This is a genomic window from Bacillus sp. SD127 (assembly GCF_058566445.1).
Window position 1 is genome coordinate 2068177 of record NZ_CP191226.1, and the last position, 55428, is coordinate 2123604.

General features: G+C 41.0%; 70 protein-coding genes and 3 pseudogenes (1 of these 73 only partly in view). 55 read left to right on the forward strand and 18 right to left on the reverse strand.

Annotated features, from left to right (window positions below):
* Positions 1-17: 17 nt before the first annotated feature.
* Positions 18-701 carry an HNH endonuclease gene (locus ACQVGS_RS11070; protein ID WP_106021367.1) on the forward strand — a complete coding sequence of 228 codons (684 nt, stop codon included), beginning with the start codon at positions 18-20 and terminating at the stop codon, positions 699-701.
* A gap of 153 nt (positions 702-854) precedes the next feature.
* Positions 855-2234, forward strand: a pseudogene (locus ACQVGS_RS11075) (ribonucleoside-diphosphate reductase subunit alpha); the annotation flags it as partial.
* Positions 2235-2285: 51 nt separating this feature from the next.
* Here the strand turns inward: ACQVGS_RS11075 and ACQVGS_RS11080 are convergent.
* Positions 2286-2720, reverse strand: a complete 435-nt coding sequence (locus ACQVGS_RS11080) for a hypothetical protein (protein WP_326235850.1) — start codon at positions 2718-2720, stop codon at positions 2286-2288.
* Between the two features lie 188 nt (positions 2721-2908).
* On the opposite strand from ACQVGS_RS11080, the gene nrdF reads away from it, so the two are divergent.
* The 8 genes from nrdF (at position 2909) to ACQVGS_RS11120 (ending at position 6582) form a co-directional block, all read left to right on the forward strand.
* Positions 2909-3841 carry a class 1b ribonucleoside-diphosphate reductase subunit beta gene (nrdF, locus tag ACQVGS_RS11085; RefSeq protein ID WP_491831809.1) on the forward strand — a complete coding sequence of 311 codons (933 nt, stop codon included), beginning with the start codon at positions 2909-2911 and terminating at the stop codon, positions 3839-3841.
* Positions 3838-4080 (forward strand): thioredoxin family protein, encoded by a 243-nt coding sequence (locus ACQVGS_RS11090; RefSeq protein WP_491831714.1) that lies wholly within the window; start codon positions 3838-3840, stop codon positions 4078-4080. The genes nrdF and ACQVGS_RS11090 overlap by 4 nt, the downstream gene beginning before the upstream one ends.
* Positions 4081-4122: 42 nt before the next feature.
* Positions 4123-4485: a hypothetical protein gene (locus ACQVGS_RS11095; RefSeq protein ID WP_491831716.1), complete on the forward strand. Its 363-nt coding sequence runs from the start codon at positions 4123-4125 to the stop codon at positions 4483-4485.
* Between the two features lie 73 nt (positions 4486-4558).
* Positions 4559-4987 carry a dUTP diphosphatase DutA gene (gene dutA, locus ACQVGS_RS11100; RefSeq protein ID WP_491831718.1) on the forward strand — a complete coding sequence of 143 codons (429 nt, stop codon included), beginning with the start codon at positions 4559-4561 and terminating at the stop codon, positions 4985-4987.
* 87 nt (positions 4988-5074) lie between these two features.
* The gene (locus ACQVGS_RS11105; RefSeq protein ID WP_017697107.1) at positions 5075-5257 is read left to right on the forward strand and encodes a hypothetical protein; all 183 of its coding nucleotides are present in this window, start codon (positions 5075-5077) and stop codon (positions 5255-5257) included.
* A gap of 378 nt (positions 5258-5635) precedes the next feature.
* On the forward strand, positions 5636-5803 hold the full coding sequence (locus ACQVGS_RS11110) for a hypothetical protein (protein ID WP_004399585.1): 168 nt from the start codon (positions 5636-5638) through the stop codon (positions 5801-5803).
* Positions 5804-6094 (forward strand): hypothetical protein, encoded by a 291-nt coding sequence (locus ACQVGS_RS11115; protein ID WP_101502284.1) that lies wholly within the window; start codon positions 5804-5806, stop codon positions 6092-6094.
* Between the two features lie 146 nt (positions 6095-6240).
* A complete protein-coding gene (locus ACQVGS_RS11120; protein WP_491831721.1) occupies positions 6241-6582 on the forward strand; it encodes a hypothetical protein in 342 nt (113 codons plus the stop codon).
* 8 nt (positions 6583-6590) lie between these two features.
* On the opposite strand, the gene ACQVGS_RS11125 is transcribed toward ACQVGS_RS11120, so the two are convergent.
* Positions 6591-7196, reverse strand: coding sequence for a DUF1643 domain-containing protein (locus tag ACQVGS_RS11125; RefSeq protein WP_003231129.1), 606 nt, complete (start codon positions 7194-7196; stop codon positions 6591-6593).
* A gap of 75 nt (positions 7197-7271) precedes the next feature.
* Here ACQVGS_RS11125 and ACQVGS_RS11130 point away from each other — a divergent pair, with 75 nt between their 5' ends.
* Both ACQVGS_RS11130 and ACQVGS_RS11135 read left to right on the forward strand, forming a co-directional pair.
* On the forward strand, positions 7272-8111 hold the full coding sequence (locus ACQVGS_RS11130; RefSeq protein ID WP_004399560.1) for a thymidylate synthase: 840 nt from the start codon (positions 7272-7274) through the stop codon (positions 8109-8111).
* A 490-nt stretch (positions 8112-8601) separates the two neighbouring features.
* Entirely contained in the window at positions 8602-8955 is a 354-nt protein-coding gene (locus tag ACQVGS_RS11135) for a hypothetical protein (RefSeq protein WP_491831724.1), read from the forward strand.
* Between the two features lie 178 nt (positions 8956-9133).
* Here the strand turns inward: ACQVGS_RS11135 and sspC are convergent, their stop codons facing one another.
* The gene (sspC, locus tag ACQVGS_RS11140; protein WP_017474724.1) at positions 9134-9352 is read right to left on the reverse strand and encodes an acid-soluble spore protein SspC; all 219 of its coding nucleotides are present in this window, start codon (positions 9350-9352) and stop codon (positions 9134-9136) included.
* A gap of 117 nt (positions 9353-9469) precedes the next feature.
* Here sspC and ACQVGS_RS11145 point away from each other — a divergent pair, with 117 nt between their 5' ends.
* The 3 genes from ACQVGS_RS11145 to ACQVGS_RS11155 all read left to right on the forward strand — a co-directional run bounded on the left by ACQVGS_RS11145 (position 9470) and on the right by ACQVGS_RS11155 (position 11475).
* Complete coding sequence (locus ACQVGS_RS11145) at positions 9470-10297, forward strand: metallophosphoesterase family protein (protein ID WP_491831726.1); 828 nt, start codon at positions 9470-9472, stop codon at positions 10295-10297.
* 43 nt (positions 10298-10340) lie between these two features.
* The gene (locus ACQVGS_RS11150) at positions 10341-10577 is read left to right on the forward strand and encodes a hypothetical protein (RefSeq protein WP_491831728.1); all 237 of its coding nucleotides are present in this window, start codon (positions 10341-10343) and stop codon (positions 10575-10577) included.
* A gap of 220 nt (positions 10578-10797) precedes the next feature.
* Entirely contained in the window at positions 10798-11475 is a 678-nt protein-coding gene (locus ACQVGS_RS11155) for a DUF559 domain-containing protein (protein ID WP_068947580.1), read from the forward strand.
* Between the two features lie 52 nt (positions 11476-11527).
* On the opposite strand, the gene ACQVGS_RS11160 is transcribed toward ACQVGS_RS11155, so the two are convergent.
* Positions 11528-11746, reverse strand: a complete 219-nt coding sequence (locus tag ACQVGS_RS11160) for a hypothetical protein (protein ID WP_491831730.1) — start codon at positions 11744-11746, stop codon at positions 11528-11530.
* 91 nt (positions 11747-11837) lie between these two features.
* On the opposite strand from ACQVGS_RS11160, the gene ACQVGS_RS11165 reads away from it, so the two are divergent.
* Both ACQVGS_RS11165 and ACQVGS_RS11170 read left to right on the forward strand, forming a co-directional pair.
* Positions 11838-12428: a PDDEXK family nuclease gene (locus ACQVGS_RS11165; protein ID WP_491831732.1), complete on the forward strand. Its 591-nt coding sequence runs from the start codon at positions 11838-11840 to the stop codon at positions 12426-12428.
* Positions 12429-12599 (forward strand): hypothetical protein, encoded by a 171-nt coding sequence (locus ACQVGS_RS11170; RefSeq protein WP_164914266.1) that lies wholly within the window; start codon positions 12429-12431, stop codon positions 12597-12599. It abuts the gene before it with no gap.
* Here ACQVGS_RS11170 and ACQVGS_RS11175 read toward each other — a convergent pair.
* Entirely contained in the window at positions 12591-13058 is a 468-nt protein-coding gene (locus tag ACQVGS_RS11175; RefSeq protein WP_213417550.1) for an SDR family NAD(P)-dependent oxidoreductase, read from the reverse strand. The genes ACQVGS_RS11170 and ACQVGS_RS11175 overlap by 9 nt on opposite strands.
* A gap of 355 nt (positions 13059-13413) precedes the next feature.
* Between ACQVGS_RS11175 and ACQVGS_RS11180 the strand changes: the two genes are divergently transcribed.
* A complete protein-coding gene (locus tag ACQVGS_RS11180; RefSeq protein ID WP_491831735.1) occupies positions 13414-14562 on the forward strand; it encodes a phytase in 1149 nt (382 codons plus the stop codon).
* A 69-nt stretch (positions 14563-14631) separates the two neighbouring features.
* Here the strand turns inward: ACQVGS_RS11180 and cgeB are convergent, their stop codons facing one another.
* Together cgeB and cgeA are read right to left on the reverse strand one after the other, a co-directional pair.
* A complete protein-coding gene (gene cgeB / locus ACQVGS_RS11185) occupies positions 14632-15585 on the reverse strand; it encodes a spore maturation protein CgeB (RefSeq protein ID WP_188323065.1) in 954 nt (317 codons plus the stop codon).
* A 6-nt stretch (positions 15586-15591) separates the two neighbouring features.
* Complete coding sequence (gene cgeA / locus ACQVGS_RS11190; RefSeq protein ID WP_024121772.1) at positions 15592-15993, reverse strand: spore crust protein CgeA; 402 nt, start codon at positions 15991-15993, stop codon at positions 15592-15594.
* A 203-nt stretch (positions 15994-16196) separates the two neighbouring features.
* Between cgeA and cgeC the strand changes: the two are divergent.
* The 13 genes and pseudogenes from cgeC (at position 16197) to yodN (ending at position 26634) form a co-directional block, all read left to right on the forward strand.
* Positions 16197-16477, forward strand: a pseudogene (gene cgeC, locus ACQVGS_RS11195) (spore maturation protein CgeC).
* A gap of 77 nt (positions 16478-16554) precedes the next feature.
* The gene (gene cgeD, locus ACQVGS_RS11200; RefSeq protein WP_188323064.1) at positions 16555-17835 is read left to right on the forward strand and encodes a spore maturation glycosyltransferase CgeD; all 1281 of its coding nucleotides are present in this window, start codon (positions 16555-16557) and stop codon (positions 17833-17835) included.
* 28 nt (positions 17836-17863) lie between these two features.
* Positions 17864-18643, forward strand: a complete 780-nt coding sequence (cgeE, locus tag ACQVGS_RS11205) for a spore maturation N-acetyltransferase CgeE (protein ID WP_188323063.1) — start codon at positions 17864-17866, stop codon at positions 18641-18643.
* A gap of 67 nt (positions 18644-18710) precedes the next feature.
* A complete protein-coding gene (locus ACQVGS_RS11210) occupies positions 18711-18842 on the forward strand; it encodes a YjcZ family sporulation protein (RefSeq protein WP_373271166.1) in 132 nt (43 codons plus the stop codon).
* 131 nt (positions 18843-18973) lie between these two features.
* Positions 18974-20296, forward strand: a complete 1323-nt coding sequence (locus tag ACQVGS_RS11215; RefSeq protein WP_127696852.1) for an aspartate aminotransferase family protein — start codon at positions 18974-18976, stop codon at positions 20294-20296.
* A gap of 18 nt (positions 20297-20314) precedes the next feature.
* The gene (locus tag ACQVGS_RS11220; RefSeq protein WP_106021307.1) at positions 20315-21004 is read left to right on the forward strand and encodes a CoA transferase subunit A; all 690 of its coding nucleotides are present in this window, start codon (positions 20315-20317) and stop codon (positions 21002-21004) included.
* Positions 20989-21642, forward strand: coding sequence for a 3-oxoacid CoA-transferase subunit B (locus ACQVGS_RS11225; RefSeq protein ID WP_024121766.1), 654 nt, complete (start codon positions 20989-20991; stop codon positions 21640-21642). Before ACQVGS_RS11220 ends, ACQVGS_RS11225 begins: the two co-directional genes overlap by 16 nt.
* An 8-nt stretch (positions 21643-21650) precedes the next feature.
* Positions 21651-22961, forward strand: a complete 1311-nt coding sequence (locus ACQVGS_RS11230; RefSeq protein WP_491831740.1) for a peptidase — start codon at positions 21651-21653, stop codon at positions 22959-22961.
* Positions 22939-23766 carry a putative beta-lysine N-acetyltransferase gene (gene ablB / locus ACQVGS_RS11235; protein ID WP_106021303.1) on the forward strand — a complete coding sequence of 276 codons (828 nt, stop codon included), beginning with the start codon at positions 22939-22941 and terminating at the stop codon, positions 23764-23766. Before ACQVGS_RS11230 ends, ablB begins: the two co-directional genes overlap by 23 nt.
* A 32-nt stretch (positions 23767-23798) precedes the next feature.
* The gene (kamA, locus tag ACQVGS_RS11240; protein WP_095713124.1) at positions 23799-25214 is read left to right on the forward strand and encodes a lysine 2,3-aminomutase; all 1416 of its coding nucleotides are present in this window, start codon (positions 23799-23801) and stop codon (positions 25212-25214) included.
* Positions 25211-25489 carry a YokU family protein gene (locus tag ACQVGS_RS11245; protein ID WP_188323062.1) on the forward strand — a complete coding sequence of 93 codons (279 nt, stop codon included), beginning with the start codon at positions 25211-25213 and terminating at the stop codon, positions 25487-25489. The genes kamA and ACQVGS_RS11245 overlap by 4 nt, the downstream gene beginning before the upstream one ends.
* An 86-nt stretch (positions 25490-25575) precedes the next feature.
* Entirely contained in the window at positions 25576-25800 is a 225-nt protein-coding gene (locus ACQVGS_RS11250; RefSeq protein ID WP_010334616.1) for a YozE family protein, read from the forward strand.
* A 153-nt stretch (positions 25801-25953) separates the two neighbouring features.
* Entirely contained in the window at positions 25954-26634 is a 681-nt protein-coding gene (gene yodN, locus ACQVGS_RS11255) for a germination protein YodN (protein WP_010334614.1), read from the forward strand.
* Here the strand turns inward: yodN and ACQVGS_RS11260 are convergent.
* Positions 26631-26774, reverse strand: a complete 144-nt coding sequence (locus ACQVGS_RS11260; protein WP_103671803.1) for a hypothetical protein — start codon at positions 26772-26774, stop codon at positions 26631-26633. The genes yodN and ACQVGS_RS11260 overlap by 4 nt on opposite strands.
* 120 nt (positions 26775-26894) lie before the next feature.
* On the opposite strand from ACQVGS_RS11260, the gene ACQVGS_RS11265 reads away from it, so the two are divergent.
* From ACQVGS_RS11265 to yodL, 3 genes are all read left to right on the forward strand, one after another.
* Positions 26895-27071 (forward strand): YozD family protein, encoded by a 177-nt coding sequence (locus ACQVGS_RS11265; RefSeq protein ID WP_010334612.1) that lies wholly within the window; start codon positions 26895-26897, stop codon positions 27069-27071.
* 77 nt (positions 27072-27148) lie between these two features.
* Positions 27149-27760, forward strand: a complete 612-nt coding sequence (locus ACQVGS_RS11270) for a phosphatase PAP2 family protein (RefSeq protein ID WP_188323061.1) — start codon at positions 27149-27151, stop codon at positions 27758-27760.
* A gap of 59 nt (positions 27761-27819) precedes the next feature.
* Positions 27820-28134, forward strand: coding sequence for a shape determination protein YodL (gene yodL / locus ACQVGS_RS11275; RefSeq protein WP_038954208.1), 315 nt, complete (start codon positions 27820-27822; stop codon positions 28132-28134).
* 37 nt (positions 28135-28171) lie between these two features.
* Here the strand turns inward: yodL and ACQVGS_RS11280 are convergent, their stop codons facing one another.
* A complete protein-coding gene (locus ACQVGS_RS11280) occupies positions 28172-28297 on the reverse strand; it encodes a hypothetical protein (RefSeq protein WP_024121758.1) in 126 nt (41 codons plus the stop codon).
* A 201-nt stretch (positions 28298-28498) separates the two neighbouring features.
* On the opposite strand from ACQVGS_RS11280, the gene deoD reads away from it, so the two are divergent.
* Both deoD and ACQVGS_RS11290 read left to right on the forward strand, forming a co-directional pair.
* A complete protein-coding gene (gene deoD, locus ACQVGS_RS11285; protein ID WP_024121757.1) occupies positions 28499-29200 on the forward strand; it encodes a purine-nucleoside phosphorylase in 702 nt (233 codons plus the stop codon).
* A gap of 83 nt (positions 29201-29283) precedes the next feature.
* Positions 29284-30105 carry a M15 family metallopeptidase gene (locus tag ACQVGS_RS11290; RefSeq protein ID WP_095713120.1) on the forward strand — a complete coding sequence of 274 codons (822 nt, stop codon included), beginning with the start codon at positions 29284-29286 and terminating at the stop codon, positions 30103-30105.
* Between the two features lie 40 nt (positions 30106-30145).
* Here the strand turns inward: ACQVGS_RS11290 and ACQVGS_RS11295 are convergent, their stop codons facing one another.
* Both ACQVGS_RS11295 and ACQVGS_RS11300 read right to left on the reverse strand, forming a co-directional pair.
* Positions 30146-30406, reverse strand: coding sequence for a hypothetical protein (locus tag ACQVGS_RS11295; RefSeq protein WP_024121755.1), 261 nt, complete (start codon positions 30404-30406; stop codon positions 30146-30148).
* 86 nt (positions 30407-30492) lie between these two features.
* Positions 30493-31194: a class I SAM-dependent methyltransferase gene (locus tag ACQVGS_RS11300; protein WP_024121754.1), complete on the reverse strand. Its 702-nt coding sequence runs from the start codon at positions 31192-31194 to the stop codon at positions 30493-30495.
* 151 nt (positions 31195-31345) lie between these two features.
* Between ACQVGS_RS11300 and ctpA the strand changes: the two genes are divergently transcribed.
* Complete coding sequence (gene ctpA, locus ACQVGS_RS11305; RefSeq protein ID WP_188323059.1) at positions 31346-32746, forward strand: carboxy-terminal processing protease CtpA; 1401 nt, start codon at positions 31346-31348, stop codon at positions 32744-32746.
* A 35-nt stretch (positions 32747-32781) separates the two neighbouring features.
* Here the strand turns inward: ctpA and ACQVGS_RS11310 are convergent, their stop codons facing one another.
* Together ACQVGS_RS11310 and ACQVGS_RS11315 are read right to left on the reverse strand one after the other, a co-directional pair.
* The gene (locus tag ACQVGS_RS11310) at positions 32782-34272 is read right to left on the reverse strand and encodes a sodium:solute symporter family protein (RefSeq protein WP_024121753.1); all 1491 of its coding nucleotides are present in this window, start codon (positions 34270-34272) and stop codon (positions 32782-32784) included.
* Entirely contained in the window at positions 34272-34472 is a 201-nt protein-coding gene (locus tag ACQVGS_RS11315; protein ID WP_044155515.1) for a DUF3311 domain-containing protein, read from the reverse strand. Before ACQVGS_RS11315 ends, ACQVGS_RS11310 begins: the two co-directional genes overlap by 1 nt.
* Before the next feature lie 184 nt (positions 34473-34656).
* Between ACQVGS_RS11315 and ACQVGS_RS11320 the strand changes: the two genes are divergently transcribed.
* Both ACQVGS_RS11320 and ACQVGS_RS11325 read left to right on the forward strand, forming a co-directional pair.
* On the forward strand, positions 34657-35568 hold the full coding sequence (locus ACQVGS_RS11320; RefSeq protein ID WP_188323058.1) for a ring-cleaving dioxygenase: 912 nt from the start codon (positions 34657-34659) through the stop codon (positions 35566-35568).
* Positions 35569-35579: 11 nt separating this feature from the next.
* Positions 35580-36182, forward strand: a complete 603-nt coding sequence (locus ACQVGS_RS11325) for an alpha/beta hydrolase (RefSeq protein WP_101860547.1) — start codon at positions 35580-35582, stop codon at positions 36180-36182.
* Positions 36183-36227: 45 nt separating this feature from the next.
* On the opposite strand, the gene ACQVGS_RS11330 is transcribed toward ACQVGS_RS11325, so the two are convergent.
* Positions 36228-36836: a nitroreductase family protein gene (locus ACQVGS_RS11330; RefSeq protein WP_024121749.1), complete on the reverse strand. Its 609-nt coding sequence runs from the start codon at positions 36834-36836 to the stop codon at positions 36228-36230.
* Positions 36837-36965: 129 nt separating this feature from the next.
* Here ACQVGS_RS11330 and yodB point away from each other — a divergent pair, with 129 nt between their 5' ends.
* Both yodB and ACQVGS_RS11340 read left to right on the forward strand, forming a co-directional pair.
* Positions 36966-37304 carry a transcriptional regulator YodB gene (yodB, locus tag ACQVGS_RS11335; protein WP_024121748.1) on the forward strand — a complete coding sequence of 113 codons (339 nt, stop codon included), beginning with the start codon at positions 36966-36968 and terminating at the stop codon, positions 37302-37304.
* Positions 37305-37485: 181 nt separating this feature from the next.
* Positions 37486-37752: a hypothetical protein gene (locus tag ACQVGS_RS11340; protein ID WP_024121747.1), complete on the forward strand. Its 267-nt coding sequence runs from the start codon at positions 37486-37488 to the stop codon at positions 37750-37752.
* A 91-nt stretch (positions 37753-37843) separates the two neighbouring features.
* On the opposite strand, the gene ACQVGS_RS11345 is transcribed toward ACQVGS_RS11340, so the two are convergent.
* Positions 37844-38233, reverse strand: coding sequence for a tautomerase family protein (locus ACQVGS_RS11345; RefSeq protein ID WP_024121746.1), 390 nt, complete (start codon positions 38231-38233; stop codon positions 37844-37846).
* Between the two features lie 364 nt (positions 38234-38597).
* Here ACQVGS_RS11345 and ACQVGS_RS11350 point away from each other — a divergent pair.
* Positions 38598-38698: pseudogene (locus ACQVGS_RS11350) on the forward strand (transporter); the annotation flags it as partial.
* Between the two features lie 100 nt (positions 38699-38798).
* Positions 38799-39032, forward strand: a complete 234-nt coding sequence (locus tag ACQVGS_RS11355; protein WP_044155524.1) for a hypothetical protein — start codon at positions 38799-38801, stop codon at positions 39030-39032.
* A gap of 32 nt (positions 39033-39064) precedes the next feature.
* On the opposite strand, the gene ACQVGS_RS11360 is transcribed toward ACQVGS_RS11355, so the two are convergent.
* Positions 39065-39520, reverse strand: coding sequence for an Hsp20/alpha crystallin family protein (locus ACQVGS_RS11360; protein ID WP_024121742.1), 456 nt, complete (start codon positions 39518-39520; stop codon positions 39065-39067).
* Positions 39521-39618: 98 nt separating this feature from the next.
* On the opposite strand from ACQVGS_RS11360, the gene rarD reads away from it, so the two are divergent.
* From rarD to bshB2, 4 genes are all read left to right on the forward strand, one after another.
* Positions 39619-40515 carry an EamA family transporter RarD gene (rarD, locus tag ACQVGS_RS11365; protein ID WP_024121741.1) on the forward strand — a complete coding sequence of 299 codons (897 nt, stop codon included), beginning with the start codon at positions 39619-39621 and terminating at the stop codon, positions 40513-40515.
* Positions 40516-40589: 74 nt separating this feature from the next.
* The gene (gene yoyC, locus ACQVGS_RS11370) at positions 40590-40868 is read left to right on the forward strand and encodes a protein YoyC (RefSeq protein ID WP_106021292.1); all 279 of its coding nucleotides are present in this window, start codon (positions 40590-40592) and stop codon (positions 40866-40868) included.
* Entirely contained in the window at positions 40865-41215 is a 351-nt protein-coding gene (locus ACQVGS_RS11375) for a YojF family protein (protein ID WP_010334594.1), read from the forward strand. The genes yoyC and ACQVGS_RS11375 overlap by 4 nt, the downstream gene beginning before the upstream one ends.
* A gap of 19 nt (positions 41216-41234) precedes the next feature.
* On the forward strand, positions 41235-41900 hold the full coding sequence (gene bshB2 / locus ACQVGS_RS11380; RefSeq protein WP_024121739.1) for a bacillithiol biosynthesis deacetylase BshB2: 666 nt from the start codon (positions 41235-41237) through the stop codon (positions 41898-41900).
* 28 nt (positions 41901-41928) lie between these two features.
* On the opposite strand, the gene rsbRC is transcribed toward bshB2, so the two are convergent.
* On the reverse strand, positions 41929-42777 hold the full coding sequence (gene rsbRC, locus ACQVGS_RS11385) for an RsbT co-antagonist RsbRC (protein WP_095713111.1): 849 nt from the start codon (positions 42775-42777) through the stop codon (positions 41929-41931).
* Positions 42778-42792: 15 nt separating this feature from the next.
* Positions 42793-44151 carry an MATE family efflux transporter gene (locus ACQVGS_RS11390; protein WP_095713110.1) on the reverse strand — a complete coding sequence of 453 codons (1359 nt, stop codon included), beginning with the start codon at positions 44149-44151 and terminating at the stop codon, positions 42793-42795.
* A 275-nt stretch (positions 44152-44426) separates the two neighbouring features.
* On the opposite strand from ACQVGS_RS11390, the gene cdaS reads away from it, so the two are divergent.
* The 8 genes from cdaS to odhB form a co-directional block, all read left to right on the forward strand.
* On the forward strand, positions 44427-45041 hold the full coding sequence (gene cdaS / locus ACQVGS_RS11395) for a sporulation-specific diadenylate cyclase CdaS (RefSeq protein WP_103671810.1): 615 nt from the start codon (positions 44427-44429) through the stop codon (positions 45039-45041).
* 243 nt (positions 45042-45284) lie between these two features.
* On the forward strand, positions 45285-46502 hold the full coding sequence (locus tag ACQVGS_RS11400) for a macrolide family glycosyltransferase (protein ID WP_188323056.1): 1218 nt from the start codon (positions 45285-45287) through the stop codon (positions 46500-46502).
* A 397-nt stretch (positions 46503-46899) separates the two neighbouring features.
* Positions 46900-48135: a C40 family peptidase gene (locus tag ACQVGS_RS11405; RefSeq protein WP_106021288.1), complete on the forward strand. Its 1236-nt coding sequence runs from the start codon at positions 46900-46902 to the stop codon at positions 48133-48135.
* A 144-nt stretch (positions 48136-48279) separates the two neighbouring features.
* Positions 48280-48870 (forward strand): superoxide dismutase family protein, encoded by a 591-nt coding sequence (locus tag ACQVGS_RS11410; protein ID WP_106021286.1) that lies wholly within the window; start codon positions 48280-48282, stop codon positions 48868-48870.
* 87 nt (positions 48871-48957) lie between these two features.
* Positions 48958-49848 carry an AAA family ATPase gene (locus tag ACQVGS_RS11415; protein WP_010334584.1) on the forward strand — a complete coding sequence of 297 codons (891 nt, stop codon included), beginning with the start codon at positions 48958-48960 and terminating at the stop codon, positions 49846-49848.
* Between the two features lie 10 nt (positions 49849-49858).
* Positions 49859-51775: a vWA domain-containing protein gene (locus ACQVGS_RS11420; protein WP_106021284.1), complete on the forward strand. Its 1917-nt coding sequence runs from the start codon at positions 49859-49861 to the stop codon at positions 51773-51775.
* Positions 51776-52003: 228 nt separating this feature from the next.
* Complete coding sequence (sucA, locus tag ACQVGS_RS11425; RefSeq protein WP_106021282.1) at positions 52004-54838, forward strand: 2-oxoglutarate dehydrogenase E1 component; 2835 nt, start codon at positions 52004-52006, stop codon at positions 54836-54838.
* A 15-nt stretch (positions 54839-54853) separates the two neighbouring features.
* A protein-coding gene (gene odhB, locus ACQVGS_RS11430; RefSeq protein ID WP_059293272.1) for a 2-oxoglutarate dehydrogenase complex dihydrolipoyllysine-residue succinyltransferase crosses the window boundary here: on the forward strand, positions 54854-55428 show its 5' end (the start). Its footprint extends 679 nt past the window's final position; the window shows 575 of its 1254 coding nt (coding positions 1-575); it begins with the start codon at positions 54854-54856; its stop codon lies beyond the right edge, outside the window.

Consider the following 55428-nt stretch of genomic DNA (forward strand, 5'->3'; position numbering starts at 1 on the left):
AATAAAGGGGGACAATCATGAGCGAAGCAAGACGGCCGCATAACAAGTTAGATATTGATGAAGATTTTATTCGCAAAAATTATAGTTCAATGACTGCCAAAGAAATAGGAGAAAAATTGGGGGTTTCAAGAGAAGTAATTAATCACCGCGTTATAAAGATGGGATTAAGAAAAACACAAATCCCATTTGTGTTAATGGAGGGAGAGGTAGTTTCTCCACTTGCAGAATTTCCTGGGTATGGGATTACAAATCGTAGTAGAGTGATTAATTTGAAAAAGAAGACTGTTTTAAAGACTAAAATTGATAGTCAAGGATATACAAAAGTGATCTTATATAAGGAAGGCAAGCAGGTTGGTAAACGTGTACATAGATTAGTTGCACTTAACTTTATACCGAATCCTAAGAAACTACCCTTTGTAAATCATATTGATGGAAACAAAGCGAATCCAAAGCTCTCAAATTTGGAGTGGGTTACACCAAAAGGAAATGCTCAACATGCTTTAAAACATGGACTGCTTTTGATTGGAGAAAAAAGCCCAAAGGCTAAAATTACTGAACTTCAAGCACTGTCAATTTTAAATGATTTTAAAAGTGGTAAGTCCATTAAAGAACTCTCTGAAATATATACATATGCGAGTAAAACAATCATTACAAAAATCTGTTTGCGGCAAAAGTGGAAACACTTAGATCAAACGTCTTGAACGTGCAACGACTAGCCGAAAGGCGTAGGCTGCAAGCTATTGGCAGTCGAAACAGGAGGCACCCTTAAAGGGTGAAGATATAGTCTAACCTTCATGGTAACATGAAGCAGCCATATGGCGGGGCGTGCTTAGCGAACACGTCTGAATGGTCTGCAAAGACAAGGATCAGGAGCGGCTTATCTAAGTGTATTTCATCCAGACATTACAGACTTCCTGGATACTAAAAAAATAAGTGCTGATGAAGATGTCCGAGTTAAAACACTATCTATTGGCGTAGTTGTTCCAGATAAATTTATTGAACTTGCAAGGGAAGACAAGGATTATTACATGTTCTATCCTCATTCAGTCTACAAAGAATATGGACAGTATCTTGATGAGATGGACATCAATAAAATGTATGATGAGCTTGTCGAAAACCCTAGGATTAGAAAATCAAAGGGAAATGCTCGAAAGCTGTTGGAGCAATTGGCCATTCTAAGAAGCGAATCTGGTTATCCATATATCATGTTTGCTGACAATGTAAATAAAGTGCATCCAAATGAACATATTTCAAAAGTGAAGTTTTCTAATTTGTGTTCTGAAGTCCTCCAATCGTCACAAGTATCAGTTTATACGGATTACGATCAAGAAGATGAAATTGGATTAGACATCTCTTGCAATCTTGGCTCAATGAACATTGTAAATGTAATGAGTAATGAATCAATTGCTTCAACAGTAAGAATAGCTATTGACTCACTGACAACAGTCACAAGGAAAACAAACATTGTAAATGCTCCAGCTGTTGCGAGAGCAAATACATTAATGAGATCCATTGGTTTAGGTCAAATGAACCTTCACGGATTTCTAGCTCAAAATAATATTGCATATGAAAGTGAAGAAGCTAAGGATTTTGTTAATACATACTTTATGATGGTTAACTTCTACTCTCTGCAGCGTTCAATGGAAATTGCACGAGAAACAGGGGAGACATACTACAAGTTTGATGGTTCAACTTATAATTCAGGTGAGTATTTCGAAAAGTACGTAACAAATGATTATAGCCCGCAGTATGAAAAGGTTAAAAAGCTATTTGGAGATCAACATATTCCTAATATTGAAGATTGGAAGAAGCTTAAAGAAGATGTGATGAAATATGGCTTATACCATTCGTATAGGCAGGCTATTGCACCTACCGGAAGTATTTCATATGTTCAATCATCCACAGCTGGTGTAATGCCTATTATGGAGAGAATAGAGGAACGTACATACGGTAACAGTAAGACTTATTATCCGATGCCAGGTTTATCGGCTCAGAACTGGTTCTTTTATAAAGAAGCTTATGACATGGACATGTTCAAGGTAGTTGATCTTATTGCAACGATTCAGCAGCATGTCGATCAAGGTATTTCATTCACATTGTTCTTGAAAGATACGATGACAACGAGAGACCTAAATAGAATAGATCTCTACTCTCATCATAAAGGAATTAAGACTTTGTACTATGCGAGAACTCAGGATACAGGTCAGGAAGGTTGCTTGTCTTGCGTTGTTTAAATAGTAGAGGAGTCGGCACTCTGTAATACTGCCTGACTCCTGAGTTCTAAATTAAAGTCCTCTTGCTTTAACAAACGCTTTGATATCTTCACCATCATCATTTGTTACACGGACTTTATAAGTACCTTCTATATCTTTTACGTAATAGGTTGATTCTGTGGACTTTCCTGGTTTCACTGTAATACCGTCTGCTATTCTCTTGCCGTCAGGGTTCGTAATTCTGTACTCAAAAGGGTAGGCCCCATCATTTGCAATGTAAATTCTGATTTGGTCATCTTCACTTCCATAATAATCGAAGAAAAAGGTTCCTTTAGCTGAAAAATTACCAGTTTCACAAATTAAAGTGCCACCGCCTTTGCATCTAGGATCTGCTAAAGGATTTACGACTTTCTCAGGATTTTGAAGCGGCTTAGCTGAAACAGTAGGGCTACCAATAGCAGGTATTAGCCCTAAAGCTAAAGCACCAATAATTAGTTTCTTTTTCATCTTATAATCCTCCCTTAATAGTGAATATGTTGCATTATAAAATTTACAACATTTATAAAATATTTCCTTCTTTTTACACGTTGCAAGGGAGGAAAAATATTTAGGAGGTCACATTTTTGTCACAACTAAACAAGAACAAGCTGTATACTGCAGCAAACTGGTCAAAGCATGAAGACGATTTTACCCAAATGTTCTATAACCAAAACGTGAAACAGTTCTGGCTTCCGGAAGAGATTGCTTTAAACGGCGATCTCCTCACTTGGAAGTACCTCGGAAAAAACGAACAGGACACTTATATGAAGGTACTGGCTGGTTTGACGTTGTTGGATACAGAACAAGGCAACACTGGCATGCCTATCATTGCAGAACATGTAGATGGACATCAAAGAAAGGCAGTTTTAAACTTCATGGCCATGATGGAAAACGCTGTTCATGCGAAGTCTTACAGCAATATCTTTCTTACATTAGCTCCAACCGAGCAGATCAACGAAGTGTTTGAATGGGTAAAAAACAATAAGTTTCTTCAAAAGAAGGCTAGAACAATTGTTTCAATTTATAAAGCAGTTGAGAAAAACGATGAAATTTCCTTATTCAAAGCAATGGTTGCATCTGTATTTCTGGAGAGTTTTCTTTTCTACTCAGGGTTTTATTATCCACTTTACTTTTATGGACAAGGTAAGCTCATGCAGAGTGGGGAGATCATCAACCTTATTATACGTGACGAGGCTATACATGGCGTATATGTTGGATTGTTAGCTCAGGAGGTTTATAAGAAGCAAACACCAGAGAAGCAAAAGGATTTGTATGCATGGGCTCTAAGCTTACTGCAGGAGCTTTACGAAAATGAATTGGAGTATACAGAAGATGTTTATGATCAGGTTGGATTAGCTCCAGATGTAAAGAAATTCATCAGATACAACGCAAATAAAGCTTTAAACAACCTGGGCTTTGATCATTGGTTTGAAGAAGAGGATGTTAATCCAATTGTTATCAATGGTTTGAGCACTAAGACAAAGTCCCATGACTTCTTTTCAACTAAAGGGAATGGATACAAAAAAGCAACAGTGGAACCATTAAAGGATTCAGATTTCATTTTTACCGAGAAAGGATGTATTCAATGAGATTGATTAAATTAGAGCAGCCTAGTTGCAATCCATGTAAAATGGTGTCCAATTACTTAGAACAAGCAAATATTCAATTTGAGGTAGTTGACGTTACACAGGAACCAGAAGTAGCAGCAAAATTTGGTGTCATGGGAGTACCGGTAACCATTCTGCTGAGTGATCAAGGAGAGGAAGTAAAACGAAGTATTGGTTTTAAGCCTAATGAGCTTGATGAGTTACTAAAGGAATTACGATAAAAGGGTAATTTTAAACAAACTTAAATTTAAAGGAGCTAATAAATGTATTTCATTGAAAATCAGGAAGGGTTAATCGGAAAAGAAGTTGCTTATGTTTGGGCAAATCAGTTTTGTGAGCAAACAACAATTATTACTAAGGATGGAGGCGTGTTTATGGCTTGTCAACAAGCTGACTGGGATGATGGCTATGAGACAAGGATTTTATACCCGCATGAAGCAAAGAAGATCTTACACCCTCTGAAAAGAGAATTACATGAAAAAGGTGTGATCGATGAAACAGAGTGGGAAGAGTTTGAGAATGAGTTAAAAAAGAAGCAAGAGGCGGAAAGAGAAAAGTATCTCAAAGAGAAAGAAGAAAGTGATCGTAAACTATATGAAGAGTTGAGGGCAAAGTTCGAACAATAATGAGCCATTTGTTTAACTGAAGAAGGTAATACAAGAACGTACATACATTAAAAACAAAAGGAGTTATTACATAATGCAAATTAAAATCAAATATCTGGATGAAACACAAACAAGAATCAGCAAAATTGAACAAGGAGATTGGATTGATCTTCGAGCTGCTGCAGATGTAACAATCAAAAAAGATGAATTTAAACTTGTTCCATTAGGTGTAGCAATGGAGTTGCCTGAAGGTTACGAAGCACATGTCGTTCCTCGGTCGAGCACATATAAGAACTTTGGCGTTATTCAAACAAATTCAATGGGTGTTATCGATGAGTCATACAAGGGAGACAACGATTTTTGGTTCTTTCCTGCTTATGCATTGCGTGATACTGAAATTAAGAAGGATGATCGTATCTGTCAGTTTAGAATCATGAAGAAAATGCCGGCGGTTGAATTGGTTGAAGTAGATTATCTAGGCAACGATGACCGAGGTGGGCACGGTTCAACTGGAACGAAGTAATTTACCATGTAGACAGTCTCTTTTTGGACTGAAACTTTTATAAAGCATTAACGTAGTACTTTATAAAGGGAATAAGGAGGTTTCTTCATGGGGTTAAATTTCTTTAATGCCGAGTTAAAGTGCTCAAACTGCGGTAAAGTACTAAATTCAGGTGATGAAATAGTGGTACATATTACCCTGCCGAGTCAAAAGAAAATGCCTGTCGGTATCTTAGACAAAGTATTAAGTAAACACTCTGATAAGGTTTATTGTAAGAAGTGTAGTGAGTAAGTTTTCAATGTTATGAGGAAGTTCTAAGAGGTTTCCTCATAACAAATATCAATTAATTTAAATTAGAAAATAGTGAAAAAGTGATGATTAAAGTTGATAAAGAACTTAAGGATATCAAGGAGATCATTTTTCGGTTGCTTTGCTTTTTTGATGGTTTACTTAGTTCATGGATCACTGCACCCCATAAAAGCATGGATGCTAAAATGATTATACTCATATTTAACAGTACTCCTTTGTTTATTTTTATAAATTCTACCATATATAGGACAGTGATGTCATTGAAAGAGCATCTCTATAAAAGAATACTTTTATCTAATATTTAAGGAGGAAGAGATTATTAACAGCAAAGAAAGAGATTTACAAGCAAAATATGACGACATGCTTTATAGGAACGGTCTTTGCTTTGGGTTTCTTCAGTTACAAGGACTTGAAGATGAATTTATTGAACATATGAGACAAGTTGCTGAGTACGAGAAAGACCTGAGATACAAGAAGGCAGCAGCTAACTTCATGAAGATGCATGACCAAAACTGGGTGGGTGATTAATTGTTTAAGGATAAAAATAAAATAATAAAGAGTATTGAAAAGATCAACAAACTTGAAGAAGGGTTGTCGCTATTTGAAGAAGGTGACGAAGAATATTTAAGTGTATTAGTGAAAATTCAGGGGCTATATGATGAAATCTCAGATACTGCTTTAGAGTGTTTTAAAGAGATGACTACAAAAATTAGGAAAACTGGTCAGAAACGGATTATAAAAGGGATTGATCAGTTGCCACATACAATTAAAGAAAACATTGCTGATCAAGTGAATGATTTTAAAGGGGGAGCTATTTGAATAAGAGCAAATATTAACGGTATAGAGTTTGAGGGTGAGTAATAGCCAACCCAACACAAATATAAAATTAGGGGATGTTTACTATAACATATGTAACTTTATTTCTATCAGCTTATCTAATTGTATTAAACATTAATGAGGTCAGGTTGATTATGCGAGGGGAAAGCAATACGTATATAAAAGTAAAGAGTGTACTTGATAATTCAACTCCAGAAGATGCGAAACGAAATAAGAATTTAATTTACCTGTTTACTTTGCTTAAGGGGAGTTCTTTAATCATCCCCTTGGCATATAACGGTTTAATTATGCATGAAAATATCCTTATACTCTGTTGGACAGCATTTTCAGTTATATACACAATCCTAAACATGTTTAAGGTTTTAGACGTGTTGGAGGGCGAAACAGTGAGCCATAGTAGGTATATTTATTTGGCTTATGTCTTTGGGAACCTTATCTTTCCTTTGAGTATTATTTTTCATATAATTTGAAATTGTGTTTAGCTGCACTCATTATACGGCTCAAGCCCTTTTAGCATAGGTCTTGAAGGATGTCTTGGAGAGTTTTTCACAGTTAGAAGCTTGTCAAAATGAGTTTTTATTACATAAACCTGATTCTGATTCGCTTCTTTAAGCAACAACATAAAGTCATTACATTGTTTTTTATGGAATTGCCTATCAAATAAATCAGGGCAATCTCCCCAAGCCAAGACGACTTTTTTTGAGTCTCTTACAAGGGAGCTCAATACCTGCCGATTAGTTGCCATTACTGTATCAAATAAATTTGTATTTTCGTGTTGTAAGTTTTTAATTAGAGAAGATAACATTGTAGAATTGGTTTCATAAAAGGGATACAGATTGGCAATATGTATTGTACCTACTTCGTTAAGGGTGTGGCTGAATTTACAAAGCTTGTTTATGGTTAGGTCAGAAATATCCCTGCCTGCCATACTTGGATTTAACATTATATAAACAAAAGAGGAGTCTAAAGAGTTGTTTAACTTTATCGATAAACAGTACCTAGCTTCGATGGAATCTGTTAATCTTTCAGTTTTACACTCAATAACTTCGCTAACAAACTCCGGCTTATACTTATAAACAGGCATAACTGACCATCCCTTTCCAATTTATAACTAAGAATATCTTACCAAAGTGTGTAAATGAAAGGAAGTTAATTTTAAATGACTCAATTCGATAAACAATACAACTCAATCATAAATGACATTATAAATAATGGAATCTCAGACGAAGAATTTAATGTAAGAACCAAGTGGGACTCTGATGGAACACCGGCTCATACACTAAGCGTGATTAGTAAGCAAATGAGGTTTGACAACTCAGAGGTTCCTATTTTAACGACAAAAAAGGTTGCCTGGAAAACAGCCATTAAAGAGTTGCTCTGGATTTGGCAGCTAAAATCTAACGATGTTACTGAATTAAACAAGATGGGCGTACATATTTGGGATCAGTGGAAACAAGAAGACGGCACCATCGGAAATGCTTATGGATTTCAGTTGAGCAAGAAAAACAGAAATCTAAATGGAGAAAAAGTGGATCAGGTTGATTATCTTCTGCATCAATTGAAGAACAACCCATCTTCACGGAGACACATTACAATGCTTTGGAATCCTGATGAATTAGACTCAATGGCCTTAACACCATGTGTATACGAGACCCAATGGTACGTTAAACAAGGGAAACTCCATCTGGAGGTAAGAGCACGGAGCAATGATATGGCGTTGGGAAATCCATTCAATGTATTTCAGTATAATGTGTTGCAGCGCATGATTGCTCAAGTCACAGGTTATGAGCTTGGTGAATATATCTTTAACATTGGGGATTGCCATGTGTACACACGTCATATAGACAATTTGAAAATTCAAATCGAAAGAGAACAGTTTGAAGCACCTGAATTATGGATCAATCCCGAAGTTAAAGATTTTTATGACTTTACAATTGATGATTTCAAGTTAATCAACTATAAGCATGGCGACAAGCTTTTATTTGAGGTAGCGGTTTAACCAATTTGTATTCATAAATAAAGGTTGTTGAAATAAACTCTCTCAACAACCTTTATTTATTTTAGTTAAGTATACAATTACATTTGTTGTTTTGGGTTGAAAAGTCTGCTGCTTGAGCATTTTCAGTAGAGACAGATAATGATACTGAAGATACCAACAAAAAGGAGAACAAGAATAAAAATGATTTTTTCATAAATAAAGCCTCCTATATATAGTGTAAGGTAAGGATAGAATAAAATTACAGAAAAGTCAAAATAATTTATATTTTAAACGGGTTATTAAAACATCTTCGTATGAACAGAGGGATTTGTCAGGGCTAAGTAAATGGATTTAAGAATGAAAATAAAATAACTATAGACAAATACAAATAATATGTATAATATAATAATAGAAGATGATGAAATGACAGTTTTTTTATCCAATATACAAAAACAAAAAATATACATTTTTTAAAACTGATATTTTATTCAAACTTTAAGGAGGTGATTCATTGGAGGTAGGAGACAAAATACATAGCACAAACGAACAGATAAGAGCCTTGGAGGAAAAGAAATATCAAATTGAAACAACTTTACTTGAAAAACATAGGGATCTTTTAAGACTTGAAACTCAGCAAAACAAAGAGAAGCTTGAATTCTTATTCGAGCTAAGCGAAGTCTTAAGCCACTTGGAAGATGAAGAATGGGTAAGTTGCACGATTGCTTTACGAATTATTAGAAGAAATAAAAGAAAGTATTTAGACCTTTTTGAGCTGGTTAATGAAAAAGCATACATAAATAAGAATAAATTTAAAGTTCTCCATGATGAATTCTTTGAACTGAAACAACAATTAAATGAAGTATGAGGAGTTGTCAGTTGACGGTAGCGAAATTGGAGGTGACAAATATATGTGTACATGTGAAGAGGGTAGTGGCAAATGTCCTTATTGTGACGGAGCGCTGGATATATTCTAAATGAAATCTGTATTTTAAAGAGAAAGGTGTTATATGAACAGGGAGTAGCAGAAGCCACTCCCATGAAGATTAATGGAATTGACCGCCCATGTTTTGTTGAGCTAAGCGAACTAAACGTTTAGTGATTTCTCCACCAACAGAACCGTTTGCACGAGAAGTAGTCTCAGCGCCTAATTGAACACCAAACTCAGAAGCTATTTCAAGTTTCATTTGTTCAATAGCTGAAGCTGCTTGAGGAATTAATAACTCATTATTGTTGTTTGATCTTGATCTGCTTTGTTGAGCCATCTTATTCATCTCCTAAAGTGTAATGAAAACAAGCTTGTTTGAATCATATTATGGAGAGATTATTTTAATTTATACACGCCAAAGAAATAAATTTTCATTAAGGAAGGTGGGGACAAAATGAAAATCGATTATGTATCAGATCTCCATATTAATCATTGGATTCCCTGGAATGTGAATCAGATTAAGTGGGAGAAGAGAACAAGGGAAATCGTAAATAGGTTAATTTCAAATGGTAATGGAGAGGTATTGATCATTGCCGGTGATTTTACTGAATGGAATCAACAAACATTATGGGTTTTAGATGAGGCAGCAAAGCAATACGAGAAGGTTTACTTTACATATGGTAATCATGATCTTTATTTACTTAGCAAGAGTCAAAAAAGAAAGTATTCAGACTCAATTGGAAGGTTAAATGATCTAATCAAGAAGGCCACCAACATAAAAAATGTAACTCCATTAATTAAGACAACTGAAACATACAAAGGTAAAGTCTTCGCAGGAGATGTAATGTGGTACCTTCCAAAAGGAATGGAAGGATGGGACTTCTTTAAAGGAGTATCTAATGACTCAAATTACATTTGTATTAATGGCTATAACAAAGAAGATGGAGTAAGAGCGATGTGGAAAGAATCAATGGATTGGTATGAAACATTAAAAAACATTCAAGTTGATGTATTTGTGTCTCATGTTCCACCTGTTCACAATCCTTACTCTCTATTTGAGCCTAATACATGCTATATGGTTGATGTACCATTCATTAACGCAAAACATTGGATTTGTGGCCATGATCATTTACAAGCTGAGTTTGATAAAGAGGGAACAAATTTTCACATGAACTGTATTGGATATCCGTATGACTATGATAATTATCCGTGTGTCAACGTGATACCTGGTGAAGAAGTAGATTCATATAAAACATTTGAACTTAAAACATTCGAAATTTAATTCAATTAAAATTCTAATTTTATTCAGAAAGAGGAAATGATAAATGGATTATTCTAAACAGCTTGAAGAAAAATACCCTGCAAAAATTATTCAATATTTAAGGCAACGGGAAGGCTTAAAAGAGAATGATGTATCAATGGATAGAGAATTTTTAAATATGACAGAAGCAGAAGTGTTTCGAAATGTTCTGTCTTGGAATGGTTTTGTAGGATGGGATCATTTAATTAAAGATTGGATTAAAAGTATATATGGAATCGATCTTGATGAATTTAAGAAGTGAAATTGTTATTAAGTAAGGGAGGATGAAGCTTGAGAGGTAAAAACACTAAAGTAATCATAAAAAATGACTTGAAACATACGACTGTTGGACTGGTCTATAACATTTACACTGATGCACAAGGGAACTATATTCTAGATGATTTTGGCGATGTTCTTTACATTAATGTAGATTGTTTTGAAATTGTATAAAATGTTGATTTTATTTAGAAAGGGGGACGAGGATGGACAATTACCTACAAATACTTGACCAAGTTAAATCAATAGAAATGTCATTAACAACAAAGGAATTCACTGTTCAGATGATAAGTGATTACTTCGAAGTCCCTGAAGATACAATTAAGACAGTATTGAAAAGGAACATGAAAATAATACAGCAATATTCAGAAATAAGAACAGTTGAAATGAAAAAATTGAAACAGGAAGCAGCAATTTTTCAGTCGCCCAAATTTAAAAAAGTAAGAAGGCTATCCTTAGTTAATATATACGGTTTACTTAGAATAGGATTACTTTTACGGAACAGCATTATCGCAAGACAATTTCAGAAAAACGTTGGGCATCTTGAATTACCAGAAAGATTTACAGATGTAGTGATTGGTAATGCAGAATATAAAGCAAAAGAGAAAAAGTTAGGGGCGTTTATCAGTACAGCTTTTAAAGACGTATTCAGTATTGAGGAACAAGTGAAGTGTGGAACTTACTATATTGATTATGTCATTGAAGAGAAGGTTGCTATTGAATGTGATGAGCATGGACATAAAAGTTATTCGAAACACAAAGAATTGGTTAGAGAAGAGTACATAAAAAGAAAAGGTTATAAGTTAATTAGATTTAATCCAGATAGTGAGGATTCAGTATTTGAGCTAATCAACAGAGTCTTTCTGGCATGTAAAACTACATAAAATCGGTCTTTTATTTAGAATAAAAATAAAATTAGTGGATAAGTTAAGGTGTTTATGAATTTAAAAGTCCAACTAATAAGCCAAAGAGACTTAACACGATTGAAAGGCAAAGAAAAGCCCAAACCAAAGCTGTTAAAGGATTGTTAAGTCCAATCCTTTCTTTCCATCCTATTTTAGTGGATTCAGCAGTTTTATTCTTTGCTAATTGAATATATAAAACAACATTAAGACAAAGTGAAATAACGAGCGCTGGAACCAAATAAAGGCTCATTTTGACCACCTTTCCAACATTCAAGACTTATATAAGATTAATTTTAACATAACCATATTTTACCTACAATGTAGATTAGGAGAGTGATTGATTGGGGGCAAACAATCAAGGGAAAGTTTTTGAAGCGAACATTGAAAAATCTGCAGCAGATCAAAAGTTGTTCTTCTACCGGATTAAAGATGTTAACCCAATGTTCTTGAAAAGGGGGGCAGCAGTATCAAAAAACAAATATGATTGCTTTCTGTTCTTTAAGGGGTACTTGTTTCCTTTAGAACTTAAATCAACAAAAGATAAGTCTATAGCCTTTCGAGAAGAAATTATAAAGGCACAACAGATTAAACACTTAAAAGATGCAACACAATATCCAAACATAATCCCTGGTTTTCTGTTTCAGTTTAGAGAGCCGGAAAACAAAGTTTATTTCGTACATATTAATGATTTCCTTACATATAAGAACATAGCTGAAAAACAGTTGAAACATACATATAAGAATAAAGTAAACAAAGCCAGTATCCCGATTGCGATTTGTGAAGAAATCGGTACTGAAGTGCGCTCGATGAAAAAGAAAGTGAATTATACATATTATTTAAACAAGCTTTGCGGGGAACTAATTAAAAAAGAACAGTCAAGAGACAAACCCTTACATACATATAATACTCCTGTGAAAACGGGGGGTAGATAAATGCCTTATGAAGAATATGAAGAACTGAAGAAGAAAACAATTAAGGTTATTCAAAGAAAAAACTACTCAATAAGAATTATTGACCAAAAATTTGAGGATGATAACTTAGATCAGTTTTATAAAGAAGTTGCAAGATTACTATTTGAAAGGGCTCTGAAAAGTTCAGAATAGCCCTTTCTTTTTTATCAATTTGTAGTCAGTATCTTTAAAAACAGCTTTATCTGTACTGATATTGATGACATGCTGTACTCCATTGATTAGGGCGGCCTCCACCACATTCTGTCCGCCGATGAGATTGGTCTGGATCGCTTCAAACGGATTGTCTTCGCATGTCGGTACCTGTTTCAGCGCTGCTGCGTGAAAGACGATATCGACACCTGTCATCACCTGATTCACTCTCCGGTGGTCGCGCACATCTCCAAGTACAAATGAAAGCCGCTGATCCTCCGCATACTTTTGACTCATAACATACTGTTTACTGTCGTCTTTGCTGAATACAATGACCTTTTTTGGTGTAAGCAGCAAAAGGCGTTTGACAATTTGACTTCCGATTGAACCCGTTCCGCCAGTGACTAAAACTGTTTTGTTATGGAAAAATGGTTTTAGTTCTGCTGTTTGCTGTTTAGGCATGGCTTATCCTCCAACTCTCGTTTCTCTACCATGCATCATATGTTCAACATTTTAATCGAGTTAATGAAAGCAACCAATAAAACGAAATTTAGGGGAATGATGATGTCACAAAGTGTTCTTTTTTAATAGAAAATGAAGAGATTGGCTTAATCTAACTAAATAAACAGTGTACTAAATTTTCATATTATCTTTTTTCGCTCCATATAAACAGGTCCCATATGATCTTATCACGTCCATATAAAAAGCTCTCTTTTGAATTAGAAACACTACGAAAAAAAGGTTCGATTGTCTCACTGTTCATTAACTTCATATATTTTACAATAAGAAATGAAGGTTAAAATAAGGAGGCTGTAAAATGAAGTATCCAAAAACTATTCTGTTTAGTGCCACTGCGGGTTTATTGCTTAGCCTATCTGCAAACTCGGTATCGGCTCATCAGGCTGATGAAGCGAATCATTTCAAAGTGACGGCAAAGGGAGAGACTGACCCGGTTGCTTCAGGAGATGACGCAGCGGATGATCCGTCCATTTGGGTTGATGCAAAGCATCCGGAAAAAAGCAAATTGATAACGACAAACAAGAAGTCCGGGTTAGTCGTGTATGATTTGGACGGCAAACAGATCAATTCTTACGAGTTTGGCAAGCTGAATAATGTCGATCTGCGTTATGATTTTCCGTTCAACGGCAAACAGATTGACATTGCTGCTGCTTCAAACCGGACAGAAGGAAAAAATTCGATCGAAGTTTACGCCATTGATGAGGCAAAAGGTGAATTGAAAAGCATCACAGACCCAAAACATCCTATTTCCACTGATATTTCTGAAGTTTACGGTTTCAGCCTGTATCACAGCCAAAAAACAGGGGCATTTTATGCGTTGGTAACGGGAAAGCAAGGAGAGTTCGAGCAATATGAAATTGCCGACAATGGAAAGGGATATGTAACAGGGAAAAAAGTGCGGCAATTCAAATTACATTCACAAACTGAAGGTCTCGTCGCAGATGACGAGTACGGGAATCTCTATATAGCGGAGGAAGACACAGCAATTTGGAAATTTAATGCTGAACCATCTGGAGGATCGCAGGGCAAAGTCATTGATCTTGCTTCTGGAAAGCATTTGACAGCTGATATTGAGGGCTTGACCATTTATTATGCGCCGGACGGAAAAGGTTATCTTATCGCTTCAAGCCAAGGCAATAACAGCTATGCAATGTATGAAAGACAGGGAGGCAATCGGTATATTGGCAATTTTGAAATTACGGATGGTGAGAAAATAGACGGGACGAGTGATACTGACGGTATTGATGTTCTTGGTTTCGGGCTGGGGCCAAAATATCCGTACGGCATTTTTGTAGCACAGGACGGAGAAAATATAGAAAATGGACAAGCTGTCAATCAAAATTTCAAAATTGTATCATGGGAACAGATTTCTCAGCATATAGGCGGAAAACCTGACCTGAATAAACAGGTGAATCCAAGGAAGCTGAAGGACAGATCTGATGAATAAAGAAACAGCCTATTTTCGGCTGCTTTTTTATGTGCACGAAAAAATCGTTCATATGAAATGAACGATTTTTCAAGAAAGCGCCAGATGAATGGCTTTCAGTTTTGCGGGAAGCTCATCAAATGTATGAGCAGGAACGGTCTCTTTATAATTTAACGCCGCAGCTTTGTTTCGTTCCTCAGGATGATTGATATAGAAAGCGGCTTTTTCCTTAAAGTCGTTGATGCTGTGATAAGAAATAAAGGATGAAAAAGGATGTGCCGCGGGGAGATCCACTAGTTGAAATGCTTCGCATGCAGCGATATCAAAGGTGCGGTTATTAAAGCTTGTATTTTTAATGCGGCTTTTATTTTTGTTGAACATAAAATGATACGGCCGATGCGGATTGATCACGATGTCTGCCCCGTTATAATAATGAACGGCCTGTTCAGGCGGAACCCATGTGCTGACTACATCTATATGCGGCTGTTTGAGTACTTTTTTAGGCAGGTATTTTCTCCATTCCTTTCCGATGACCCGAACGGTGTACGGGAGATATGCCGCTTCTTTCACAAGCTGAACCCGATTAGGGTAAGGATAGCCGATGATAAGCAATTGTGAATGAAAGGAATGTGCGGTGTCCATTTTTTTAAACAGCCGATGATTAACAGGAATCGGAACATAATAGATATGCTGATAACCAAGATCCTGATAATAGAGAGCAGCATTTTGGTCAATTGTTAAAACTGCGTCAGCGTGCTTTATCACCTGAAGACTGATATCAATATAAAATGGGTCTTCTGTCAGCCAAACATATACGGGAATACCCTTACCCTTTAACCAGGTCAGCCAGTCGTGAGGAACGTGAACTCCAACCATCATGAGTGCGAAATCCGGCTGAAACGTTTCAATGCGTGACAGCGATTCGGTGTCTGGTGTATCTGCAGCCATGTATTCTGTCTGAGCGTGCCGAAAGCATTCTTCAGCCCAGCGGTCAAAATAACTGTATATTCCTCCATATCCCGACTGGATATACAAAATTTTCATTAGAGGTTATGAAAAGAATGTAACGCTTTCTACTTTATCTACATCAATCAATGTTGTCGCTTGACCTGGCGGAGTTACAGAGCTTTCCTGTGTGACAAATACGATGCCGTGAACTTGATCAAAAGCAACAAAGACAACCGGACCGATCATGTCACCGGAATCTGTCACAATGCTGATGGTAGTGCCAGGTGTAATTCTGGCAAAAATCCATCTTGCAGGAAGGGAAGGATCTAAAACAGATTCAGCAGTAACCGTTTCGCTTTCGTCAACTTTTTTATCAACAGCAGCTTCAAGTAATTCTTTAAGGTTATTATTCACGTTTTCTCCTCCTTCTGTTGCATTTGTAAATAAAGGGCTTAAAAGGCTTTTAATAATATCCTTTTTTAACTGCGCATTTTCACTGCTCAACACATACACCTCCTATTAATTATTGAACTCACGTTTAATCATATTCTCCTGATTGGCAATTGGTATGAGTCGAACGCCGTACCTGAGCTATTTTTCATATATTTAAGGAAAATGCTGATTTTCTTCTATGGATGGACATTGCCTATACCGCAATTGACAGCATGTTCATATTGTGAAACAGAGGGTAAGGGAGAGAGGGAAGTTTGGATTTAGAAAACAAAGTGAACCAAGAAGAAAATGACGACGAATTGCATTTTATTCTGTTTTTATTCATTCTGCTTATACGTCAAACAGCTTCAGACGGAAATCAATCTGGTCTCAAACGCCAGCTCGTAGTTGCCAAGAGCTTGGTGTCCGATTTCAAGAGTCAATCTGATCAATGGAGATACGCTTCAAAATGTTATCGTAAAAATCCCTGGCTGATTTGGTTATTTTTCAGAACCCGCTAAATCAAACGGGATCAAATGTTGCTATTGTAAGTTGAGGTGCTTTTTACATGTTGACAGAGGCTCTGCTTGCTGCGGAGCCGTTTTCATGTGTGACAATAGGAGGCTTGCAGAGATGGGGGACAAAGTTTCCATTATTTTAACGAGTTATAACAAACCTGATTATCTGCAAATGGCGATTGAGAGTGTCATCAATCAAACTCATAGCAATTGGGAGCTTTTTGTTATGGATGACCATTCAAATGAGAAAACGATTGCGGTGATTCACAAGTACCTTCATGACCAGCGCATTCGTTATAAAAACAGCTTCGTCCATCCTCAAAATCGATTAAAAACAACCCGTTATGCCACATTAATTAATAACGCTCTTCCATTTGCCGCAGGCGACTACATTTCTTATCTCACCGATGATACAGTTTATCATCCTGATCGGCTGAGCCATATGGTGCAGACATTTTTGTGTCATCCTGAAGCACAGGCAGTCTATTCAAAACAAAAAGTTGTTCATGTAAACGAAAGAGGAGAGGAAATTTCCCACTTTTACAGAGATGCCAATGCGGTGCTTGATCAAGCCGCTTTTCAAGTCGATCATTGCTCTGTTATGCATCGCCGTTCGTTGCTTGATCGGATCAAAGATAAATATGGAAGCTATTGGGACGATGATATGATGCATTGGAATCACGGCGACTCAATTTTTTGGATTAGAGTAAACACATTTGCCCCGTTCCTGCCGATAAATGAAGTATTAGATACAACGTATAAGACCCCGAATTCCTTTCAAAACGCTTATCAGTTTCTGCCCGCCGATTTGATTGACGGCACGTTTGTAAAAGGATCTGATCAACATGTGTATTTTCTTGATCAAGGTGTGCGGCATCCTGTGGGGGAGAGATGGAGTTCAGTGTATCTGGATCGGACTGTTGTTATCCCCGATCCGTATTTATTTCAATATCATACGGGGAAATGTTTAAACATTCCGAATTATGTTTTGGTAAAAGAAGCTGACCAGCCTGCAGTATTTTACATTGACGCCGGTAAAAAAAGACGGATAGAAAGTCAGCATGCTTTTCAATTTTATCAATTTAAAAGAAAAGATATTTTGACGATTGAAAAAGAAGTGCTCGAGGATCTGCAGGAAGGGCCGCCTATCACGCGGGACAGATCTGGGGTGATCGCAAATCCGCCTGGACGAAGGCTGTTTTTTATAGAACGCGAGCGGTTTCTATTTCTAAACGGTGTTTTTCATCCAATCAGCGAGCAAGTGGCGAGAAAATTCTTTTTGCAGCAGAAACCAATACCCGCTTCTTTCCGGAATATTCAGCAATTTCCAATTGGAAAGCCGTTTTATCCGGTGTACGATGAGATTATAAAGAAATTAAATATTGCAATCGAGTAAATGTATAGGTCATAAAAAGGAGACATTCATGACAGGACATTATTCAAAAACGGAGCATCAATACCTATCGTTAACGTCTGAATCGAAGTTGTTTGGTCATTACAGTGTATATAAAGATTCCAAGCTGCCGCAAATTTTTTCTCATAATTTTGTGCAGCTTCATGATACATTTCCATTGGAGCGTATACCTGATTTTTTGCCGTCCGTACCGAAGCTGCTTGATGCGAATTATATCCATTTAAAAGCGTCTCCTCAGCATGTTTTTCCGCTCGTTTTGAAGCAGTCGCTTGTGAAAAGCGGTTTTGTGGTTGAAGATGAGCTGTTATACTGCATGAAGCTTGAAGACTGGAAGGGACAGACGGGACATCCTTTCACGGCATGGGGGACGGCAAAGAGTCTTAGTGACGGATCTTCTATCATGAAAATTTATGACTCGCTTTATATAGGAGAGGCAACCGCAGAACAAAAATTAGTGAGAAAATATCCTTTTTACAAAGCGGGTACGATTTTGCTTGTCGTTTGTTACAGCGATTCATCACAGAACATTCCGATTGGCTGCGGAGAACTTTTTATTGATTCGCAAGAGAAAACGGCGAAAATTGAAGAAGTGGCGATTTTGGATCAGTTTCAAAGAAGGGGCTACGGCAGTATTCTTGTGGGTGAGATGCTGTCCATTGCCAAATCTTTAGGAATGGACGATGCTTATTTAGTGGCCTCAAATTCTGATGGCGTTACTCATTTTTATGAAAAGCTCAAATTTAAAAAATTTGAGCGGGTGCACACTGTTTTTCATTATTTCCTTACATAGATGGGCATTTGCACAAACCGTTTGGGACTTGGCCCGCATACAATGCCGTATATCGTGATAAGAAAGGATGAAAAACAATATGCATGGATATTATCATGGATACGGTTACGGAGGATTTGGCTGCGGGACAAATACATTTGTATTGATTGTTGTCTTGTTCATTTTATTAATTATCGTCGGAGCCGCTTTTATTTGCTAGATGAAATAACACAAGAGCCTTTCGAAGTTCGGAAGGGCTCTTTTTTTGTGCGAAAAAAGATTTTATAGGGAACGTCATGCCGCTATTTGGACACTCATACAATGTAGAAAAGGTGTTTTTGAGGTGGAAGCATGAGCAGTTATTTAATTAAGCCAGAACTTAATGCGGAATATCCGATTGTCAGTCATGCAAAGGGCACATATGTGTATGATCAGAACGGAAAAAAATATCTTGATGGCTCATCTGGTGCGGTGACATGCAATATCGGCCATGGGGTTGATGAAGTAACCGAGCAGCTGAAAGAACAGCTTGATAAGGTGTCTTTTGCTTACCGCTCGCAGTTTACGAGTGAGCCGGCCGAGCAATTAGCTGCTTTACTGGCTGAGCAGCTGCCGGGAGACTTGAATTGGTCTTTTTTTGTCAATAGCGGATCAGAGGCCATAGAAACGGCAATGAAAATCGCCATTCAATATTGGCAGGAAAAAAAGCAGACAGAAAAATCCATCTTTCTCTCACGATGGAGCAGTTACCACGGAATAACTTTGGGAGCGCTTTCATTGTCGGGATTTTATGAACGCAGGTACCGGTTCACCCATTTGCTAGAGCGTTATCCCGCTCTCTCAGCCCCGCATATATATCGGCTGAATCAAGAGGCAAAAAAAGATTTTGTTCAAAAGGCTGCGGAGGAGCTGGAAACCGCTATAAAAAGAATCGGAAGTCAGTTTATTGCTGGATTTGTGGCAGAACCTATTATTGGAGCCGCGGGAGCAGCAATCACTCCTCCTTCTGGATATTATGAGAGATTGCAAGCGGTGTGCCGCTCACATGGTGTGCTGTTTATTGCGGATGAAGTGATGACCGGGCTTGGGAGAACTGGGAGGATGCTTGCGACAGAGCATTGGCATACCGTTCCTGATATCGCTGTGCTTGGAAAGGGGCTCGGTGCAGGCTACGCGCCTATTGCAGCTGCAGTTGTGTCTGATACGGTTCTCCAAACGATAAAACAAGGATCAGGTATTATTATGAGCGGTCACACATACAGTGCTCATCCCTTTTCAGCCAAAGCCGCTCTCGAGGTTTTGCGTTATGTTATCAGACACGGCTTGATCAAACAGGCTGAAGAAAAGGGCTTCAAGCTGAAAAAGAAACTTGAAGAGATGATGCACCGAAGCGGCATCATTGGGGATGTCCGCGGCAAAGGACTGCTGTTAGGCGTTGAATTTGTGGCTGATAAAAAGACAAAGCGAGTGTTTCCGCAAGATCGGTCGATGACCCAGCGTATCATCAGCGAAGCAAAAAAACGCGGGCTCATTGTCTATCCTGCCAAGGCTGGAATCGACAGCGGGGAAGGAGATGCCGTAATCATCGCTCCTCCATTCACAATCTCAGACGGAGAGATGGAAGAGCTTATATCAACTTTTTCGGAAACAGTTGCAGAAGTTGAAAAAAACTGAAAAGGGACTGAAATCAATATGGCACCATTTCAAAAAACGATCAGCATTGAATTGGCAATTGCAGATGTGCGTGATGGGTCGGTCCTTATGTTTGGCGGCTTCGGAGGAGTCGGCTCTCCTCCTTCTTTGATTGAAGCCATATTGGACAGCGGTGTGAAAGAATTAACTGTCATTTGCAATGATGCCGGATTCCCGGAGATTGGGATTGGACCGCTTATTGTCAATAAAAGAGTCAAGACACTGATTGCATCGCATATCGGTTCAAATCCCGTAGCCGGAAAACAGATGACAGACGGCACATTAGAGGTTCGATTTTCGCCTCAGGGCACGCTCGCAGAACGGATTCGCGCCGGCGGATCCGGCCTTGGCGGCATTTTGACCGATATCGGCATTGATAATCAAATGGTTTGTGAGAAAAAAGAGATTGTGTCTGTAGCGGGGAAACAATACTTGGTTGAAGAAGCGCTGACGGCTGATTTTGCCTTCATCAATGCCTGCATTGCAGATGAATTCGGCAATTTAACGTATGACAAAACAGCGCGCAACATGAATCCACTTATGGCAATGGCCGCCAAAAGAACCTTTGCCGAGGCTGAGACGATTGTGCCGATGGGTGATATTGCAGAAGAAATGATTGTAACGCCTGGGGTTTTTGTTGAGGGGGTTGTGAGAAGCGAAGGGGTGAGGTGGAAATGGGCTTGGGAGTAACAGAAAGAGAGCAGATCGCCAGACGGGCTGCTTCTGAAATCAAACCAGGCATGATGGTGAATCTCGGTATCGGCATCCCTTCCTTGGTGCCGAACTTTTTGCCGCCTGACATGCAGGTTATGCTGCAGGCGGAAAACGGCGTACTCGGGATTGGCGAAAGTCCTGAAAAAGGGAATGAGGATGAAAATTTATGCAACGCCGCGGGATTCCCTGTCCGTGCTGTAAAGGGGGCATCTTATTTTGATACAACGATGTCTTTTGCCATGATCAGAAGAGGCATGATTGATATTACGATTTTAGGCGCTTTGCAGGTAAGCCAGTCGGGAGACCTTGCGAATTGGCTTGTACCCGGAAAAAAGGTGCCAGGCATGGGCGGTGCGATGGAGCTCGCCCAAAAAGCGAAAAAAGTGGTTGTCGTCATGAGCCATACCGATCAAAAAGGGAGGCCTAAATTAACAGAAGCCTGCACCCTTCCGTTAACAGCAGCAGGCTGTGTAGATATGATCATTACTGAAAAAGCAGTTCTTGCAGTTGGCCGGCATCATTTTATTTTAAAAGAACTGATGAATGGCTCAACAATTGACGAGGTGATCGGGCTGACCGACGCTGAAATAATGGTAGATATGCCTTTTTCTTAAAAGGGGGAGTGATGATGCAGGACATTGAAAGAAAAGTAATCGAATGGCTTGATCAGCATTCAGCCAAAGCCATTCGTCTTTTGAAAAGGCTGGTTGGAGAAAAAAGCACACTTGGCAAGGAATTTAACGCCCAGGCAGTAGTTCTTGAAAAGCTTAGGCAATTTCATATGGACATTGATGTGTGGGAGCCGAGCCTAAAACAATTAAAACAGCATCCCTATTTTATATCAGACCGTTCGGATTTTCATGAGAGCCCGAACATTGTCGCTAAAAAAACGGGAGAGGGCGGAGGACGATCTCTGATTTTAAACGGGCATATCGATGTTGTGCCAGAAGGAAATTTGAAAGAATGGAAGTATGAACCGTTTCAAGCTTCCGAAGTAAATGGTAAAATTTACGGCCGCGGCTCCACTGATATGAAGGGAGGCAATACAGCCCTTCTATTTGCATTAGAAGCTCTGCACGCCTGCGATGTCAAACTGAAAGGTGATGTATTGTTTCAAAGTGTTATAGATGAAGAGTGCGGCGGCGCCGGAACACTTTCTGCCATTATGAGAGGCTATCGTGCGGACGGGGCGCTAATTCCGGAGCCGACGAATATGAAGCTTTTTATTAAACAGCAGGGCTCGATGTGGTTTCGGATCACGGTTAAAGGATTAGCGGCACACGGAGGCACACGGTATGAAGGTGTCAGCGCCATTGAAAAAAGCATGCATGTCATTACAGCCATTCAAGAGCTTGAAAAAGTCCGCAATGCAAGAATTTCTGACCTGCTTTATAATCATATCCCAATCCCGGTTCCAATTAATATTGGCACCATCTCAGGCGGAACATGGCCGTCCTCGGTAGCAGACCGCGTCGTCATAGAAGGAAGGTGCGGAATTGCTCCTCATGAAAAGCCTGAAGCAGTGAAAATGGAATTGGAAAATTGGCTGAAAGATTTACAATACCATGATGAATGGTTTAAACGCCATCCAATTCAAGTGGAATGGTTCGGGGCTCAATGGCTGCCGAATGATTTGCCTGATGGCCATCCTTTACTATCAGTTTTGCAATCAGCCTATCAAAAAATAAAACAAACAGAGCCGATCATCGAAGCGTCGCCTTGGGGGACAGACGGCGGCCTTTTGTATCATGCGGGAGATACTCCTGTTATCGTTTTTGGACCGGGAGAGACGAAAACGGCACATCAGGCAAACGAGTATATTGAGGTTGAAGCCATGTTAGAATCAGCTAAAATTATTGCTCTTTTTGTGATGGATTGGTGCGGGCTTCATACAGACGGGGAGGATGCTGATGATCAAAACGGTAAAGAATAGCGGTGTTACGGCTGTCATAGACAATGACCGCTTTAATAAACGAATTAGAGTCATTCGTTATGAAGGCGCTATTCAGGAAGCCTTGTCTGATATTATGACAGCGGCTGAAGAGGAGGGTGCCGAAAAAATTATTGTGTACACTAAACAGCATGACGAGGCAGAGCTGGCTAAACAATTGTTTACGCCGGAGGGCTTTCTCGAAGGCTACTATCTCGGCCATCGCGCTGCCGTTATGGTCCGTTATCTCACAGAAAAACGAAGACAAACAGATACCTATTTATCCGAGCAGGAAATGATAGAGCTATTATATAAATTGAAGCCTCAGCCACAAATCGAAGACAGGTCTCCTTTTACAATGAGAAAAGCAGAAACAAACGACATGTATCAGTTATCTATGCTGTATAAAAAAGTATTCCGCACGTATCCGACTCCTGTGTTTGATCCCGCCTATATTGAAAAGACGATGAATGAGCATACGCTTTATTATGTCATGCTTGAAGATGACCGTCTGATTAGCGCGGCAAGCGCAGATATCAATCCTGAGCTGGGGCATGCCGAAATGACGGACTGTGCCGTGCTTCCCGATTATCGGGGCCGTTCGCTGACAAGTATTTTAATAGATGCATTAGAAAAAGAAATGAGAGAGCAAGATATCTTTCAAGTATTTTCACTCGCCCGCGCTGCATCTTTTGGCATGAATGCTGTCCTGTATCATTCCGGGTATCAGTATGGCGGAAGGCTGATCAATAATTGTTATATAGGAGAAGGGCTCGAAAATATGAATATCTGGTGCAAGCGCCTGTAAGTCAAAAAGAAATGCACGAGGAGGAATTTCATTTGACAAACAAATGGTATAAACCGAAACGGCATTGGAAGGAGATAGAGTTATGGAAGGATGTTCCGGAAGAAAAATGGAATGATTGGCTGTGGCAGCTGACCCATACTGTAAGAACATTAGATGACTTGAAAAAAGTGATTAACCTGACCGAAGAAGAAGAGGAAGGCGTCAGAATTTCTACTAAAACGATCCCCTTAAATATCACACCCTATTATGCTTCCTTAATGGATCCCGACAACCCCAGATGTCCGATACGGATGCAGTCTGTGCCGCTCTCTGAAGAGATGCACAAAACAAAATACGACCTGGAAGACCCGCTTCATGAGGATGAAGACTCTCCGGTACCCGGTCTGACACACCGTTATCCCGACCGAGTCCTGTTCCTTGTCACGAACCAATGCTCCATGTACTGCCGCTACTGCACAAGGAGGCGTTTTTCCGGTCAAATCGGAATGGGTGTCCCTAAAAAGCAGCTTGATGCCGCGATCGCCTACATTCGGGAGACACCCGAGATCCGGGACTGCCTGATTTCAGGCGGGGACGGGTTACTGATCAATGATCAAATTTTAGAATACATTTTAAAAGAGCTGCGCAGTATACCCCATCTGGAAATTATCAGAATCGGCACAAGAGCGCCTGTCGTTTTCCCTCAGAGAATCACCGATCAACTGTGCGATATTTTAAAGAAATATCATCCGGTCTGGCTGAACACCCATTTCAACACAAGCATCGAAATGACGGAGGAATCCGTTGAGGCTTGCGAAAAGCTGGTGAACGCAGGTGTGCCGGTCGGAAATCAGGCCGTCGTGCTAGCAGGCATTAATGATTCGGTAACAATTATGAAAAAGCTTATGCATGACTTGGTGAAAATCAGAGTCCGTCCCTATTATATATACCAATGTGATCTCTCAGAAGGCATCGGACATTTCAGAGCTCCGGTTTCAAAAGGGCTGGAGATTATTGAAGGGCTGCGAGGCCATACTTCAGGCTACGCGGTACCAACTTTTGTCGTTGACGCACCAGGCGGCGGCGGGAAAATCGCACTGCAGCCAAATTATGTTTTATCGCAAAGTCCTGACAAAATCATCTTGAGAAATTTTGAAGGAGTCATTACCTCTTATCCGGAACCTGAACATTATATCCCTAACCAGGCTGACGCCTATTTTGAGTCTGTTTTTCCTGAAGCTGTCGACAAAAAAGAGCCAATTGGACTGAGTGCCATCCTTGCCGACAAAGAGATTTCTTTCACACCGGAAAACGTGGCCAGAATCAAAAGGAGAGAAGCATATACAGCGAAGCCGGGGCATGAAACCTTAAAGGACCGGCGGGAGAAAAGAGACCAGCTAAAGGAAAAGAAATTTTTAGCACAGCAGAAAAAAGAAAAAGAGGCAGAAAGCGGGGGGAATTCTTCATGAAAACATGCGAATGGTGCGGTGTGCCTGAGGCGCAGCCTGGCACGAACACGGTTTATTGGGAGCTTCCTGACGGCACACGAGCCATAGAGCTGACAAACACCCCCGCGATGATTTGCTCTTCTTGCGGAATGGCCTACCAAGAGGATTCGACGATAAAGGATATTGAGGATCAGCTGTTTTTAATCAACACAAGAAAACTCCCTGAAAGTCTGACGTATCAACAGCTCATGGAAACGGAAAGGATATTAAAACGCAACTATTTTGATTTTTCCTGAATGATGTTTCGTTATTCTTTTGTTGTAATTTTACACTTGCACTGTATAATAGAACAACAAAAGACAGACACCAGGAGGGGAAACCCATGAAATCCTTTTATCACTATTTATTGAAATACAGACATCCTAAGCCGCAGGACAGCATCAGTGAGTTTGCCAATCAGGCGTATGAGGATCACAGCTTTCCAAAAACATCAACCGATTATCACGAAATCAGTTCATATTTGGAGCTGAATGTTGATTATCTGGACACGATGGCTACGTTTGATGAAGCTTGGGAAAAATACGAGGCCGAGGTGCACGGCAAATAACCGCATGTTTAAATCCGCAGATCCGCTGCGGATTTTTTTGTGCGCATACACATACCATAATTGGATACTTCCAATGGTTTTCATGCCCATGCGAATTGGTGTAACCCAGCATACGATAGCGTATGAGAAATGTTGCGGCGAGGGGGAGACACCGTGAAGCAAAATAAACCGAAATTCCAAGTAGGGGATATCGTAGTCGTCATTATGTATGGGACAGTCGGCACAATCACAAAAGTGCACCAAATCGATAAGCACTATCTTTATGAAGTAAACCACAATGAAGTCTTATATTTTGAATCGTCCATTCAATTATATAAAGATTATGAAGGCGTCATTGTCGATATGGAAAAACTTGATATTGAATATGAATTCCTCATTGGAGATGTCGTTTATGTAAAAGATTATGGAAAAGAACTCTTTCGCATTATCGGCCACAGAACAGAAATTTGGAGATATTTAGAAGATGGCTGGGAAGATATTATTTATGAGCTGACTCGTTTAAAGGATGGAGAGTGGCTTGAAACGGAGGAAGAGGATCTCACGCTGGTACTCAGAAAGTATGAAATGGACCAGTTTGTGCATCAGCTTTTGTTTGTCCACTATGTCGGAGAAACTGCCCATGAGATCGGCGAAGATATTGTACCGTCTGCTCTTCTTCAGTTTGAAGGCGAAGATGAAGATCAAGATACCCTGCGCATCCTGGCTGTATCAATTGTTGATGAGCTTTTGGATATTTACAACGATTACAAAATTCTGTACGAAATGTTTAAAGATGAAGAATATAAAGATATGATGATGTTTGTGCTGGAAAGTTTAAAAGAACACTTCAGTTAGTTTGTGAACAAGCGGATGATCACATATAAAAAGTAAGGCAGACAGCCCCAAATCATGACATGCGTCATACCTTTGAGCGTTTTTTCCATCACCATATCGAATCTTTCTCCGTCCAGTGCTTCCATCATTTTAGCGATCATTTGTCAGCCTCCTATGGCTTGTTTTTTTATTCAATGTATATGAATGAAAGAATTGTTTAGAACACCGGGTATAATTCATCCCGTTTTTTCATAAAACATAAAAAAGGAGGCGGTACGGTTATGAAAGAAATAGATCTTGTGATTGACACGGAAGAAATCGCTGAATTTTTTTACAGAGAGCTTGCAAGACGGGGCTACATACCGAGTGAAGATGAGCTGTTTGAAATCGCCGATATTACCTTTGATTATCTGATAGAAAAATGTATGATAGATGAAGAGCTGGATGAAGATTGTTAAGGCTTGAAACCGGAGCGGCCAGCTCCGGTTTTTTATTCGGCTGATATGAATTTTTGAGAAATAAAGGAGGGAAAATCTTGTACAAGCCAGTCAGTCTGTTTCTTCTCTTTCTTTTTTTAGCCGCGGTTATTCATACAGCTGCTGTTCAATCAGCAGATGAAATGATCAGTAAGGCAGCCGCAGCTATCCGTCAGCCTTGGCTGATCGATGTGGTGATTTGGGTGACACATCTTGGTGCTACTTCCTTTTTACTGCCACTTATCGTAGTCATTTGGGCAGGGCTGTTTTTTTACAAGAGAACCTTGGACGGTCTTTTGATGCTCTTCATATTCGGTGCGGATCGTCTGTTAAACAAAATATTAAAAGAGTGGATCGAACGGGCAAGGCCGGATTTTGAACCGCTCGTTCATGAGTCGTCCTTCAGCTTTCCGAGCGGCCACTCCATGAACGCTGCTTGTGTTTATCCAGTAATCGCCTACTTTTTAGTGAAACACATCCCGTTTTTGTCAAAGCATAAAAAAGCGGTATACATAATCGCCGGTACTGTCGTTATTTTGGTTGGTGCCAGCAGAGTCTACCTCGGCGTGCATTTTTTAACTGACGTTTTAGGAGGCTTCAGTCTCGGCCTGCTGCTGTTTTTCCTCGTGAAAGGTTTTGACGAAAAGTTTCATTCGTTTCGACAAAAGTAGAGAGAGGAAAAAGAGGGCGAAACGCCAATATGTTATAGAAATAAAAGGGAGGGATCTTGATGATGTTATCCGTGTTTAAAAAGAAGTCTTGTTTTTACGATGTGACAATATTTCAAACACCCCGGTTTGGTGAAAAAAAAGGCTACAGAGCCGTCTATCGAACTGAACTGAACGGGAGCAATCATCAAGACGTGCTAAAAAGAGCATTCTCTTTGTTTAATGTATTCGATACTGTTCCAAGTGATTATGATGCGAGATTTATGGCCACAGGGGATGTGATTTTGATTGATGAAGGCAGAAAAGGGAAAACATATTATAAACTGCTTCCCGCCGGATGGAGGAAAATCAATCGTCTGATTGTGCAAACAACATAACGAAAGAAAACTGCGGATATCCGCAGTTTTCTGTTTTTTAAGGTTTTCGTTTGGCCGCGGAATGCTCTTTTTCGTGCGCCTCTTCAGCTGCGATAACGTCTTTAGCAGGTATGTGGTTGTTCTTTTTTTGTCCGGTTATTCGGTTACGCTGTTTTTTACCCATGTTTCATCCCTCCTTTTGCCGTTAGGTTCTCATATAAGCAGCTCAATTATCCCGATTTTCTCTAATGGCGCCTAAAAATACCCCGGATCATTTTCTTTTTTCGGAACATTCCTTTATAATCAATGCTGAAGTTTGTCTCATCATGACATCCGTTGTAAAATGAACGGACTGATCGTTAATTTTGGTTGAGGAGGATATGAGATGAGTGTACATATCGGTGCGGAAAAAGGACAAATTGCGGATACGGTACTATTGCCGGGGGACCCTTTAAGAGCAAAATTTATCGCTGAAACGTATCTTGAAAATGTGGAATGCTATAATGAAGTCAGAGGCATGTATGGATTTACAGGTACATATAAAGGCAAAAAAATCTCTGTGCAGGGCACGGGCATGGGCGTTCCGTCCATTTCAATTTACGTCAATGAATTAATTCAAAGCTATGATGTGCAAAACTTAATAAGAGTAGGCTCTTGCGGCGCCATCCGTAAAGATGTCAAAGTGCGCGACGTCATTTTGGCCATGACTTCTTCTACTGACTCACAAATGAACAGAGTCGCTTTTGGAAGTATCGATTTCGCGCCTAACGCAGATTTCGAGCTTTTGAAAAATGCCTATGACGCCGCTAAGGATAAAGGCGTACCGGTGACGGTAGGCAGTGTATTTACTGCTGACCAGTTCTACAATGACGATTCTCAAATTGAGAAGCTTGCCCAATACGGTGTGCTCGGGGTAGAGATGGAAACAACCGCTTTGTATACATTGGCAGCGAAGCACGGTAGAAAAGCGCTGTCCATCCTGACCGTGAGCGATCACGTATTAACAGGAGAAGAAACAACAGCAGAAGAGCGTCAAACCACTTTTCATGATATGATAGAAGTGGCTTTACATTCTGTATCAAAATAAAATAAATGAAGAGGCGTGCTGGGTGCCGGCAGCCTCTTCTTTATGGATACGGAAACGATTGATAAAAGGAAGGTAATGTGATTATGAAAAAGTCCGGTAAATGGTTCTCGCTGGCCGCCGCTCTGAGTGTGACGGCAATTGTCGGAGCCGGCTGCAGCATGTCAAATGGGGATGCTCAAAAGGATACGAAAACCACTGCAGAATCAAAACAGACAGAAGAAAAAACAGCTGACAGCAAAAAAACAAATACGCAGGACAGTGAGTTCTTATTGGAAAGCAAGTTTTTCAATAACATTAAAAAAGTGGATGGCCTGGAAACCATTCAAAATCCGAAAAATATCCTCGCCCTTGTCAATAAGCAATACGCACTGCCAGGAGACTATGAACCTAGCGATCTAGTTATCCCTGATGTCGAGTTTTCTTTTAAAGAGAAAATACAAAAGCGATACATCAGAAAAGAAGCAGCAGACGCATTAAAAACGATGTTTGATGCTGCGAAAAAGGATGGCTATGAGCTGGCAGCCGTGTCAGGATACCGCTCGTATGACAGACAGCAGGTTATCTTTAAAAATGAAGTAAGCTTAAAAGGGGAAAAGAAAGCAAGAGAAGCTGTCGCATATCCGGGTGAAAGCGAACATCAAACAGGTTTAGCAATGGATATTTCCAGCCGAAGCAACGGTTTTGAGCTAAATGAGGCGTTCGGCAGCACCGAAGACGGAAAATGGGTGCAGAACAATGCATATAAATACGGTTTTATCATTCGCTACCCTAAAAACAAAGAAGACATCACGAAGTACGAATACGAACCATGGCATTTGCGTTATGTAGGCAAAAAGGCTGCAAAGGTTATTCATGAGAATGACTTAACATTAGAAGAATACTTTGAAAAAGTGAAGAAGATATAAAATAAAAACCCGCTTACCATTGGTTAAGCGGGTTTTTCCATTAAAAAAAGAATAAACCGGCGAGCGCCACACCTGTAATCAGCCCAAGGCCAATACCGTATGCGGCTCCATATCCATATCCGTAGCCGCCCCAATATCCATAGCCAAATCCGCCTCTTGGGCCCCCTGAAGTAACTGGAGCAATAAAGACCTTGCTGTTGGTTACCCGTGTAATTCTGCCCACATGGACTCTGCCGTTTCTTTCTGTAATTCTAGCAACTTTTCCTTGGTGCTGGCGGCAGATATGATAGTATTTTTCCAATATAAATCCCTCCTAATCCGTCTTTCTATCAGCTTATGATAGATAAACAAAAAAGGTTGGACGAAAAGAGGGGGTGAAGCGCCGTTTTACTTGTATGCGATAAAGATACAATGACCCATATACTCGCTGTATGCCTGCATGAGGTCATAATGGGACTGAAGCGTTTCATAGTAGATAGGAGCGATTGCTTGCGATACATCCATTTCTGTCGTCGGTTCAAATTCCATATCTTCCGGCAAAAGGGTGATCGTTTCTGTTTTCTGAAATCCATGGGAACGAATCGAGTCTATCCACTCCGATTCGTCATAAAGCTTTGTAAAACCGTAAAAGTCCATCATTTGCTTCTTTTCGCGCGGAGGCATCGGCTGTTTAAGCGCCGCTTCAATACCGATCAGCATTCCACCCGGCTTCAATACTCTATTAATTTCTTGAAGGGAGGATGTCAGATGGGAAAAACTGAGGACGGATTCGGACAGGACGCAGGAAAAGGACGCCGAAGAAAACGGAAGATGTTCCAGCTCTCCAAGATATGCAGGGATGGCCAGCCCTTCATTTGCAAATCTTTTTTTCGCCTTCTCAAGCATGACAGGGTCTTTATCAACGACTGTGACAGGATAAAGCAAATGTCCTAAATAAGCCGCAGTTTGCCCCGTCCCGCATCCGGCATCAAGAATCGGCTGATCAGGCGGAGGTGCCGCTTTTTGCAATACGGCTTTTGAAAAAGCAAGCCCGCCTGGATGTGCACCTGAGACACCGAATAAGGACAGCATTTCTAAATATCGGCTCAAAATGGTATCCTCCTTTTTCGTTATTATATGTCGTGAAAAGACATAGGTTTATGAAACGATAAAGAAGGGCGGATCTCTATATTTTCTGCTCCGAGTTGACGAATAGGAAATCGTCCATGATAATAATGTAAGAAGAAAAGGTGGTGTTTAATTGAAACGGCAATTGAAACTGTTTTTTGTTGTGCTGATCACTGCGGTTGTCGCTTCGGCGCTGACTTTATTTATTACGGGCAATTCAAGCATTCTGGGCCAGAAATCAACAAGCACAGGAGACAGTAAGTTCGATAAATTAAATAAAGCGTATGAGCAAATCAAAAGTGATTATTACAAGGAAACAAACGATGACAAATTAGTAGACGGAGCAATTAAAGGAATGATTGAGTCTCTGGACGATCCTTACTCTACCTATATGGATCAAGAGGAAGGAAAATCATTCGAAGAAAGCATTTCTGCATCCTTTGAAGGAATAGGAGCGCAAGTAGAGGAAAAAGACGGTGAAATCCTTATTGTTGCGCCAATCAAAGGTTCACCTGCTGAAAAAGCCGGAATCAAACCGAAGGATCAAATCCTGAAAGTAAACGGGAAAAGCGTAAAAGGCATGAATGTAAATGAAGCCGTCGCTTTAATCCGCGGCAAAAAGGGCACTAAAGTGAAGCTTGAGCTGAACAGAGCGGGAGTGGGAGAGATTGATCTTTCCATTAAGCGCGATACGATTCCTGTTGAGACCGTCTATTCTGAGGTGAAAGACAATAATATCGGTGAGATCCAAATCACTTCTTTCTCTGAAACAACTGCTAAAGAGCTGACAAATGCGATCGACAGTTTAGAGAAAAAAGGTGCCAAAGGCTATATTTTAGACTTGAGGGGCAATCCGGGCGGCTTAATGGACCAGGCGATTACAATGAGCAATCTGTTTATTGATAAAGGTAAAAATATTATGCAGGTTGAGTACAAAAACGGCTCAAAAGAAGTCATGAAAGCGGAAAAAGAACGAAAAGTCACAAAGCCGACTGTCGTTTTAGTAAATGACGGAACAGCGAGCGCTGCAGAAATCATGGCCGCTGCCCTTCATGAATCGTCAGGCATTCCGTTAATTGGAGAAACCACATTCGGAAAAGGCACAGTGCAAACCGCAAAAGAGTATGAGGATGGCTCAACAGTCAAACTGACAATGGCCAAATGGCTGACTGCTGACGGTGAATGGATTCATAAAAAAGGCATCAAGCCGCAAGTGAAAGCAGAACTTCCTGATTACGCGAAGCTCCCATATTTGGACGCTGATAAAACGTACAAATCAGGTAATACAGGCACTGAAGTCAAAGTCGCTCAGCAAATGCTGAAAGCACTTGGCTATCAGGTGAAGGTAAACAGTACGTATGATCAAGATTTTGTATCAGTCGTCAAACAGTTCCAGAAAAAAGAGAATCTGAAACAAACAGGCGTGCTGACTGGCGATACTACAACAAAACTAATGACAGAACTTCAACAAAAGCTGTCAAATAATGATACGCAAATGAAAAAAGCAATTGAAACGCTGAAAAAAGAAATGTAAAAAAGCCATACGCGGCTACCGCGTATGGCTTTTTTTTAAGCACCCTTCTGATTCGGATTCGGTTCAGTTTTTTTACCAAATAAACCTTCTTTGACTGGATTTGAACCTGCTCTTTTTACAAACAGCGGATTGAGAATGATTACAGCGATGATATTGGCGGACAATCCCCAGAAACCTTCATAAATGCCGTGTGCAGATTGAGTGATATACACAATAAACGTAACCGCAAGGCCGGCTAATAATCCGATCACTGTCGCCTCTCTCGTTTGGTTCTTCCAGAATAAGCTGACGGCAATCGCGGGGAAGATCTGCACCATACCGGAAACGCCTAAAAGCTGAAGTGTTACTAAGGCAGTCGGGAACAGCATTCCAAATAGTAGAGCAAGACCGATCACGACAAACACCATGGAACGTGTAATAAGGGTCAGTTTGCTTTGTGACACATTTGGATGGATCAAGTCACGGTATAAGTTATTGGCAAATAAATTCGATGCTCCGATAGCCATGATCGAACAAGGGATCAATGAAGCTAGGGCGATAGTGGCATATGCAAAACCTTGTGCCACGCCGCCGTAAGACGTCTGAATCAGATGCAGCAGCGCCAGTCTTGGATTTGTATCTTCCGGCAGCACAAGAAAAGCGATAAAACCAAGGAAAATAACTAAGATTAAAACGATGTTATAAAGCGGCAAAAACATGCTGTTTTTTCTAACTGCATCGGCACTTTTCGCCGTAAATACACCTGTAGCGGCATGCGCCCACATAAAAAGTGCCAAGGCGGATACAATAGATGCTGTAATAAACCAAGGGATGCCTTTTGGGCCCTCTGTCGGTATCGTCAGCATTTGCGGCGCTTCCTTCACCAATGTATCAATCATCGGCGTCCAGCCGTTGAAATGAATAAGAGGGAGGGAAACGACCATAAACAGCATAATCACCCATACTAAAATATCTTTAATAATGGCTGTAAAAGTAGGCCCTTTAATCCCGCTGAAAAACGTGTAAAGAGCAACTAGAATAAATGAGATGATGACAACAAACTTTACGTTGATATAGCCGGTTCCCGCCACCTGAAGCGTATCTTGAATTCCGCTAAGCTGAAGACAGATATATGGGATAAGCATCAGGACACCGACAATTGCAACGAGACTTGCCAACAGCTTGCTGTCAAAACGTTCCCGCGCATAATCAGCGAGAGTTGTTAATTTGTGAATTTTCGCAACTTTCCAAAGTTTCGGCAGGAAGAAATAGGCGATAAAATAAGCCAATACGGAGTAAGGAATTGCAAAAAACGCAACACTTCCGCCTGTGTAAGCCGTACTGGTCAGGCCTAAGAAAGTATATGCCGTGTAAAGGTCAGCGCCAACTAAAAACCAAACGAGAAGGCCTCCAAAACGTCTGCCGCCGACAGACCATTCTTCCACCGAGGTTCGCGATGATTTGTCTCTCCCGGCGAGAAATCCGATACAGACAACAGTTAATACGATAATAGCCGTAATCATAAGTGCAGTGAGATTTCCTTGCATCATTCAATTCCTCCATCTTTTTTTTGCACCAGGTAAATGCCAAACGAACATACCGGCGTAATGATAATCCACAGCAGCAGCCAAAAATGGAAAAAAGGAAGGCCGAAAATAATCGGTTCGATTCGATTCACAAACGGCAAAAGTGCAAGCTGAATGAATGGTAAAATGATGAGTATAACAATAAGTGCTTTTTTAACCATTTACTTTCCTCCTGAAAGATGATAATGCTCACTATAATAGCAGTTGTAAGATAAGATCACAAGATAATTATTAGAAAAAAATGATTTTTTCAATTATTTAATTAAGTCACATGGTTTGCATCCTGCACATTATAGGTTTAAAATAATAAATATCTCGAAATCAAGATAATTTAGGAGTGAAAAGATGAAAACAGAAGGATTGCATCATGTCACAGCATTTGCCAGAGATCCGCAAGAAAATTTGCGATTTTATACAGAAGTGCTCGGGCTTCGGCTTGTCAAAAAAACAGTGAATTTCGATGACCCGGGAACATATCATTTTTACTTTGGGAATCAAAATGGAGATCCAGGGACCATTATTACCTTTTTCCCGTTCCAAGGAAGCGGGCAGGGAACGGTAGGGAAAGGCCAAGCCGGCCGAATTTACTTTTCAGTCCCTAAAGGCTCTCTGGCTTTCTGGAAGGAACGCCTTCAAAATAATGGACTGAATGCAGAGGAGAAAATGCTATGCGGGGAACACGCTCTGATCTTTGATGATACAGAAGACCTTCCGTTAGCAATCATGGAAGCCGGCGAAAGCGGAAAAAGCGAGTGGACACCTGACGGTATTTCAGAACATGAAGCCATCACCGGAATGAGAGGCGTGCTGCTGTACTCCTATGATCCGCAAGCAACGATTCAATTGTTAGAGGAAAGCTTCGGATACAGCAAAGTAGCGGAAGAAGATCAGATCGTTAGACTGAAATCCGCAGCGGCTGTCGGAAACGTGATTGACGTTCATTTGCAGCCGGAAAAAAGAGGCGTCGGAGGTTATGGAACAGTTCATCATATAGCGTTTCGGACAACGAGTGAGGAGCAGGCTAAATGGCAGCCGCTTATTGCTGAAAAACATCTCCCTTCATCAGAAATTCTGGACAGGGAGTATTTCACATCAATTTATTTCAGGGAAAAAGGCGGCATTTTATTTGAAATTGCCACAGATGAACCAGGCTTTATGACAGATGAAACGTTTGATGAGCTGGGGACATCCTTAAAGCTGCCTGAATGGCTGGAGCAACACCGCAAACAAATTACAGATATTTTGCCTGAATTGTAGGAGGGGACATGATGAAGCATATTTTTGAAAAAGGGACATCTGATAACGTCTTACTGCTGTTACATGGAACCGGAGGAAATGAGCATGATCTCCTTTCATTGGGCCGTTTTATAGATCCGGATGCTCATTTGCTCGGCGTCAGGGGATCAGTGCTCGAAAATGGAATGCCGCGCTTTTTCAAACGCCTCAGCGAAGGTGTATTTGATGAAAAGGATCTCGTTGAGCGGACAAAAGAATTGAAAGATTTTATCGACGAGGCGGCACAAACGCATCAGTTTGACCGGAGCCGAGTGATTGCAGTCGGCTACTCAAACGGCGCAAATATCGCAGCGAGCCTGCTTTTTCATTATGCGGATGTTTTAAAGGGGGCTATTCTGCATCATCCTATGGTGCCGATACGGGGGCTTGAGCTTCCCAATATGACAGGGCTTCCTGTTTTCATTGGGGCGGGAAAATATGATCCGCTTTGCACAAAGGAAGAATCGGAAGAGCTTCACCGCTGTTTGCTTGACAGCGGGGCATCTGCTTCAGTTTTTTGGCAGGATGGGGGCCATCAGCTCACACAGCATGAAGCTGAACAGGCTCGCCAATGGTACAAAGATACGTTTCAATAAAAAAACCTTAGTCCGTGTTTATCCGGACTAAGGTTTTTCTTAGATTTACAGCCAAGTTGATACTTTTGATAGAGGCAAGCGGTTGCTTTGGTGTGCAGGTTTCACTGCTTTCCCGATAGAAATAAGCATAACCGGAACATAGCGCTCGCTGATATCAAATTCCTTTTGGAACTGCTCCTTATTAAATCCTCCGATTGCGCAGGTGTCATAACCTTTCGCTTTTGCGGCAATCATAAGCTGCATAGCAGCCAATGAAGCATTTAAGAAAGCGGAATCGCGTGCGAACTGTTCACTTTGGTAAGCACCGTTAATTTGGCCAAGAAGCGTTTGTTTGATTTCATCCGTGATGAAACCTTGGTTTGCCAGTTCAGCGTAAACGTCTTCACCGTTTTCATTCGCTTTTAGATCGCCTAAAATGGCAACGACAGCAGAAGATTCAACAATTTGTTTTTGATTATATGCTACAGGCAGAAGAGCCGCTTTTGATTCATCGCTGTGGAAAACTGTAAAATGCCAGTGCTGCAGATTCCATGCAGAAGGCGCTTTAGTGGCGAGCTCCAAAAGATCAGTCAGTTCCTCTTTAGAGATCGGGGCATTCGTATCATATTCCTTAACAGATGCCCGTGCTTGCAAAATGTCCAGAGTATCAGTCATAATGTTTCCTCCTTCGGGTAAACGTGGTATGATAATAGAAAAGTTAGAAGCTTACTAAATGTAACTTGAAAGATAATTTTAATGGATCAGTGAATACTTGTCAAACAATAGATGAAGGGATGAAGACTAGTGGGAAATACAATGTGCCCTAAAATGGAGTCAGCTTTCTCATTGCTGGGAAAACGATGGAACGGTCTGATCATCCATGTACTAATGGATGGGCCGAAACGATTTAAAGAGATAACGGAAACCATACCGATGATCAGCCAAAAAATGCTGGCAGAGCGCCTTAAAGAGCTAGAGCAAAACGAAATTGTTGAACGCCGGGTTCTTCCCGAGACACCGGTAAAAGTGATCTATACGCTGACTGAAAAAGGAACCGCGCTGCAAGCCGTATTTCAAGAAATGCAAGCGTGGGCCGATCAATTTTGTGAGCCTGGTGTTACAGTGTGCGAAGAAGAGAAATAATGGAAAGAAACAGAGCATCCGCAGAAAGGGTTTGTTTCAGTGAGAAAGTCATGTAAGTGGGTCATACCGTTTACATGACTTTTTATTTTAGGAGCCATGTTATGAATCAGCTTTTATTTTACATATATAAAAAGAGATGTTAGGATGATGTCAACATACAAAAATAGGAAAGGGTCCTTCCGTGAAAAAGTTACTAACAGCTATCCTGTTGTTAATGGGAATCATCATTTATCTTGTTGTTCAAATCAGCAAACCGGAACTCTATCTGCCTGAATTTTATATATACGATCAAAACCCTGTCAGCTTTCATTGGAATTACATAGGCATCGAAACTGGTTATAAAAAGGGAGACCCTGATTCTATCCACCAAATCTGGATCACACCGTTATATTTCGTTTTGCTGGCTGTTTTCATTCTGGTTATTTCTGCTTTTTTGAAAAAGAAATAAAAAAGAGAGGTCTTGAATAAGGATCTCTCTTTTATTATTTCATTGACTGGCCATTTGCTAAGTGTAAAGCAGATGAAGAAGTTTCACCATCTTATAACTTACCATTCAAAAATTGTGCCTCGCCGAGCCCGAAACTCCAATCAGCATCACCGTTTTCCGTAATGGAAACCATTAGGTCTTCCGGGGAAATACCGCATTCTGCTTCTAGTTTTTCAGCCAGCAAGGCATATAATTTCTCTTTTTGGCTCTTTGTTCTTGTTTTACTTGTAATGCTGATCACGATCAAATCCTTGCTTCTATGAAATCCTAATCCGGTATCGTGAATCACGAGCTCATTCGCGGGATGCTGGTGCACAATTTGATATCGGTCACTCTCCGGCACGCCAAACGCTTCTACCATTGCTTGATGAGCAGTGTCTAATAGCGATTGTAATGCTTTTTGATCACGGCCTTCTATCAGATCGAAACGTAATAATGGCATTTGAATTCCTCCTTTTGTGACACTGATTTTATCAGCATGTTATCACATTGTTTTGTTATCTGAAGCCAATTGATAGATAAAAACATAACATATAACCAATAATTGATCAATATATAACTACATTGTTATCTGACAGCCTATGAAATCATAAATATTACTGGCAGTAATTGATTAGGAGGTTAGTATGAAAATAATAGTTGATCAAAAGATGACAATTATATCACCACGAAGATCCTATTTCGTTTAAATGAAAGCGTTTTCTAATAACATCCGGAGATATTGTCAAAAACAACATGAAAAAATAGAGGTTAGCCATGCCGATTTTTATCACTGTTGCCGGGGTTTTTATTTTGTTATTTCTGACGGCGTGAGCATGAAGGAAACGTTTCAAACATGGACGCTGCTCACAACGGTCCTCTCGGTACAGGACTGGGCTGTGTTTTATTGGCCGGATTATTTTTGTAATAATGCTTTATCAGTAAAAATCCAATTTAACAATAGCCCAATCGTTTTTCTTCCTGGATGAATATCTTATATATAGGCAGACATAAAGGAGGAAATAATCATGTACCCTCAACACTCATATTATCGCGGGAACCCAGGTCCGGCCGGATACCCGGAACGAAACCCTTTTTTGTTTGGCGCTCCTTTAGTCGGCGGTTTATTAGGCGGTTTTCTTGGGAGTGCTCTTTTTAATTATCCGCGTCCCTATGCGTATCCGCCTGTTCCTTACGGTTACGGAGGTGCGCCATACGGCCCCGGGGGACCGTATGGCGGAGGTTATCCCGGTTTCTATTAGCAAAAACGGCCTGCACAGAAGCAGGCCGTTTTTTATCGCATAATTTCTACCTCGGACATATTGTAGTCCTGCTGTTTATGAAACATGACTTCCAGATGGCCGTCTTTATATACGGCTTTCGTTCCTTTCCGTTTGACAAGACAGGGAAGATTTACTTTTTTAGGATGAGTCAAACCCGGGAAATGTTCAATCAGTAATGTATGTGATGTATGTTTAATTTTGAGCTGTTCCAGCTGGCTTTCGCTTACTGAAACCTTTACAAACACATGGTCTGCTGTTTCGAATATATCTATATCAGGTTCGGTGCGCTTTGTTTTTTCTTTAGTCGGGAGAGGATCGCGAAATGGAAATTGAGCCGCGTAATCACTTCCGAACACACTTTCCATTACACTGTTTACATAATGCTCAACCTCTTTTGGATCGGCCTTTTTTAATGCTTCCTTGGAAAATTGATTTTGGAAAGGAAAGTACTTGTTCCACTCAAACATCTTCGTCACACCTTTCTTCACGGACAAAATAGTATATGCCTGCTCGATCTTTCACGTGATATAATATAAGATGCTCTAAAGAAAGGCAGGGACAAAATATGCATCATTCAGAAACAAAAAAAGGTGTTCTTTACACAGCCGTTTCCTTTACGATGTGGGGGCTGTTTCCGCTCTATTGGAAGCTTCTTGAACAGCTCCCGGCACTTGATATTTTAGCTCACCGTATCATTTGGTCTTTTGTTTTTATGTGTATCGTGCTTTTTTTCTTGCGTCAATGGAAAACGGGGTGGCATGAGCTGCGGTCTTTAAAAAAGAACGGAGGCATACTATCTTTATTTCTCGCTTCAATTCTCATTTCGGTTAACTGGTTTGTATACATATGGGCTGTCAATCATGGATTTCTGCTAGAAGCAAGTCTTGGCTACTACATCAATCCGCTTGTGTCAGTTCTTCTCGGCATTTTGTTTTTAAAGGAAAAGCTGAATCGCCTTCAATTGGTTGCAGTTTCTATTGCGGCAGCCGGCGTTATTATTTCTGCGTTTCAATACGGCTCCATTCCGTACATCGCGCTGCTGCTTGCATTCAGCTTTGGCTTATACGGATTTACCAAAAAAAGAACAAGTCTTTCAAGCGCTATCGGTTTAACGCTGGAGACATTCATGATTATGCCGATTGCATTGGGGTATTTGCTGCTTAGCGGCCATATTCAGCCTGCGGGTGCAGAAAGCGGCGGGGCATGGGTGCTTCTCTTTTTTGCCGGTGTGTTTACCGCGCTGCCGCTCTTATTGTTTGCTGAAGGGGCGAAGCGGCTGCCGCTGTATCAAGTCGGTATATTACAATATATTGCACCGACCATCACCTTGCTGATCGGGCTGTTCATTTACCATGAGCCATTTTCAAGCTCGAAGGCATTTACCTTTGCCTGTATATGGGCTGCATTAGTCTTGTTTACGTTTTCACAAGTGAAATGGAAACGGGCATCAAAAAGCCATTGAGCCTTTGGCTTTTCAGTTTGAGTATATATTATGTATAATCATTTCATGTATGTAAGACATAAAGGAGCAGGACGATGGACAATGATATAGAAATAGTAAAAGCATACGTCTCGCTATGGAACAGCCGCTCTTTCTCAAACGAAGATGCAGAAGCGGTTACAGAGGCAATTGATCTTGAGCTCTTGGATAAGAGAACACATCCGAGACTCCGTAAACCTATGCTGGAAAAATATTATGCCGCTATACAGCGCATTGTGAATTCTCAGCTGGAACCGGCTGTCAAATATCAACTGGTCAAATTACATACAGAACGCGTACAGTATTTAAAAGAAGAAAGAGGGGAGCAATTATGAAAGCAATCATAAAAGAAGATGTGCAAGCATCTTTAGAACGATATGCGGACCGCCCTGTATATATCCATTTAGAAACCACAACCGGTTCTTACTCGGCACATTTAAATGAAAAAAACATGACGGTTGTTGCTTATATACGCAATGCGAAGGTAACCTATCATCAAGCTAAAATCAAAGGGAGCGGGCCTTACCGGGTCGGCTTAAAAACAGAAGAGGGCTGGATTTATGCTGAAGGCCTGACTGAGTACACAGTGGATGAAGAAAACCGCTTATTAATGGCAGGACACTTGCCGGGCGGGAAACTGGCTATTTCACTTCAAATCAGTGAAAAACCGTTCACAGTTTAAAGAAAAGGGTGAAAAAATAATGAAAGAACACGTGCTTGTAATCCTGCCTCACCCTGATGACGAATCATACGGTGTGGCGGGTCTGATTGCTTTAAACAGAAAAAAAGATGTGCCCGTTACATATGCTTGCGCTACGTTAGGCGAAATGGGCAGAAATATGGGAGATCCATTTTTTGCCAATCGGGAAACCTTGCCATTATTAAGAAAACAAGAGCTTATCAACGCCTGCAAAGAAATGGATATCAATGATCTGCGAATGCTCGGACTTCGTGATAAAACGCTTGAGTTTGAAGACGATGAATATTTAGCTGATATCATGGAAGAAATCATAGATGATGTAAAACCAAGCTTAATTGTCACATTTTATCCGGGACATGGCGTGCACCCTGACCATGATGCATGCGGGGAAGCGGTCATCCGGGCATTGTACCGCAAAAAGAAAGAAGACCGTCCGCGCACACTATGCATGGCTATTACACGCAATAGGGAAGAGGTGCTTGGCGAAGCAGACGTCGTACTTGATATCAAAGAAGTGGCAGATATTAAAATGAACGCGTTAAGAGCTCATCGCACCCAGACGGAAGGTATGCTCCGAGAGCTTGAGGAAAAACTGAAAAACAATGAACCTGTTATGGCAACATGGTTTGAAGAAGAAGTGTATTGGACATATCAATGGAATGATTAAAAAAAGGTATAAGGCCCTTGAGGGGACCTTATACCTTTTTTAATTTCAAGTCAGATGCAATCGCTGATGCAAGAGTAGATCTCAGTGAGATGTCCTCAAAAGACAAACCGAGCTGAACCGCGGTTTGCGCAATTTCCGGGCGGATCCCCGACAATGTGGATGAAACGCCGATCAAACGCAGCGCCTCAATCAGACTGAACAGCTGGTGGGCAACCATGGTATCAATTACCGCTACTCCGGACAAGTCAATGTAAAGCTGCGTCACCTTTTTTTTCGCACATTGATTCAATGTATTTTCCATGATCAATTTAGCGCGGACGGTATCAATATCACCGATTAACGGAAGCAGTCCCACACTGTGGAACAGCACGATTACCGGGGCGCTCAATTCAGTGATCATATCCTTTTGGGCTTGAAGCTGAAGGCTTGTGTTTTTGTACATTTCTTCTATAAAAATATGAATCACAAGATCAAACGCCTTAATAAGGGTGTGATACAAATCCTCGGCTTCTTCGCTTTTCACGGTATCCTGATTGATATGAACAAAGTCCTTCACATAGGAAATATACAAGTCTCTCACTCTGACAAACTCACGGATAATATAGTGGATAGGCGTTTTTAAATGCTCTTGATCCTGGGTGACTTCAAATGCCCAGGCTTTTAGAATGGGCAAGTAAACCTCTTCTTCATCTATAAAGATACGGCTGATCTTATAATTGAAAGCAAGATTCTGGCTCTTTAAATTTTTAATGACGGCCGGGTCTGTTGATGCATAGATTGAATTCGGATCAGTTTCCTCGATTGTTTCATACCATGTAGAACTTATTTCTTCTGCATGCTGAGACAGATACTCATATAATTTCTGATTTTGTGCCATGTCATATCACCTCTTTTAAAATTCCTGCTTCAATAAATAACGCTTCTGCAGTTTAACCAGCCTGAAAAACAGCCCGACTGCTCCTGCCGCTAGCCCTGCAATTAACCCGATCCAATAACCGAACGCGCCAAGTTCTGTAAACGTGCCGACCGCATAACCGACAGGAAGGCCGATAACCCAATAAGAAATAAAAGCGGCTGCAAGTGTATAATTGACATCTTTATATCCTCTGAGGGCGCCCTGAATAGGTGCTGCCACAGCATCGGAAAGCTGAAAAAACAGCGCGTAAATTAAAAAGTGCTGCGTTAGCCGGAGGACATCCTGATCAGAGGTGTACATACCTGCGATTTGCTCTCTGAATAAAAGGATACAGGCAGCTGTTAACAAAGAAAAGCCTACTGCCATCATGATGCCGATAAAGCTGTAAGAGCGAGCGTCTTTAAAACGAGCTGCTCCGGCCTCAAACCCGACAACTATCGTTAAAGCCATGGACACGCTGAGCGGCAGCATATATAAAAGTGACGCAAAGTTCATGGCGGCCTGATGGGACGCGATGGTTACTGTATTGAAATGGCTCATCAGCAAAGTGACAGCCGCGAAGATGCTCGTTTCAAAAAACACGGCAAACCCGATGGGCAGTCCGATTTTCAGCATATTTTTGCACGCTTCCCAAGAGAACTTATACATGGTAAGGAAAATGCCATATTCAGAAAACGGCGCTGCTTTGTGAATGATGATAAAACTGATGATACAGATGCACCAATATGTAAGCGCTGATGCAATTCCGGCGCCGACTCCGCCAAGGGCAGGCATGCCGAATTTTCCGAAAATAAATACGTAGTTTAACACAAAATTAATCGGCAGTGAACATAGTGTAATCATCATGGTCACTCGTGTTTTTCCTAATGAGTCAATGAACGATCTCAAAACGGTGTAAACAAATAAAGGAAAAATCCCCAAAGATAAAAACCCTAAAAAGTGCTTAGCAATGTCATATACGTGAGCCTCAAGGTTCAATCGGGACAGAACAGGATCAACTATTCCATATCCAACCGCTAAAACGGCGATGCTTAGAAGCGCGGCCACATATACAGCCTGTAAGACAGTAAAGGGAATTTGTTTGGTTTTATCAGCACCTAATAGCTGTGCGACAATCGGGGTGACAGCCATTAATATACCTGCCAGTCCAGTATAGACAGGCGTCCAAAGACTTGATCCAATGGCCACACCGGCTAAATCGGCGGCGCTGACTTTCCCTGACATCACCGTATCTAAAAAGGTCATGAGAGAAAGCCCCGCCTGAGTGATTAAAATCGGAATTAAAATGTGCAAAAGCTGTTTTATCTTTTGTCCGGCGTTTTTGGTTTCTTTCATACATTGATCCCCGTTTCTTTATCATAACGAGAGAAATTATAACATTTTATGTATAAAAAGCAATGAACGCCTGGCCTATTCTTTTTTTGACGGTTTCGTTTTTCTAAACATTTGGGCATAAATAAAAGAAAGCGAAATAACGCCTAAAAAGGTGCAGATATATTGAATGATTCTTTCCATTTCCATTCTTTACATACCTCCTTTACCAATAGAATGTACATCAATAAGATAAGCATGCGTGCAAAGTTGAAAATATGAAAAGGAGATGAAGGCCCATGCATTACGAACAGATGACAGAAAGTGTATTCACGGCAAAGATACAATCGCATTTAGAACAGATATTAGGGGATGCTTCTCTTATTTTGAAAACGTTACACGAAAAAGATCAATGCCTCCTTTGTGAATTGGATGACTTGGGACGTATTTTTGAGAATATGCACGGCATTGCCTCATCCTTTTATTTGCAATCATACATTGAACAATTTACACCGTCATTTGTGGAACTGGCCAAGGCGATTAAAAATTTATCGGAAAATAAGCATGGCGCGTTAATTGTCATTGAAAGGGCAGACCCGGTTGACGAATTTATTCAAAAAGGAACATCGCTGCATGCAGAAATCAGTGCTTCATTAATTGAAAGCATCTTTTTCCCGGGAAACCCTCTTCATGACGGCGCTTTATTAGTGAGGGATCATACACTCGTCTCAGCCGGAAACGTTCTCCCGCTGACGACACAAGAAGTGGATATTCATCTGGGAACCAGGCACCGGGCGGCTTTGGGGATGTCTGGATATACAGATGCGCTTGTGCTGGTTGTTTCTGAGGAAACAGGCAAGATGTCGTTTGCGAAGGACGGTGTGTTATATCCGCTCATCTCACCGAGAACATAAAAATAAACAAAAGGACCCGAACAGCTTTCGTCTCATGAGACAAAATGACTGGAATAGAACTCTTTTTTAAAAGCATTCATGTCATACTGAATGCTTTTTTTCTTGAAAATAGAAAGTCGGGAAATGTAACCTAGTATAAAAGTTATATTGGATTAATATTAATAAAGTTAAATACTTTACCTGATTTTGTATTTATAGTACTGTATAAAATATTACATAAATTTTAATGGAAGGGTGTGCCGCATGACTAATGTATTAATGGTCGGTTTTCCGGGAGAGGGCCATATTAATCCGTCTATCGGTGTAATGAAGGAGCTGAAATCACGAGGAGAAAACATTACTTACTATGCAGTAAAGGAATATGAAGAAAAAATCACTGCGCTTGATATTGAATTTCGTGAATATAACGATTTTAGAGAAGAATATTTCGGAAAAAACGCAACTGGTAATGAGGAAAGAGATTTTGCCGAAATGATATGCGCCTTTTTGAAAGGGTGTAAGGACATCGCCACCCATATTTATAATGAAGTGAAAAACGAATCATATGATTATGTCATATATGATCACCATTTCCTGGCCGGTAAAATCATTGCCAATCTGCTGAAGCTGCCTAGATTTTCATTATGTACGACCTTTGCGATGAATGAGGATTTTTTAAAGGGAATGATGGACACCTTCAATAGCAGACCATTTGAAGACTCACCTTATTACGAATCCTATCAGCAGCTCGCAGAAACCTTAAATGCCGAGTTTCAAGCGGGAATTACCAAGCCGTTTGACGTTTTTTCGTCCGATGGAGATTTGACGATTGTCTTTACGTCAAGAGAATTTCAGCCAATGGCTGAGCAATTCGGAGAAAATTATGTGTTTGTTGGTCCTTCAATTGCAAAAAGAGCCAAAAGCAATGACTTTCCATTCGATCAGATTGACAATGAAAACGTGCTGTTTATTTCTATGGGAACCATTTTTAATAATCAAAAAGAGTTTTTCAATCAATGTCTCGAGGTGTGCAAAGACTTTGACGGAAAAGTTGTGCTGTCCATTGGGAAACATGTTAAACAAAGTGAGTTAAACAATATTCCTCACAATTTTATTGTCCGCCCGTATGTGCCGCAGCTTGAAATCCTGAAAAGAGCCAGTTTGTTTGTCACCCACGGCGGAATGAACAGCACAAGCGAAGGGTTATATTTTGAAACACCGCTCATTGTCATTCCGATGGGAGCTGATCAATTTGCTGTCGGAAAACAGGTGGAGCAAGTAGGTGCGGGGAAAGTGCTGAAAAAAGAACAGCTGTCTGAAAACCTTCTGAAAGAAACCATTCAAGAAGTGATCAGCAATCCTGTTTATGCTGAGAAAGCAAAAGCAATTGGCCAGTCACTGAAAGCAGCAGGCGGTGCTGAAAAAGCTGCCGACAGCATTCTTGAATATGTTAAACACAATACTCAATCAGCTAACGCATAGTGTATACAGCCTGTTCATTTGAAATGGACAGGCTTTTAACTGTTTCGGAAAGCTGGGCAGAGTTGCAGTCAGAAGAAGGGATTTGACACTTTGATAGAGAATTGAAAGAAAAACAGACAGGAAAGGAGGAAAATCTGCTTCTTTCATCAGCATAAACCAATCATTTTACCCCCGCTTAAATAGTTCCTTAGACTTTCGATAAACCTATACAAATTATGTAAAGTATTAGGTGTTTATCTAGAGGTTTAAGGTCGAACGAAGCTGAATTTGCTGCCGGATCTATAAAAATTTGTTTATAACGCTAAAAAAGTGACGATAAAACGTATGTGTGCCATTTTTGGAAACAGAATACTAATTATTTCTGTTTGTCTCATAAAAAGTTTAGGAGGTTAAATGAATGAAAAAGAAGATCGTAGCCGGCTTGGCTGTTTCCGCAGTTGTTGGGTCATCGATGGCAGCAGCACCCGCGGACGCAAAAACGATAAAGGTGAAAAGCGGTGACTCTCTTTGGAAACTTTCGCGCCAGTATCATACGAGTATTTCAGCACTGAAATCCGAAAACAAATTGAAATCGTCAATGCTTTATGTCGGCCAAAGCCTTAAAGTTCCTGAAAGCAGCAAAAAAAGCAAAACATCCTCATCAAACTCAAGCAAAACGTCAACATACACCGTAGCATATGGTGATTCCTTATGGATGATTGCCAAAAATCATAAAATGAGTGTTTCAGAGCTTAAAAGCTTAAACAGCCTGAGCAGTGATTTGATTCGTCCAGGCCAAAAACTGAAAATTAAAGGGACAAGCAGTTCAAATGGTTCGAATGGGCAGAAAAAAAGCAACGGTTCAAATTCTGCAGGCTCATCAAAAAGTACATATACTGTAAAGCTTGGTGATTCTCTGTGGAAAATCGCAAACAGTCTAAATATGACGGTGGCCGAATTGAAAACCTTAAACGGCTTAACATCAGATACGCTTTACCCTAAGCAAGTATTAAAAATAAAAAAAAGCAGCTCATCCAATAGCGGTAGCGGCGGTTCAAAAAAACCGTCAAACTCAAATTCTTCAAAAACAACTACATACAAAGTGAAATCAGGTGATTCGTTATGGAAGATTGCGAATCAGCTGGGCGTCACTGTGCAAAGTATCCGTGATAAGAACAATTTGTCTAGTGATGTTCTGCGAATCGGACAGGTTCTCACCATTTCAGGAACGACTAAATCAAATAATTCCAATAAGACAGTCCCGAAAGACAAACCAGGATCAAACGTTCAAATAGGAACAAAGATTGACAGAATGATAACGGAGGCAAAAAAATATGTCGGTGTTCCGTATCGCTGGGGCGGAAATACGCCTTCCGGTTTCGATTGCAGCGGCTATATTTATTACCTCATTAATAAAGTATCATCTATTTCAAGGCTGAGCACGGCAGGGTACTGGAATGTGATGCAAAAAGTCAGCCAGCCGTCAGTCGGAGACTTTGTTTTCTTTACGACGTATAAATCCGGACCGTCTCACATGGGGGTTTACTTGGGCGGCGGCAATTTTATTCATGCAAGCTCCGACGGTGTGGGCATTTCCAATCTCAGCAATTCGTATTGGAAACAGCGCTACCTGGGCGCACGAAGCTATTTTTAAACTTTGAGCATCGACATTAGACAGACGGGGCGTTTGGGCAGGACGTCCTGCTGCCCTAATGTAAAAGCCTTTTAAAAGGCTTTTTTTAGTTTATATCGGAATATGATTGACCAGACTGTTAGAAAAAACAAGGGGGGAGACAGCATGAATCGTTTCTTGCTCCTTATCGTGCTGGCGGCACTGGGTCTTGCGGGATGCAGTCAGGAAATACCTCCCGATCATCCGCGGCGGGTACCGGAAAAAAAGGTAATAGAAACCTCAGCGTTTCGCCATCAGATTCAGCTGGTCAATAGAGAAGGCAAAAAAGTCGGGTTTATTGAAATAAAAGAGTCAGAAGACGAAGGGCTCGATTTTCACATCTCAGCACACAGCCTGACACCTGGGGCTTCACTCGGTTTTCATATTTATGAAAAAGGATCATGTGTCAGGCCGGATTTTGAATCCGCGGGCGGACCCTTTAATCCGCTGAACAAAGAACACGGCTTCAATAATCCGATGGGACATCATGCCGGAGATCTTCCGAATCTTGAGGTCGGCGCAGACGGGAAAGTAGATGTTATTATGAATGCGCCTGAAACCTCTTTACAAAAAGGAAGCAAATTGAATATTCTCGACCAGGATGGCAGCGCGTTTATTATTCATGAACAGGCTGACGACTATTTGACGAATCCGAGCGGAAATTCAGGAGCGCGAATTGTCTGCGGAGCGCTTTCTGGCAATAACGAGAAACAGTAATATAGCGGGAGCCCTTTTGTATTGAGCATACAGGGGCTTTTTTAGTATACTCGTTAATGGAATACGAATAGGAAAGGAAACCTGTCTATGACATCTCAATTGCAGCACTTAACATTGCCGGAAGATATACAAAATAAGCTTTTATCATATAAAAGCCAGCCGATTTCTCCAGAATTTCAATCGCTTATCGGGACATCAGGCTATGAGGCGGAGGATGAAGCCATTTTATTCGATGCCATTATCGCATTAGCGATGGGGAAAAATATCCTGTTAAAAGGACCTACAGGCTCAGGTAAAACTAAGCTGGCAGAAACATTGTCCAGCTATTTTCATAAACCAATGCACAGTGTCAACTGCTCAGTTGATTTGGATGCTGAAGCGCTGGTCGGCTATAAAACCATTGAAAATCAATCTGGCCAGGCGACGATCGAGTTTGTCTCGGGACCTGTGACAACGGCCATGAATGAAGGCCACTTTCTTTATATAGATGAAATTAATATGGCAAAACCGGAAACCCTGCCAATCTTAAACGGTGTATTGGACTACAGAAAAATGATGACAAATCCGTTTACAGGAGAAGTCGTTAGGGCAAAAGAAGGGTTTGGAGTCATTGCTGCCATCAATGAAGGCTACGTCGGAACCGTTCCGCTGAATGAAGCGCTTAAAAACCGTTTTGTCATCATTGATGTGCCTTATATTAAAGGTGAGCTGCTGAAACAAGTACTCATGTCTCAGTCTGCCCTTCATGATGAGAAATTGATTGACCGGTTTATCACGCTGTCTTCTGATCTGATCGTTCAGGCCAATAACGGGCAGGTGTCTGAAGAAGCGGCATCCATCAGAGCTTTAATTGATACGTGTGATTTAGCCGCTTATATTCCGCCGCTACGCGCCATCGAACGCGGAATTGTAGAGAAGCTTGACGATGACCGTGAAAAGGCGGCGGTCCGAAATATCGCAGAAACTCTGTTTGAATGAGGGATGTGCGATGAAATTTATCAAATTTAATGACAGCACAATTGACTCGTTTTTATTTATGATGCTGACCGATTTGGCCAAAACGCTCACCAAAAGTGAGGCAGTGGAAGTGGAGTATGGCGTTCAGTCCTACTACAACCCATTTGAAAAAAAAATCTACATGAGCCACTTTTGGAAGGACAGAGCAGCTGAAGATATGGAAGCAGGTCTCAAAAGCGATGTCTACCTTCGATCAGTCGGAACAAAATACAGCTCGCTGCAAGAGTTTGCGAGCCTTTTGGATTATATCCAGCACAATCTTACGTACAAAAGCTTTGCCAAACAGCTGTTTATGCTGCTTGAGGACATCAGAATTGAAGAATGTATCAAACACGAGCGTCCTGGTACAAAGCATGTATTTGCAAAACGAAAAGACATGTACAGAAAACATTTCTCCACGCAGCTGACTTTAAATTTAGAACGAAGCATTTTTACGGATGCGCTCTTTTGCGCCATGTATGTCAAGCTGACGGCGGAATCGCCACTGGAAGCCATCCCGTCTATGCGTGATGATATTGATCTGATGCGTCCGTTTATCGAACAGCAGCTCTTGCGTGTGTATGAAGCTGATTCTACACTTCACGTTCTGAAAATTGTCGAAGATATCATGGACGGACTTGAAGAGGTGCTTGATAAAGACATGCTAAATACCTACTTCTTCTTGCCTGAGTTAGATTATGCAAAAGCTGCCGAGCAGCCGTTATTTGAAGAAGAGAAAAAAGCGCCGAAGCTGAGTGATGACATAACGCTTCCGAAAAAGTCAGACGGCGATGAAGATATTCACGATGAAGAAATGCCGACTTGGCACCGTGAAACAGAAGCGCCGTCTAAAAGCTTCCTTCAATTTGATATTGAACACGGCGCAAAATCCGATTTAGGAAAAGATGCTTCTCGTGAAGGGGACGATGGAGACCAGGCCCTCGGCTCTGTTCAAGGTTCAGCCAGACAGACAAAACGAAAAGACTATTCCAAACTGGAAGCGCTGGAGTCCAAAAAAGACCAGCCGAACGGTGCGGGTCTTGCCGACGGAAAGGAAAATAAATTCGCGTTTGCGATTTATAAAGAACCGCAGCCTGCAACACAAGATGAAGAGCTTTCTTATAAACAGCAGGCAAAATCGATCGAATCGTATCAGAAGCGTTTGAAACAGATGATTCAAAAAACGCTTGAACACAAAAAAACGCTGCCAAGGACTGACCTTCACGCGGGCCGTCTGAACAACAAGCTTCTCCGTTATTTTACGGAGCGGAATCCGCGTCTTTTTTACAAAAAACAAGAGCCTTCTTCAGAAATTGACGCTGTTTTTACATTGCTGGTCGACTGTTCAGCAAGCATGTTCGACAAAATGGATGAAACGAAGAGGGGAATCGTATTGTTTCACGAAGCCCTGAAGTCGGTAGCAGTCCCGCATCAAATTGTCGGTTTCTGGGAGGATACAAACGATGCGACCGAAACGAGTCAGCCGAACTATTTTAATACGGTAATTCCATTTCAGTCATCCTTAAGACAGGCGGCGGGACCGGCGATAATGCAGCTTGAACCTGAGGAAGACAACCGTGACGGCTATGCGATCAGGCAAATGACGAAAAAAATGCTGCAGCGGAGCGAGGCGCAAAAATTCTTAATCGTGTTCTCTGACGGAGAGCCGGCCGCATTTGGTTATGAGCAAAATGGAATTGTCGATACAAGTGAAGCGGTTATCGAAGCTCGAAAAAGAGGAATAGAAGTCATAAATGTTTTTCTCTCCAACTCGGAAATTGAAGAATCACAAATGAAAACGATACAGGATATGTACGGGAAGTTCAGTATATTTGTCCCGGATGTCGATCAGCTTCCGGATGTACTGTATCCGCTTCTTAAAAAACTGCTCCATAAAAGCATAGGATAACCCTTTATTCTATGCTTTTTGGCGTTTCTTTTTTTAAATGATTAAATTTTTTGTTTTTTATAAAGGTTTTTTACTATTTTGTGAACAATCAAGGTAGAATCAAATTGCAAACAGTGGTAAAATATCGTTGGAAGCGTTTTTATTACATAATTTTGGACACAGCGTTCGAAAGTTATTTTAAGATAGTGAATAAATCACTTGATTATCTAGGTTGGGGGTAATATTCAAATGTTTCAAAATAATATGAAACAACGAATGAATTGGGAAGATTTTTACGGTCCGAACCTCGGCTATGCGCTGGAGCTTTACGATCAGTACACCCAGGATCCGAACAGCATTGATCCGGATCTGAAGGAAATGTTCGACGAACTCGGAGCTCCTCCAAGCGATATAAAAGAGGCATCGGGAACAAAAGAAAAGGGACGTGTTACAGCCGATCTGATACAAAAGATCGCATCAGCAATCAGACTTGCAGAAGATATACGAACCTATGGCCATTTGAACGCTTCCGTCAATCCGCTCAGAAAGGATGGGAAAAAGAGCGAGCTCTTTCCATTATCCGATTACGGGCTAACAGAAGAGGAAATAAAAGAAATACCTGCGTCGGTCATTTGTAAAGACGCTCCTACAAACATTACGAACGGTTTAGAAGCCATTCAATATTTGCGAAATACGTATAAAAGAACCATCTCATTTGAATTTGATCATGTACACGATTTTAAAGAGCGCGAGTGGCTGACTCAAAAGATTGAATCCGGTGAATTGTTCCAAAAGAACTCAGCCGAAAAGCTGTCAGCTGTGCTGGAGAGACTGATGGAAGTAGAGGGATTCGAGCAATTTTTACACCGGACCTTCGTCGGGCAGAAGCGTTTTTCAATTGAGGGTCTGGACGCTCTCGTTCCAGTGCTTGATGACATAATTGCACAATCTGTCAAATCAGGTACAACGAGCGTCAACATCGGCATGGCGCACAGGGGCCGCCTGAATGTGCTGGCACATGTGCTGGGCAAACCGTATGAAATCATATTCTCAGAATTCCAGCATGCGCCTAACAAAGATCTTGTCCCGTCTGAAGGATCAATCGGCATCAGCTACGGATGGACGGGGGATGTCAAATATCATCTGGGAGCGAACCGTGAGCTTCATGACGCTGAAACGAAGTCAGCGCGCATTACGCTGGCGAATAACCCGAGCCACTTGGAATTTATCAATCCGATTGTTGAAGGCAGCACAAGAGCGGCGCAGGAAACAAGAACACATAGCGGATATCCGGTTCAGGATGAAACAAAATCACTTGCGATTTTAATTCATGGAGACGCTGCGTTCCCGGGGGAAGGAATTGTAGCTGAAACATTGAATTTAAGCTCTTTAAAAGGGTATCAAGTCGGCGGTGCGATTCATATTATCGCCAATAACATGATCGGATTCACAACAGAAAGCGCTGAATCAAGATCAACAAACTATGCCAGTGACCTGGCGAAGGGCTATGAAATTCCGATTGTTCACGTAAATGCGGACGATCCTGAAGCCTGTCTTTCAGCTGTTAAGTTTGCGGTAGAATACCGAAAAACATTCAACAAGGACTTTCTGATTGACTTGATCGGGTACAGACGCTACGGACACAACGAAATGGATGAGCCGTCAACTACTCAGCCGATGCTGTATGACGCTGTAAGAAAGCATCCGACTGTCAAACATATTTTCGCGGAAAAGCTCGTTAAAGAAGGGGTGCTTACCGAGGAAGTTGTTCAAAACATTGAAAAGTCGGTAACGAAACGCATAGAAGACGCTTATCAAAAAGTGCCGGCTAAAAAGGAACATATCGCCAGTGAAATAGAACTTCCGGAACCTGTTTCAAATGGCTTTCCGGATGTAGATACATCTATTGATTTTGATGTGCTCCGCAAGCTGAATGGCGAACTGGTCAATTGGCCGGAGTCGTTTAATGTATTCGGTAAGCTAAAACGCATTTTGGAAAGACGGGCCAAGGCGTTTGATGATGACAGAAAAGTGGAATGGTCATTGGCTGAATCTCTCGCGTTTGCTTCCATTCTGAAAGACGGAACACCGATTCGATTAACAGGACAGGATTCTGAGCGCGGAACGTTTGCTCAAAGAAACCTTGTGCTTCACGACAGTGAGACAGGCAAGGAATTTGTGCCGCTGCACCATTTGTCAGATTGTGACACATCATTTGCGGTTCATAACAGCCCGCTGTCTGAAGGATCTGTACTCGGTTTTGAATACGGCTATAACGTGTATTCACCTGAAACACTTGTCCTTTGGGAAGCGCAGTATGGGGATTTTGCCAATGCTGCTCAAGTGTACTTTGACCAATTTATTTCTGCCGGACGAGCAAAATGGGGCCAAAAATCTGGATTAGTGATGCTGCTGCCGCACGGTTATGAGGGACAGGGCCCTGAGCATTCAAGCGGTAGAATCGAGCGGTTCCTGCAGCTAGCTGCTGAGAACAACTGGACGGTTGCCAACCTGACAAGCGCCGCTCAATATTTTCATATATTAAGAAGACAGGCTAAAATGCTGCTGCGTGAGGAAATTCGTCCGCTTGTTATCATGACGCCGAAGAGCCTTCTGCGCAATCCGAATACCGTTTCTGAAGTGCAGGAGCTCAGCGAAAGCCGCTTCCAGCCTGTTTACGAACAGTCAGGACTTTCTCATGAATATGAAAAAGTGACGCGGCTCGTATTATCCAGCGGTAAAGTATCTATAGACATCAGCGATCATTTCAACAAGTTAGAAGACGGGAAAGAGTGGCTTCATATTGCGAGAATTGAACAGCTGTATCCATTCCCTGCAAAAGGAGTCAAAGAATTATTTGCAAAGCTTCCGAATCTTAAAGAAATCGTTTGGGTTCAGGAAGAGCCGCAGAACATGGGGGCATGGAGCTATATCAGCCCTTATTTGACAGAACTTGCACCAGAAGGAGTAAGCGTTCAATATATTGGACGAAGAAGACGATCCAGTCCTGCAGAGGGAGATCCGACAGTTCATAAAAAAGAACAGGAACGTATTGTATCTGATAGCTTGACTCGCAAAAACTAAGGGGGAAATGAAAAAATGGCGGAAATTAAGGTACCTGAATTAGCAGAATCAATCTCAGAAGGAACAATAGCCCAATGGTTAAAGCAGCCCGGTGATTATGTAGAACAGGGTGAATATCTGCTTGAACTTGAAACGGATAAAGTAAATGTTGAATTGACAGCAGAAGAATCGGGTGTTCTTCAAGAGGTATTGAAAGATTCGGGTGATACCGTCCAAGTTGGAGAAATTATCGGTACCATTACAGAAGGCGCGGGTGAAAGTTCTGCCCCTGCTCCTTCAGAGAAGGCTGAAAGCAAAGAAAGTGAAAAAGAAGAAAAGCAAGCTGAACCAGCGGCGCAAGAAGTGAGCCAGGAAGCGCAAACTGAAGCAAAATCAAGAACAATCGCATCTCCTTCTGCACGTAAGCTGGCGAGAGAGAAAGGGATTGACCTGTCTCAGGTTCCGACTGGCGACCCGCTTGGAAGAGTGCGCAAACAGGATGTTGAGGCGTATGAAAAACCGGCTGCGAAACCAGCTCCTCAGCAAAAACAGCAGCCGCAGGCTCAAAAAACACAGCAAAGCTTTGAAAAGCCTGTTGAAGTGCAAAAAAT

Bases quoted from the DNA above. Each gene is read 5' to 3' on its own strand.
- ACQVGS_RS11155 (WP_068947580.1), top strand. From the start codon at position 10,798: ATGGACAATTACCTACAAATACTTGACCAAGTTAAATCAATAGAAATG.
- ACQVGS_RS11325 (WP_101860547.1), top strand. From the start codon at position 35,580: ATGAAGCATATTTTTGAAAAAGGGACATCTGATAACGTCTTACTGCTG.
- yodL (WP_038954208.1), top strand. From the start codon at position 27,820: ATGATGTTATCCGTGTTTAAAAAGAAGTCTTGTTTTTACGATGTGACA.
- ACQVGS_RS11210 (WP_373271166.1), top strand. From the start codon at position 18,711: ATGAAAAACAATATGCATGGATATTATCATGGATACGGTTACGGAGGA.
- ACQVGS_RS11090 (WP_491831714.1), top strand. From the start codon at position 3,838: ATGAGATTGATTAAATTAGAGCAGCCTAGTTGCAATCCATGTAAAATG.
- bshB2 (WP_024121739.1), top strand. From the start codon at position 41,235: ATGAAAGAACACGTGCTTGTAATCCTGCCTCACCCTGATGACGAATCA.
- ACQVGS_RS11375 (WP_010334594.1), top strand. From the start codon at position 40,865: ATGAAAGCAATCATAAAAGAAGATGTGCAAGCATCTTTAGAACGATAT.
- ACQVGS_RS11420 (WP_106021284.1), top strand. From the start codon at position 49,859: ATGAAATTTATCAAATTTAATGACAGCACAATTGACTCGTTTTTATTT.
- ACQVGS_RS11410 (WP_106021286.1), top strand. From the start codon at position 48,280: ATGAATCGTTTCTTGCTCCTTATCGTGCTGGCGGCACTGGGTCTTGCG.
- ACQVGS_RS11390 (WP_095713110.1), bottom strand. From the start codon at position 44,151: ATGAAAGAAACCAAAAACGCCGGACAAAAGATAAAACAGCTTTTGCAC.
- ACQVGS_RS11360 (WP_024121742.1), bottom strand. From the start codon at position 39,520: ATGTTTGAGTGGAACAAGTACTTTCCTTTCCAAAATCAATTTTCCAAG.
- ACQVGS_RS11160 (WP_491831730.1), bottom strand. From the start codon at position 11,746: ATGAGCCTTTATTTGGTTCCAGCGCTCGTTATTTCACTTTGTCTTAAT.
- rsbRC (WP_095713111.1), bottom strand. From the start codon at position 42,777: ATGGCACAAAATCAGAAATTATATGAGTATCTGTCTCAGCATGCAGAA.
- ACQVGS_RS11280 (WP_024121758.1), bottom strand. From the start codon at position 28,297: ATGGGTAAAAAACAGCGTAACCGAATAACCGGACAAAAAAAGAACAAC.
- ACQVGS_RS11345 (WP_024121746.1), bottom strand. From the start codon at position 38,233: ATGCCATTATTACGTTTCGATCTGATAGAAGGCCGTGATCAAAAAGCA.
- ACQVGS_RS11150 (WP_491831728.1), top strand. From the start codon at position 10,341: ATGGATTATTCTAAACAGCTTGAAGAAAAATACCCTGCAAAAATTATT.
- ACQVGS_RS11175 (WP_213417550.1), bottom strand. From the start codon at position 13,058: ATGCCTAAACAGCAAACAGCAGAACTAAAACCATTTTTCCATAACAAA.
- ACQVGS_RS11130 (WP_004399560.1), top strand. From the start codon at position 7,272: ATGACTCAATTCGATAAACAATACAACTCAATCATAAATGACATTATA.
- rarD (WP_024121741.1), top strand. From the start codon at position 39,619: ATGCATCATTCAGAAACAAAAAAAGGTGTTCTTTACACAGCCGTTTCC.
- ACQVGS_RS11125 (WP_003231129.1), bottom strand. From the start codon at position 7,196: ATGCCTGTTTATAAGTATAAGCCGGAGTTTGTTAGCGAAGTTATTGAG.
- ACQVGS_RS11310 (WP_024121753.1), bottom strand. From the start codon at position 34,272: ATGCAAGGAAATCTCACTGCACTTATGATTACGGCTATTATCGTATTA.
- sspC (WP_017474724.1), bottom strand. From the start codon at position 9,352: ATGGCTCAACAAAGCAGATCAAGATCAAACAACAATAATGAGTTATTA.
- ablB (WP_106021303.1), top strand. From the start codon at position 22,939: ATGATCAAAACGGTAAAGAATAGCGGTGTTACGGCTGTCATAGACAAT.
- ACQVGS_RS11110 (WP_004399585.1), top strand. From the start codon at position 5,636: ATGCTTTATAGGAACGGTCTTTGCTTTGGGTTTCTTCAGTTACAAGGA.
- ACQVGS_RS11145 (WP_491831726.1), top strand. From the start codon at position 9,470: ATGAAAATCGATTATGTATCAGATCTCCATATTAATCATTGGATTCCC.
- ACQVGS_RS11105 (WP_017697107.1), top strand. From the start codon at position 5,075: ATGGGGTTAAATTTCTTTAATGCCGAGTTAAAGTGCTCAAACTGCGGT.
- ACQVGS_RS11170 (WP_164914266.1), top strand. From the start codon at position 12,429: ATGCCTTATGAAGAATATGAAGAACTGAAGAAGAAAACAATTAAGGTT.
- ACQVGS_RS11180 (WP_491831735.1), top strand. From the start codon at position 13,414: ATGAAGTATCCAAAAACTATTCTGTTTAGTGCCACTGCGGGTTTATTG.
- ACQVGS_RS11260 (WP_103671803.1), bottom strand. From the start codon at position 26,774: ATGATCGCTAAAATGATGGAAGCACTGGACGGAGAAAGATTCGATATG.
- ACQVGS_RS11250 (WP_010334616.1), top strand. From the start codon at position 25,576: ATGAAATCCTTTTATCACTATTTATTGAAATACAGACATCCTAAGCCG.
- ACQVGS_RS11245 (WP_188323062.1), top strand. From the start codon at position 25,211: ATGAAAACATGCGAATGGTGCGGTGTGCCTGAGGCGCAGCCTGGCACG.
- ACQVGS_RS11320 (WP_188323058.1), top strand. From the start codon at position 34,657: ATGAAAACAGAAGGATTGCATCATGTCACAGCATTTGCCAGAGATCCG.
- cdaS (WP_103671810.1), top strand. From the start codon at position 44,427: ATGCATTACGAACAGATGACAGAAAGTGTATTCACGGCAAAGATACAA.
- ACQVGS_RS11265 (WP_010334612.1), top strand. From the start codon at position 26,895: ATGAAAGAAATAGATCTTGTGATTGACACGGAAGAAATCGCTGAATTT.
- ACQVGS_RS11220 (WP_106021307.1), top strand. From the start codon at position 20,315: ATGGCACCATTTCAAAAAACGATCAGCATTGAATTGGCAATTGCAGAT.
- nrdF (WP_491831809.1), top strand. From the start codon at position 2,909: ATGTTCTATAACCAAAACGTGAAACAGTTCTGGCTTCCGGAAGAGATT.
- ACQVGS_RS11400 (WP_188323056.1), top strand. From the start codon at position 45,285: ATGACTAATGTATTAATGGTCGGTTTTCCGGGAGAGGGCCATATTAAT.
- ACQVGS_RS11405 (WP_106021288.1), top strand. From the start codon at position 46,900: ATGAAAAAGAAGATCGTAGCCGGCTTGGCTGTTTCCGCAGTTGTTGGG.
- ACQVGS_RS11415 (WP_010334584.1), top strand. From the start codon at position 48,958: ATGACATCTCAATTGCAGCACTTAACATTGCCGGAAGATATACAAAAT.
- ACQVGS_RS11315 (WP_044155515.1), bottom strand. From the start codon at position 34,472: ATGGTTAAAAAAGCACTTATTGTTATACTCATCATTTTACCATTCATT.
- cgeE (WP_188323063.1), top strand. From the start codon at position 17,864: ATGACAGGACATTATTCAAAAACGGAGCATCAATACCTATCGTTAACG.
- cgeB (WP_188323065.1), bottom strand. From the start codon at position 15,585: ATGAAAATTTTGTATATCCAGTCGGGATATGGAGGAATATACAGTTAT.
- ACQVGS_RS11330 (WP_024121749.1), bottom strand. From the start codon at position 36,836: ATGACTGATACTCTGGACATTTTGCAAGCACGGGCATCTGTTAAGGAA.
- cgeD (WP_188323064.1), top strand. From the start codon at position 16,555: ATGGGGGACAAAGTTTCCATTATTTTAACGAGTTATAACAAACCTGAT.
- ACQVGS_RS11215 (WP_127696852.1), top strand. From the start codon at position 18,974: ATGAGCAGTTATTTAATTAAGCCAGAACTTAATGCGGAATATCCGATT.
- yoyC (WP_106021292.1), top strand. From the start codon at position 40,590: ATGGACAATGATATAGAAATAGTAAAAGCATACGTCTCGCTATGGAAC.
- ACQVGS_RS11095 (WP_491831716.1), top strand. From the start codon at position 4,123: ATGTATTTCATTGAAAATCAGGAAGGGTTAATCGGAAAAGAAGTTGCT.
- sucA (WP_106021282.1), top strand. From the start codon at position 52,004: ATGTTTCAAAATAATATGAAACAACGAATGAATTGGGAAGATTTTTAC.
- ACQVGS_RS11070 (WP_106021367.1), top strand. From the start codon at position 18: ATGAGCGAAGCAAGACGGCCGCATAACAAGTTAGATATTGATGAAGAT.
- ACQVGS_RS11290 (WP_095713120.1), top strand. From the start codon at position 29,284: ATGAAAAAGTCCGGTAAATGGTTCTCGCTGGCCGCCGCTCTGAGTGTG.
- ACQVGS_RS11355 (WP_044155524.1), top strand. From the start codon at position 38,799: ATGTACCCTCAACACTCATATTATCGCGGGAACCCAGGTCCGGCCGGA.
- dutA (WP_491831718.1), top strand. From the start codon at position 4,559: ATGCAAATTAAAATCAAATATCTGGATGAAACACAAACAAGAATCAGC.
- ACQVGS_RS11225 (WP_024121766.1), top strand. From the start codon at position 20,989: ATGGGCTTGGGAGTAACAGAAAGAGAGCAGATCGCCAGACGGGCTGCT.
- ACQVGS_RS11080 (WP_326235850.1), bottom strand. From the start codon at position 2,720: ATGAAAAAGAAACTAATTATTGGTGCTTTAGCTTTAGGGCTAATACCT.
- deoD (WP_024121757.1), top strand. From the start codon at position 28,499: ATGAGTGTACATATCGGTGCGGAAAAAGGACAAATTGCGGATACGGTA.